The following is a 55,634-nucleotide window of genomic DNA, read 5'->3' as shown; positions in this document are numbered from 1 at the left end:
CTACGGCATCGCCGTGACCGGTGACATGATCATCACCACCATCCTGGCCCTGGTCGTCGCGCACCGCCGCTGGAACTGGAGCCTGCCGCTCTGCCTCGCCGTCGGCGGGGCGTTCCTCAGCATCGACCTGTCTTTCTTCGCAGCCAACGCGGTGAAGATCCCGCATGGCGGCTGGGTGCCGCTGGTCATCGCGGCGGTCACGGTCGGGCTGATGGCGACGTGGCGGCGGGGCCGCGCGGTGCTCAGCGTCCGGCTGGCCGAGGAATCGCTGCCGCTCGACGCCTTCATCCAGCGTCAGGCCAAATCCTCGGACATCCACCGGGTGAAGGGGACGGCGGTCTTCATGACCTCCAGTTCCAACACCGTGCCGATCGCCCTGCTGCACAACCTCAAGCACAACCAAGTGATGCACGAGCGTGTGGTCTTCGTGACCGTCGTGGTGGACGACGTGCCGCGCGTACCGGCCAAGGACCGCGTTCTGGTGGAGGGGCTGGCCGAAGGCTTCTACCGCATCACCGTGCGCTACGGCTTCTCGCAGGAGCCGAACATCCCCAAGGCGCTGCGCCTGTGCAAGGCGTTCGGGCTGGAGTTCGACGTGATGGCGACCAGCTTCTTCCTGGGGCGCGAGACGTTGATTCCGAAGATGAACTCGCAGATGGCGCTGTGGCGGGAGAAGCTGTTCGTCGTCATGTCGCGCACCTCGGTCAGCGCCACCGACTTCTTCAAGCTGCCACCCAACCGGGTGGTGGAGCTGGGGACTCAGGTCCAGCTTTGAGGGCGGGCGTCCCTGTCTGAAATGGGTACCCCCTCGCGGCCAAGAAAAAATATGCGGCCTCGCTGATTTTCCGTGATCCGGATTGCGCATGCCTCCGTAACAACGCTGTGTCTGCAAAGAGCAGATCAGCCATCATACGAGGGATCGCTATGAAGAAGGTCGCAACCGTGGCCGTCGCCACTCTCCTTTTTGCCGGCTCCGCTTTCGCCGCGATGGAGAAGACTGTCGGCGGCGCACCGATGTACCCGAACAAGACCATCGTCGAGAACGCGTCCCAGTCCAAGGACCACACCACGCTGGTCGCCGCCGTCAAGGCCGCCGGTCTGGTCGACACCCTCAGCGGCAAGGGCCCCTTCACCGTCTTCGCCCCCACCAACACGGCTTTCGACGCCCTGCCCGCCGGCACCGTGGACACGCTGCTGAAGCCGGAAAACAAGGGCCAGCTGACCAAGGTCCTGACCTACCATGTCGTTCCCGGCACGCTGCACGCCAAGGATCTCGCCGCCGACATCAAGAAGGGCAACGGCAAGGCGATGCTGAAGACCGTGCAAGGTGAACAGCTGACCTTCATGGAGCAGGGTGGCAAGATCATGGTCGCCGACGCCGCCGGCAACAAATCGACCGTCACCATCGCCGACGTCGACCAGTCGAACGGCGTGGTCCACGTGATCGACAAGGTCCTGCTGCCGAAGTAAAGAGTCCTGCGAACACAAAACCGGCGGTCATGGACGCATGACCGCCGGTTTTCACGTTCTTGTTTTCCGTTGCGTCAGCTCGTCGGTTTCGCCGGGGTCTGCTTGCCCCGGTAGTTCTTGAGGAATTTCTGGAACATGTCGACCTCGGCCACGCGCGAACGGATCGTGCTGACGTCGATCAGCCCCAGCGCCTGTTCCGGGCGGGTCAGCACGCGGAAGGCGTCCTCGTTGGGACCGCCCTTCATGGCGCCCTCGAAATCCTTGCGCAGCAGCCCCAGCCCCGTGCCGTCGCCGGCCAGCGCCAGCGCCACGGCACGGTTCAGCACCAGCTGCGACACCCCGGCGTCCAGCGCCTGACCGGCCGGCGGGGGCGGACCGACCACCTTGTTCAACGCCAGCGCGGCGGCGTCCCATTTCTGGCCGCGCCACGCGATGTCCACCCGCAGCAGGTTGGCGTTGGTGCTGTCGTCCTCCGCCAGGATACGGAGCGCCTCGTCGCCCTTGTTGAGCTCGGCCAACGCCTTGGCCTGCATCAGCCGGCGTTCGGCCACCAGATCGGCCGGCATGCCGGCGACGTTGGACAGCTCCAGCGCCTGGAGCGCCTGCTCGGGCTTGTTGTCGAGCAGCCGGACCGAGGCCAGCCGCGTTCCCATCCGCGCCTTGTCCTGGCCGGACAGGCGGTATTCCACCTGATGCTGCAACAGGTCGGCGGCGCGGTTCAGCAGGTCGATGGAGATCAGGCGCTCGGCCAGTTGCCGGATGATCTCGTCGCCCTCCTCGCCCACCGGGGTCAGCTCGCGGAACTGGTCGTAGAGCTGCAAGGCGTCGAGCGTCGGCAACCGGGCGGCGCCGTCCTTGTAGAGGTCGGCGAAGATGCGCGACATGTCCTTGGTGATCGCCTCGGCGCGCGGGGTGTCGGCGACCAGCGCCGCCGTCTCCTTCATCGCGTTGAAGCCCTTGGCGTATTCGCCCCCGGCGATCAGCACCTCGCCCATGCGCGAGCGGATCTGCATCTCCAGGTCGTCACCGCGCCAGGTGAAGGTCAGACCGGCCAGCTGCTCGGCGGCGGCGGTCGGCGACATCTTGCCCTCCGCCAGCTCCAGATTGGTCAGGGCCAGCCCGGCCTTGGCGCGGTAGAGGCGGTCGAGGCTCTCGTAGGAGGCCTTCAGCTGCTCGCGGGCGCGGTCGGGCTCGCCGGTCCGGGCGTAGTAGAGGCCGCGCAGATACTGCACGTCCGGCTGCTCCTCGACATCCGGCCCGCTGTGCTCCAGCACGCGGTCGAGCAAGCGCTTGGCGTTGACGGTGTCGCCGGTCTCCAGCGCCGCCTCCGCCGCGCGCAGCCCGAGCTTGCCGATCATCGGGTCGGGGTAGCTGTTGAGGATCGCCGACCCGGCCTTGAACCCGGCCAGCGCCGCCGGCCAGTCGCGCTTGTCGGCCGCGATGGCGGCGCGCCACAGCGCGGCCTCCGGGTTGTTGGCGAGGCTGGGGATGCTCAGGTCGGCCTCGCCCCCCGCCAGATCGCCGCTCAGCACCCGCGCGGCGCCGCGCAGGGCGCGGAACTCCGGCCAGCCCTCCAGGTCGGGCTGGTTCTGCTGGAGCACGTCGAGCATACCCAGCGTCTCCTGCCCGAAGCCGTTGGCGAAGTAGAAATGCGCCAGATCGAGCTGCGCCTTGGCCCGTTCCGACTCCGGCGCGTTGACGACGGCGAGCTGAAGATCCTGGCGGGACTCGGTGTAATGGTCGAGGTCGCCGTGCTTCCAGGCCGGCAGGTTGAACAGGCGGCGGCCCTGGAGCGGCGCCTGCGGCGGCACCATCCCGGAAGAGGCGCCCCCTGTGGGCGTTGCCGGCTGCGGCGCGGCGGCCAGCTGCGAAGGCACCGGCTGCGGCGTCAGGGAGGGCGCCACGGCCCCGGCGTTGCCGGCATCCCCGGCGGGCGACATGTGCAGGCCGCCGGCGGTGGTCAGTTCCACCCCCTCCTTCACCGGGCGGACGGTGACGTTGTCGGAGATCGGCCGGATCACCACGCCCTGGTAGGAGGGCATGACCTCCAGATCGGGGTAGCGGTGCGACTCGGCGACGCCCTGGCCGGGGCCGGGCAGCGGCACCACCTGCACCCGGTCGCCGACGTCGGGGTCGGAGATCTGCACGACGTTCGCCGCGTCCGGCGCCCGCACCAGCAGCCGCGCGCCCAGCAGGAAGTCGGGCTCCGCGTCGATGCGCAGGTCGTTGACGCCGCTCATGCTGGCCGGGCGGGCGGAGGAGGTGATCGTCCAGACCGTCCCCTGCCGCTCGACCGAGGGCCACACCATCGGCCCGGTCTTGGTGCGGAAGGCGCTGCCGCCGGTCGCCGGGACCGGCTCGATGGCGCCCATCAGCTCGGCGCCCGGCCCGGAGATCTTGCCCGCCCCGATCGGCATCGGCCGGTCGAAGACGACGTAGAGCTGCCCGGCGCGCGGGTAGACGGCGATGGAGGCCGGACCGCCCGCGTTGAAGGTCAGCGTCGGCCCCTTGGGACCGGCCGGGGGCTGCGGCTTGGCCTCGGCCGTCGCGGCCGGCTTCGTTTCGGCGGGGGGAGCCGCCGCGTTGGCGGCCGCGGCCGAGCTGCCGGACTTGGCCGTGGCCACCGTCGCGTCCTTGGGGGCTGGCGGCGCGGCGGGGGGGACCGGGGTGGCCGGAGCCGGTGCCGGCGTGGGCGGTCCGGCGGGCGGAGCCGGAGCCGCGTCGGGCCGCGCGTCGGGCCGCACGGTGGTCACCGTGCCGGCCGGGGCGTCCGGCGCCTTGCGCGTGCCGGCGTTCATCACGTCCAGCACGACGGTCTTGCCGGCCTTGCTGTCCTTGACCTCGGCGTCCTGCGGCACAGCGAAGGTCACGGCCAGCGCGCCGTTGGGCTGGCGGTACTGCTCGATGTTGCGGACGTTGCGAAGATTGGCCTTCGCCGCCTGGGTCAGATCGGCCGAACCGCCCTTGTCGAAGGTCACGGTCACCGCCGCGCCGTCGCGCTTGACCGAATAATCGACCGGCGCCGGCCATTCGAAGGCGACGCGGCTGAGGTCGGGCTGGTCGCCCGCCTTCACCGCGACCCGGCCCGCCGAGGGCACCGGCTTGTCGGCGGCCGGCTTCTCGGGAGCCGGCGTTCCCCGCAGCTGGTCCTGCAACTGCGCCTGGGTCGGAGCGGACGGAGTGGGCGTCGGCGGAGTCGCGGCGGCCTGCTTGGCGGCGGCCTCGGCGCTGGCGGGGCTCAAGTCGATGGCGACCGACTTGCCGTTGCGGAAACTCTTCAGCGTCACCGGACGCTTGAGGTCGAAGGAGACCGTCTTGCCGTCCGCCTCGACCCGCCCGGCCGACAGATAACCGGACAGCGCCGCAACCGTGCGGTCGAGCGACGCCTCGATGGGCTGGGTGAAGGAAACCACCAGCCGCTCGCCCTCGACCCGCGCGGTGAAGTCCACCGCCGCCGGCCAATCGAAGACCATGCGGCCGAAATCCTTGTGGGCGGCGGCGCGGATCGGCACGCTGGCGGCCAGGGCGGACGAGAACGGCGCGGACGCGATGGGCGCGGCCAGCAGCACCGCCACGGCCAACAAGCCGCGGATTCGACGCCACCTCCCGTATGCCGACCGTCCCGTCACCTCAATCCGCTCCTTCCTCGCGCACCACGATGTCCACCCGCGCCCGCCCGGCCAAGCCCGGCCCTTCGCCAAGCTCCAGCGCCGGCCCCATCACCGCCCGCGCCACCAGATCGCGCTGGTAGCCGGTTTCCCGCAGCGCGGCGGCGATCGCCACCGCGCGGGTCAGCGCCCGATCCCAGGCGGCGCCCCCGGTCGGATCCTCGCGCTCGGCGTGGCCGACCACCTCGATCCGGTTGCCGATGCGGCCGACCACGGCGCCCAGCAGGAACAGCATCCGCCGCCCCGGATCGGTGAAGGCGGCGCCGGTCTCGTCGAACATCCGCTCGCCCGGCAGGCCGATCACCACCCGGTCGTCCTCCCGCCGGACCTCCACCGCCGCCAGTTCGGCGTTGGCGCTGATCTGGCCGCGCAGCAGCGCCCCCAGATAGTTCAGGTCGATCGCCGCCCGCGCCTCCACCGCCTGCGCGTTGAAGGCCGCGCGCGGATCGGCCGGACGGTCCGAGGGCGACGACGCGGTGGACCGCGCCGCCGGGACCGTCGCCGCCAGCCCTTGGGCCAGCTTGGTCCACCGCTGCGATTCCGGCTCGCTCATCGAATACATCAGAACGAAGAAGGCCAGCATCAAGGAAATCAAGTCGGTGAAGCTGATCAGCCACATCGTCTTGCGATGCCCACCCGGATCGTGCTCCCGCTTTCCTCCGATGGTCGGAACCCGGATCATCGCCGTTCACTCCGCCCGCCCGCCGGGCCGCCCGTCTGCACGCCCGCCTTGTGGGCCGGCGGCTCTCCGGCCAGCCTCAGGGAGAACAACAGCCGGACGCCGCCGGGGTCCCCGCGTTCGATGCCGACCGTGACGTTTTGCGCGGGCGCGCCGTTGGCGATCAGCGCGCGGGCCAGAGTTCCAGCGCGCGCCACCGGCCCCGGCGGCTGGCTCGGCGCGCCGGTCGGACCGATGCCGAGCAGCGCGTCCAACTCCATCCGCTCGCCCCGGCGGGTCTCGCGCAGCGCGTCCACCACGCGGTCGAGCAGCCCCTGGCGGTCCGGCCGCAGCGTCATCGTGCCGGGCAGGAACAGATCGTCGGCCGGCAGCCGCACCTCCAGCAGGCGGCCCGGCGACAGCGTCTCCACCTTGGCGACCGCGACGGCGGTGGCGAACAGGCTGCCGACACCGTCCAGCCATTCCACCGCGTAGACCGTGCCGGCGCGCGACGCCACCGTCTCCGTGCCCTCACGCAGGCGCGGGTCGATGACGAAGCTCGGGAAGCTCTTCTCCAGCGAGGCGGCGACCGCCTTGACCTTCTGCACCGTCTGCACCGACTGGGCGTTCAGGACGATGAAGAAGACCAGCAGCAGCAGGAACAGCGACAGCAGCAGGACGATGCTGCCGTTGTTCGGATTCACATGGGAGCCCGCGCCTCGGGCGACGCGGGGAACGGACGGGCCGGGCGAACCGGTGCTGGGTTTGCCGGCCAGCATGGCGTCAGTCGAAGCTGGCCAGCAGGCGGTCGATCTCGTCCTGGTCCATGGCGTTGCCCGGCAGCTGCGGCCCGTGCAGCAGCTTGCTGTCGGCTTCCGGCGTTCCGGCCGGCGGGGCGGCGGGCTCCGGGTTGGCGGCGGCCTCCTCGGCGGCCAGCTTGGCCAGACGCGGGGCGTGGTTCTGGCGGACCTCGCTGCCGAAGGCGGCGACGATCATGTCCACCTTGGACTCGATGTGCTTGAGGGTGCGGACCACCTTGGTGATGCGCTGCCCGGTGATGTCCTGGAAGTTGCAGGCCTCGAAGATCTTGGTGATCTGGTCGTTCAGCTTGGCGCCGGTCGCGGGATCGGTCGTGTTGGCAACCGCGCCGATGGCGTCGCAGGCGTCGAAGATCGCGAAGGTCGCCTTTTCGGTGGCGCCCACCACCGCGTCCAGCTCGTCGGTCGCGCTGCGGATGTGCTCGTCGCGGATTTCCTCGGGCTGGAGCGCCGCCAGCTCCTGCTTGGCGTTCTCGATGAACTTGGCGAGGTCGACGACCTCCTTGTACAGGCGCAGGTCGGTCGCCGAGATGTCGCCGTCCATGCTGCCCAGGATCGAGCGGACGATCTCCGTCACCTCGTCGCGCGACAGCGGCTGCGCCGCCTCGGCGAAGGCGGTGTCGATGCGCTGGCGGAGGAGCTTCTGCTCCGTCACGGAGGCGGGGGCGGAAAAGGTCATGGGCGTGTCCAGCGAGAGGGCGTGCCGGCGACGGTCACGATACGGGTGCCGGAGTCTCCCCGAGCGACCCGAGCACCACCCCGGAAGCCCCCCTCGGGAACCAATGGCTCCCGCGTTCCGGCCGCGTGGCGACGCTCACCGCCTCAGGATCCGTCCAAGCGATCTTAACCTAGTTTGCGAGGGTTAAGAGCCCGTAAAGACGGATGGAACAGACGAAAAGCGTGGCTTGCTCACAACAGTCCGGCGGTGACCGGCGCGCCCAGCAAAGCGGCCAGCGCGACCAACGCCGTCAGCGCGATCATCTTTTCCGCCGCCGACCAGCGCTGCCAGTCCTTCTTGAAGCTCTTCAGTTCGTTGGTCATGACAACCTTCCGATCCTGCAAACATTCTTGCCTTGAATCCAAACTGCGCGCCGGCCGGTTTCCGCATGGTTAACGCGCAGCATAGGGTGAGTCATCACGGCCGACTGGCACAGAAATGCCACAGTTGCCGCCGCTTTGAGGATGATGCGACTCAAAGATCGGCAAAATGAACGGCGTTTCCCATCCTCTGTGCGGAGGAGGCCGTTCGCGCGCCCGGCTTGCTCCAAAAAGCATCTTTCGTTCGTAGACGGCGCTTCCTAGATACCACCCTCAAGGTCAAGCCGGAGGACATCGTCGATGCTCGGCCAGAACATAGGAAACCGGAACGCGGAAAGCCGGAACGGAAGCGGGTTGAAGATCGGGTTGGCGCTGGGCAGCGGCGCCGCGCGCGGCTGGGCGCACATCGGCGTGTTGCGCGCGCTGGAGGAAAGCGGGATCGAGCCGGACATCATCTGCGGCACCTCCATCGGGGCGGCGGTGGGCGCCGCCTACCTGACCGACCAGTTGGACGAGTTGCAGGCCTGGGCGCTCAAGATGGGCTGGCTCGGCATGCTGGGGATCATCGACCTGACCTTCCGGCGCGGTGGCCTCGTCGCCTCGGAAAAGGCGTTCGAGCGGTTCCACAACGAACGCACCGACGTGAGGATCGAGGATCTGCCGCTGGGCTTCGCCTCGGTCGCCACGGACCTGTCGACGGGGCGCGAGATCTGGCTGCGCGAGGGGCCGCTGCTGCCGGCGGTGCTGGCCTCCGCCGCGATGCCCGGCCTGTTCCCGGCGGTGCGGCACGAGGGCCGCTGGCTGGTCGACGGGGCGCTGGTCAACCCGGTGCCGGTGTCGCTGTGCCGGGCGCTGGGGGCCGACGTGGTGGTCGCGGTGAACCTCAACAGCGAGCTGTCGCCGCTCGGCCGCCCCGGCAACGCCAAGGCCGAGGCCAAGCGCGAGCCGGTGACCGCCGGGGGCGATGCCGGATCGCCGACCTTCTCGCACCTGACCGGACAGATCTCGACGTGGCTGGGGCGCAAGCCGAACCGGCGCACCCGCTTCCTGGCCGACCAACTCGACCATTCCCGCGCCCAGATCCCCAACGCGCTGGAGGTGATGGCCGGGTCGATCGACATCATGCAGGACCGCATCACCCGCTCGCGGCTGGCCGGCGAGCCGCCGGACGTGCTGATCGCCCCGCGCCTCGCCCACATCGGCATCCTGGAGTTCGACCGCGCCGCCGAGGCGGTGGAGATCGGCCACGCCGCCGCGTCGATGCTGCGCCCATCCATCGAGCTGGCTCTGCGACGAGCGTGAGGACGCGTCATTATTTCCATGCGCGCCCTATGACAAGCGCGCTGGAGCTTTCGCGCGCGCACGTAATATCCGTTCAGGGGCGCTGCACAAGGCTTCGTCCTGTCTCCAGCCGCCATTCGAACCAGCATAGAGACCGCGCCGATGAGTGACGACGAGGTTGCGACCGGCAGCGCCGCAAGCATCGCCTACTACATCTCCGACCTGCTGGCGACGGGAGCGCCGCATTGGGGCGCCGGCAACACGGTGCTCGGCGCCTCCTCGGTCGGCGGCGCGGTCACCGTCACCTTCGCCTTCATGACCAGCTCCCAACAGGCCTCGCGGACCGACTCCACCGGCTTCGCGGCGATGAGCGCCACTCAGAAGGCCGCCGTCCGGCAGGCGTTGGCGACGTGGAGCGCGGTCGCCAACGTCACCTTCGTGGAAACCGCCGACGTCGCCAACGCGACCGTCACCTTCGCCACCAACCGGCAGCGCGGCCAATCCTCGGCCTACGCCTATTACCCGTCGACCGCCGCCACCGGAGGCGCCGTCTTCGTCGCCAACGACGCCACCACCAACACCACCCCCACGACCGGCAGCTACGGCTTCATGACGCTGGTGCACGAGATCGGCCACGCGCTCGGCCTCAAGCACCCCGGCGACTACAACGCCGCCTCGTCGAGCGGCGGGGAGGAGCCCTATCTGCCGACCGCCGAGGACAATTACGCCTACAGCGTGATGTCCTACACCAACAACGCGTCGCTGCCGTCCGGCGTCTACCCGACCGGCCCCAGCCTCTACGACATCGCCGCGATCCAGTACCTCTACGGCGCCAACAGGGGCGCGGCGCCCGGCAACGACACTTACACGATAAGCGCCGACGCCTTCGTGACGCTGTGGGATCCCAACGGCATCAACACGCTGGACGGCGGCGCGCAGACCGCCGCCCTCTCCGTCGATCTGCGCGCCGGCACCTTCAGCAGCGTCGGCGGCGTCACTTCCATCGCGCTGGCCTACGGCACCCGTGTCCAGAAGGCGGTCGGCGGCAGCGGCAACGACGTCTTCATCGTCAACAGCCTGGGCAACCGCATCGACGGCGGCGCCGGGGACGACACCGTCGTCCTCAGCGGGTCCCGTTCTCAATACACGATCCAGGCAACCACCACCGGCAGCTACATCGTCAGCGGCGTCGAGGGCGGGGACGTGCTGACCGGCATCCAGCACCTCCGCTTCTCCGACACCACCCTCGCGCTGACCGGCAGCGTGGCCACCAGCTTCGACGCGCTGCGCTACGTCGCCTCCAACGCCGACCTGATGACCGCCTTCGGCGCCAACGCCGACGCGGGCACCAGCCACTACCTGAACCTCGGCGTGTTCGAGGGGCGCAGCCTGACCGGCTTCGACCCCTACAATTATCTGGCCGGCTACGCCGACCTGCTGGCCGCCTTCGGCAGCGACGCCACGGCGGCGACCCAGCACTACATCGCGTCGGGCCGCCGCGAGGGGCGCAACGCCTCGTCCTTCGACGCGTTGTCCTACGAGAGCAGCAACCCCGACCTGATCGCCGCCTTCGGCACCGACACCGAGGCGGTCGAGCGGCATTACCTGACCACCGGCCGGTTCGAGGGGCGCTCGCTGACACGGTTCAACGCCGCCGCCTATCTGGCGGCCAACGCCGACCTGACCGCCGCCTTCGGCAGCGACGCCACGGCGGCCAAGCGCCACTACATCCAGTTCGGCTACGCGGAGGGCCGGGCGATCGCCTGACGGGCGGGCGAAAGCGAAGGCGGCGGCGTCAAGCCGCCGGCCACATCCAAGTCAGTTCGTGCTTGTTCTGGCTCAGGTGCAGCACCCGCCCGCCGGGGATGGCGGCGAAGGCGCGGGCGGTCTCGTGGTCGGTCTCGGCCTGGAACTTCAGCGTGCAGATGAAGCGCTTGGCCAGACCGCTGTCCATCCAGTCGCGCACCAAGCGCAGCAGCCGCGTCGGGTAGCAGATCACGTCGCAGCACAGCCAGTCCACCGGCCCGACATCCTGCGGCTTCAGGCCGAAAGCGCTCTCCTGGCGAATCTCCACGCGCGGCAGCCGGGCGATGGCCGGATCCAACGGCGCCTTGTCGACGCTGACCACCGACGCGCCCAGTTCGTGCAGCACCCAGGTCCAGCCGCCGGGGCAGGCGCCGAGGTCGAGGCAGCGGTCGCCCGGCCCCGGCTGCTCGCCGAACAGGGTCAGCGCCTCCCACAGCTTCAGATAGGCGCGGTTGGGCGGGGCGGTGCGGTTCTCGATGAAGGGCACCTCGCCGTGGCGGTAGGGGCTGGAACAGCGCGCCGCCGCGACGATGGTGTTTTCGTCCAGCAGCGTCCACGACCCCAGCGGCGCGGTCGGCAGCGGTGACGGGAAGACCACCGGCTTGGACGAGACGTGCGGCAGGTTCTCCTGGATCAGCGAGGCGCGGCGGTGGTGGCGCTGCGACCAGAGCGCCCAGTTGCGTTGGATGCCACGCAGCGCCTTGGCGCCGCCCTTGATCGAGGCGATCTCAATGCGCACCGGGTCGAACCAAATGTTCTGCGCCCAGGCGGCCGGCCGCGCCGGGCCGTCGGCGAAGACCAGCCGGCCATCCACGGCGGCGACGTCGCCCAACTCCGCCACCAGATCGTCGATGAATCCGTCGGCGGCCAGATAGACCGTCTGCCCCAGCGGGGCGGCGGAGGGAACGGAGGCGGCGTCGGGGGAAGGGAGGGTGTCGTCCATCCCCACGGGCTACCGCCGCCGCGCCGGGATTGCAAGCGCAAGAGACAGGCCGCTCATTCCCCTACCCTCTTCGCGCGGGCGTGTGACAAAGAGGTGCACCCCGCCAGCGTATGCGAGGCGTTCGCATTTGGTTGATTGACAACGATTCGCAGTCTCAGTACATCTCAAGTCAGGAAACGCGCCCAGCCGACACCGGCGCCCAAGACACCGAACGATGCCGGGGACACATGTACGTCTGCATCTGCCATGGGCTGAACGATAAGAAGGTCAAAGCAGCCCTCACCAACGGCGCGAAGACGCCGGCGTCGGTTTTCCGCCACCACGGATGCCAAGTGCAATGCGGCAAATGTGTGCCGACGATGCGCGAGATGGCGGCCGACCACTGTGCCCATCAACCGGCCAACAGCGACTTGGTTCCCGCCTACGGCGTCGCGGCGGAATAATCCTCCTCCTCCACCTCCTCCCTTTCGTTCGAGTCCATTCGAGTCGCGAAGTCATCGACCAGTCGTATCGCACGACTTTCGGCTGCGACAAAATGGTCGACGGCTATGATTTTTGGTCGGATTGACCGCAGAGCGGCGTTCAGGCACAAAACCGTCAACAAACAACAATCATAACGTCAACAAAACGGCGTAGCCAATAAGTCGGCCGGACGAACCGGCCAAAGAGGAAGCGCACTTAAACCAGGAAGAACTCTTCGGGGACCGGGCCTTGCTTTTCCCATGATGGGATAAGGCGGCCCGGCCGGTTTTCATTTCGGCATAGCGGCCATCTCCCATCGGGGATGCCCAACCTGCGCTTCTGGTGTGTTCAACACCGGGCTCCAGCGTGGCTATCGTGCCGACCGGATCACTCGGCCAACGGATCGCCCGACCGGTTCACCGTCCTAAGGGAGGGACTTCATGATCACGCGCGAACGGCAGGCTTTCGAGACGCTCAGCCGCGATTTCATCCAGCACGCCGCCAACCGCATGGAACGCCTGCGCTCGATTGTCGAACGCGCCGAGATCGATGGGCGCGAGCGGTGGGAGCACACGCTCGACGGCCTGCGGGGCCTGCGCAACCGCGCCACCGCCCACATCGAGGCCGCCCATCGCGCCGACGACGACGCGTGGCCCTTCGCCCGCGCCCGCGCCGATCAGGTCATCGTCGAACTGATGCGCGCGCTGGACGACATCGACCGCCGCATGCAGCGGCTGGCGGCGTAGGCCCAAGCGCCCTCCGCCCTCTTCTCTTTTCCGTCTTCCCGAAAAACCACACACAGCCATGCAGGCATCGTCATGCCTCCGCCAAGCGCGGGCATGGCGCGGTGGCGCGCCGACATGCGAAAACGGGACAGCGGCTTTAACCGCGTCCCGTTTGTCCGCTTCAGTTCGCCTTCATCGGTACCCGGCGCTCGATCAGCGCCGAGGTCACTTCCTTGGCCTTGACCGGGTCCATCGCCGCCAGGATCGGCGCGGTCTTCTGTTCCTTCATCTTCTGGATGACGCCCAGCAGCACGGGCATGTCCATCTCCTCGAAGATGCGGGCGGCTTCCTTGGGCTTCATCGTCTCGTAGATCTTCACGAGACTTTCCAACTGCGCCGACTGCTTCTCGTCGCCCTGGTTCATCAGCTTCTGGATGTCGGTGCGGACCTTCTCCATCTCCGCGACCTTCTGGTCGATCCGCTTCTCGGCGGCGGCCAGCAGGGCCTCGCGCTGCTCCATCTCCTTGGTGCGCCGCTCGATCTCGGCGCGGCGCTCGGCGAAATGCTGGAGCAGTTCCTGGTTGTCGATGGGGCCGAGCGGGGCCAAGGGGGTCAGCGGCGCCGCGCCGGCGGCCGGGGCCGGGGCGCCGTTCATGCCGCCCTGGGCCGGCGGGGCGTCCTTCGGCGGAGTCGAGGCGGTCTGCTGGGGCACGGGCTTGGGCGCGGCGGGCTTGGTGGTGGCCGCCGGGGCCGGGGCGGCGGCCTGGGCCAGCATCTGCGGCCCCTGCGCCAGCGTCACCGGGAAGTCGGGCAGCTTGGCGTCGCGCGTGGTGATGCGCCACAGATCGCCGACGCGGACCCCCAGCATCAGCACCGCGACGAAGATGGTCAGCGGCAACAGGCGGAAGCGGAAGTCCCGCATCCCCCCGCGCAGGCGCGCCAGCAGCGAGGGACGGGTCGAGGCCGGCTTGCGCGGCTTGCCCTTCGCCTTGCCCTTCCCGGCGGGCCGGGCTCCGGCGGCGGCGCGAGGCTGGGGCTTGTTGACCACGACGGGCGGGTTCGCCAGCGTGGGCGAGACGCGAACGCCGGTCGGCGCCGCCCCGGCCGGGCGGATGACCACCCGCTCCTCGGCGGCGGCCGCGGCCGGTCGTGGCGGCGCGGACCTGGGCTCCGTCGATTTCGCGGCCAGTTGGGCGGCGAAATCCGCGATGAACTTCTGTGCGTCGCTCATCCGATCCCCTTCCCGGCGTTTTCGATCGCCTGAAGCAGTTCGCGTTCGGCCCTCGACAGGCTCTCGCCGTCACGGGTCATCGGGTCGCGGGCAAACTCGCGCGGCGCGCTCCGCGTTTCGACCGGCGGCGGCGCCGGCGCGAAGCGGCGGGGCGGCGTCTCCAGCCGGACCGGCGGCGGCGCGTCGTGCTCGTCGTCGTGCGGCTCGACCGGCATCGGTCGGGCCAGCGGGCGCGGGGCCAGCACCGGACGGACCGGCGTGCGGGCGGCGGAGCCGCGCCCGTTGTCGCGCTCGCTGACGCTGCCCAGCCGGTTCGCCAGCGCGTCAGCCGCCTCGATCATGAACTCCAGTTCGTCGCGCAGCCCCTGCGCCTTGGCGACGGTGCGCTGGAGATCCTCGCCGGTGTCGCTCGCGGTCTTCTTCAGGCCGCGCACGCCGGTCTCGGCCTTGACCATGGCCTCGTTCAGGCCCTGGATCAACTCGGCCATCTCGCCGCGGCTCTCGCGCAGCTTGACGATCTGCTTGTTGAGGATGATCGCGTAGGCGATGGTCGCGGCCAGCAGGGCGACGATCACCAGATCGAGGATCAGGGAGATCATTGGACTCACAGCCGCATGACCTCCTGCTTGGGCAATTCCTTCTCCAGCCGCACCGCGATGTGCCCGCCCTTGCGGCCCATGCGTCCCTGGAACATCGACACGTCGCCGCAGCGCAGCTCGATGGCGCCGTCGGGGGTGGCGTTCAGCAGGATGCGGGTGCCGACGCGCCAGTTCAGCACGTCGTGCAGCGTCATCGTCACCTCGTCGAGCACGGCGGACAGATCGACGTCCGTCACCATCAGCTCCGAGGCCAAGTGGGTTTCCCAGATCGAGTCGCGGCCGAACTTCTCGCCCATGAACATCTGGAGCAACAGCTCGCGGACCGGTTCCAGCGTCGCGTAGGGGATCATCAGCTCCAGCCGGCCGCCGCGATCCTCCATGTCGATGCGCAGCTTGACCAGCACCGCCGCGTTGGCGGGGCGCGCGATGGTCGCGAAGCGCGGGTTGGTCTCCAGCCGGTCGAAGCGGAAGGTGACGGGCGACAGCGGGTCGAAGGCGGCGGACAGGTCGGACAGCACCACATGGACCATGCGCTCCACGAGGTTGCGTTCGATGGTGGTGTAGGGCCGCCCCTCGATGCGCATCGCCGCCGTTCCGCGCCGGCCGCCGAGCAGCACGTCGACGATGGAGTAGATCAGCGCCGAGTCCACGACCATCAGGCCGTAGTTGTCCCATTCCTCCGCCTTGAAGACCGACAGCATCGCCGGCAGCGGGATCGAGTTCAGGTAGTCGCCGAAACGCACCGACGAGATCTGGTCGAGGCTGACCTCGACGTTGTCCGACGTGAAGTTGCGCAGGGAGGTCGACATCATGCGGACGAGGCGGTCGAAGACCACCTCCAGCATGGGCAGGCGTTCGTAGTTGACCAGCGCCGAGTTGACCAGCGCCATGATGCCGGAATTCTCGCCGTCGCCGGCCCCGCCCTGGTCGAAGCCCAGAAGGCTGTCGATCTCGTCCTGGTTCAGGACGCGGGTGGAGCCGCCACCGCCGCCCATGTCGCCGACGTCGCCGCTGTCCTCGGCCAGCGCCGCCCATTCGGCGGCGAGCCGTTCTTCCTCGCTGAGTTCCTCGGTGTCGCTCATGGCCCCGTCCCGCCCTTTACGCCCTTACTGGACCAGCATTTCCTTGAACAGCACGTCCTTCACCTTCACCGGGTGCGCGGCGGCGGTGATCCTAAGCAACAACTCCTGGCGCAGGCGATACATTCCCGCCGACCCGCGCAAATCCTCCAGACGAAGCTCGCGCAGGTAGACCTGGAAATTGTCGATGATGCGCGGCAGCACGTGCTCGATGGCCGGCACGTCCTCGGGCTTGGAGACCTGGATCGAGATCTTGATCTTCAGGAAGGCGGGCCGCTTGCCGGCGCTGTTCAGGTTCACCAGCATGTCAGGCAGATCGTAGAAGATCGGCGCCGCGTGCGGGTCGGGCTGGGCCGGTTCGGCGGGATGCTCTTCCGCCGCGGCGTGCTCCTCGGCGTTCTTGCCGAGCAGGCTGTCCAGCAGGCCGGAGAAATAGACGCCCGCCCCGGCGCCGATCAGCAGCACCAGCGGCAGGATGACGAAGAGAACCAGCTTCTTGCCGCTGAATTTCTTTCGCGGCAGTCCGTCGGAAAGTTCGCCAGCATCGGCTTCGGCGGCCATGGACATCCTGGGGCTGTTCGGGAGGCGACGGGAACCGTCCCGCCGACCGCACCCAACCTAGCTTTGGCTTAGTTAATAAGTTCTTTCGACACCCTTGCGGAGTTCCCGGCCAAGCCCGGATTCCACAGGCTGTGCCCGAATCGGCACGGTTCTTGATTGGGACAACCCGGACCTCCGCGCGCTTGGCGCCCGGACTCCGCGCATCCACCCGCATGGCCCCCGGCCGTGGCGGGAACGGGCGGGTGTTGCCGGAATCGCCCCGGCAAGACTGGGTCCACCCCCGGCAGTTTCTGCCCGGCACCCCCTGCCCTGCCCGGCCGGACCGCCCCCGCCTTGTCCGGATTCCGCGGAAAGCCGGGCCGTGCGGGACTTGGCACGCACCCTGCAATACTCCCTTCGCCGGTCGGACGGTTCAGCCCGACCCCGTGTGAGGAAGACCGCCAGATGGAAAATTCGATCTACGTCGCCCTGTCGCGCCAGATGTCGCTTCAGCGCCAGCTCGATGTGACGTCGAACAACATCGCGAACATGAACACGACCGGCTACAAGAACCAGCGCATGCTGTTCACCGAATTCTTGGAGAAGCCCGGCCTTCACGAGAAGGTCAGCTTCGTCCAGGACCGCGCCGTGGTCCGCGACCTTTCGGTCGGTGCGATGACGCAGACCGGGAACCCGATGGATCTGGCGCTGACCGGCCACGGTTACTTCACGGTCGATACCGCCAGCGGCCCCCGCTACACCCGCGCCGGCAACTTCAAGCTCAACGACCAGCGCCAGATGGTGGACGGCGGCGGCCTACCGGTCCTGGCCGACAACGGCCAGCCGATCACCATCCCGGCCGGCACGTCCGACGTGAAGGTCAGCGGCGATGGCACCGTGTCCACCGAACTCGGCCCGGTCGGCAAGCTGAACGTCGTCACCTTCAAGAACGAGCAACTGATGACCGAGGTCGGCTCCGGCCTCTACGTCTCCGACGAGCAGCCGCAGCCGGCCCCCGCCGACACGAAAGTGGCACAGGGCTTGCTTGAGGGTTCCAACGTGAAGCCCGTCGTGGAGATGACGCAGATGATCGAAGTCCAGCGCAGCTACATGTCGGCGCAGAAGGTGATCGAGAACGAGCATGAACGCATCCGTTCGATGATCCAGAAGCTTGGCCGTTCCGCCTAACCCCGCCCGAGACGAGAGGAAAACCCACCATGCGCAGCCTCGCCATCGGCGCCACCGGCATGATCGCCCAGCAGCTGAACGTCGAAACCATCTCGAACAACATCGCGAACGCGACGACGACCGGCTTCAAGAAGCAGCGGGCCGAGTTCCAGGACCTGCTCTACCAGAACTTCCGCCGCATCGGCTCGACCTCGTCGGACGCCGGCACCGTGGTGCCGACCGGCGTGCAGATCGGCGCCGGCGTCCGCGTCGCCGCCGTGGCCCGCGTGCTGGAGCAGGGCAACCTGAACATCACCGACAACAAGCTGGACGTCGCCATCAACGGCTCTGGCTATTTCCAGGTGACGCTGCCCAGCGGCGACACCAGCTACACCCGCGCCGGCAACTTCAAGCTGTCGCCGGAAGGCGTGATCGTCACCGCCGACGGCTACCCGGTGCAGCCGGCCATCACCATCCCGACCAACGCGGTCGATGTCGCCATCAACCCGTCGGGCGAGGTGCTGGTGAAGCTGGACGGCCAGACCACGACCCAGAACGTCGGCCAACTCCAGCTCGCCACCTTCGCCAACGCCGCCGGCCTGGAAGCCATCGGCGACAACCTGTTCCTGGAAAGCGGCGCGTCGGGCCAGGCCGTCACCGGCAATCCCGGCAACCCCGGCTTCGGCCGCCTGACCCAGGGCGCCCTGGAGACCTCGAACGTCAACGTGGTGCAGGAGATCACGACCCTGATCACCGCGCAGCGCGCCTACGAGATGAACTCCAAGATCATCAAGACGACCGACGAGATGATGCAGCAAGCCAGCCAGATGAAGTAACGCCGCCCTCCAGGCCCTTCTCCAGGAACCGCCGCCATGACGCGCATTCTCTCCATCCTCCTCCTCGGCACCGCCCTGCTGGCCGCCCCCGGCGCCGCGTTCGGCGCCGCCGCCCCGGTCAACCCGGATGCGCCGCCGGCCGTGGTCTACGGCACCTCGCATGTGGAGGCCGTCCTTTCCGACGCGCTGTCGCGTTTTGTGACGGTCGGCCGCCTGCAGATGGAGCTGGACACCCGCGCCGTGGAGCTGCGCGCGCCCCAGGGCGCCGGCGGCCTGACGGTGGAGAACCTCTATTACAGCCCGGTGCAGGGCCGTTTCGCGGCGGAGATCGTGGTGTCCAACACCCAGCCGACGGTCCGCCTGCCGGTCGCCGGCCGCGCCTTCGGGGTGGTGCAGGTGCCGGTGCTGTCGCGCCGCGTCGTTCCCGGCGACGTCATCGGCCCCGCCGACGTGGACTGGCAGGACGTGCGCGCCGACCAGACCAGCAGCGACACCGCCGCCACCGACGCCCAGCTGATCGGAATGACGCCCAAACGCGGCGTGCCGACCAACCAGCAGGTCCGGCTGCGCGACCTGCAATCGCCGCGCATGATCGACAAGGGCGCGCTCGTCACCATCACGCTGGCGACCGACAGCCTGTCGCTGACCACCCAGGGCAAGGCCCTGCAGGACGGCGGGCGCGGCGACGTGATCCGCGTGGTCAACACCCAATCCAACCGAATCGTCGAAGCGACGGTCGCCGGCCCCAACATCGTCGCCGTGGCAAAGCCCGGCTTCACCGCGAAGTAAGGAGAAACCTCCCATGACCGCCCTCCACGCCGCTGGCCAGACCGCCCTCCGCTTCGCGCCCCGCCTGCTGCTGATCGCCGCCGCCGCGGTTTCGCTGACCGCCTGCAACGCCGCCTCGCGCATCGGCGACATCGGCAAGGCCCCCGAATTGAGCGGCATCCAGGACCCGCACGCCCAGCCGGGCTACCAGCCGGTCAGCCTGCCGATGCCGACCCCGCTGCCGACCGAGCGCAACCCCAACTCGCTGTGGCGGACCGGCGCCAAGGCCTTCTTCAAGGACCAGCGCGCCAACAAGGTCGGCGACATCCTGACGGTCAACATCTCCATCGACGACCAGGCCAAGCTGGCCAACGAGAGCAAGCGGTCGCGCGCCAACGGTGAGAAGGCCGGCATGCCCAACCTGTTCGGCCTGGAGGTCGGCACGCTGAGCCGGGTCCTTCCGGCCGGGGCCAACGCCTCCAGCCTCGTCGATCTGAGCAGCAGCACGAACAACGACGGCAAGGGCTCGGTCGACCGCAACGAGAAGATCGTCCTGAAGGTGGCGGCGCTGGTGTCGCAGTCGCTGCCCAACGGCAACCTCGTCATCCAGGGCCGCCAGGAGGTCCGCGTGAACTACGAGGCGCGCGACCTCCAGATCACCGGCGTGATCCGGCCGGAAGACATCACCGCGCAGAACACCATCAGCTACGAGAAGATCGCCGAGGCCCGCATCTCCTACGGCGGCCGCGGCCAGATCACCGACGTCCAGCAGCCGCGCTACGGCCAGCAGCTCTACGACATCATCATGCCGTTCTGATCCACCGGCGGACGGCCGAGCGCCGAAGGCAGGCGGGAGTCTCCGGACTCCCGCCTGCCTTCCGGCGTTGCCGTCCGTCCCGGACGCCATGGAAGATTCTGCCGGTCGGCGGGTTCTGCCCTGCCCTTCTTGCCCATGCCCCTCGGTGCCTGTCCGACGGCACCGGACGCCTCCGCGCCGGGGACGGCGTGTTGACGCGCCCGCTCCCGGTCGTCATCCTGAATTCCGATCCAGCGTTTTGCCATCCGGGGTATGACCCGGCCGCCATCAAACAAGGATCACGGCGTCGGATTTTGCTCTCTTCAACCCCGCCAAAGCGCGAGGAGCGCGCGGCACGACAGAGAAAACATCGGGTGCGGATGAACACCAGCGATCTTTCCACCAAGCACACCATCAAGGTTTATGGGTCCGGAGACCGAACGCTGGTCTTTTCCCATGGGTTCGGCCTCGACCAGACCTCCTGGCACGGCATCGCCATGCGGTTGGCGCGGACGCACCGGGTCGTGCTGTTCGATCTGGTCGGCTTCACCGGCGCCAGCTCCGAGCATTACGATCATCACAAATACCGGGATTTGGAGAGCTACGCGGACGACCTTCTGAATGTTCTCGGCCACGCCCGGGTGCGGCGCTGCACCTTCATCGGCCATTCGGTCAGCGGAATGATCGGCCTCCTGGCGTCCATCCAGGAGCCCGCCCTGTTCGAGAAGCTCATCCTGGTCGGCGCCTCTCCCCGCTACCGGAACGGCGAAGGCTACAACGGGGGCTTCGAGGAGCAGGATCTCAACGACCTGTTCGACAGCATGTCGGAGAACTACGTCCTGTGGACGCAGAACTTCGCCCCGGCGGCGGTCTCCAAGCCGACCGGCCACCCGGCGGTTCGGAAATTCGCCGAGGGGCTGTTGGCGATGCGCCCCGACGTCGCGCTCTCCATCGCCCTGATGATCTTTTCGTCGGACTGCCGGGACCGGCTGGCACAGGTCACCGTCCCCTGCACGCTCATCCAATCGCGCAATGACATCGCCGTGCCCCTGTCGGTCGCCGAATATCTGACGGCGATGATCCCGGACAGCGAGCTGATGGTGATCGACGCGGACGGGCACATGCCCCAGTTGAGCGCGCCCGACATCCTGCACGACGCGATTCAGCGGGCCTTGACGGCTTAGCGCGGCGGCAGCAAAGCCGCCACGCCGGGGCGCGCGGCGGCGTTTCCCCCGGTTCAGACGGCCGGCTGCTGCTGGGTGATGCAGTGGATGCCGCCGCCGCCGCGCACGATGTCGAGCGCCGCGATCTGGGTCACCTCGCGGTCGGGGAAGGCCTTGCGCACCGCGCGGTAAGCCTCGTCGTCGGCCGGATCCTCGAAGGCCGGCATGACGATGCCGCCGTTGGCGATGTACAGGTTCGTGTAGGACAGGGTCAGCCGGACGCCGTTCTCGTCGCGCCGGGCCGGCTGCTGGACGGTGATGACCTCCAGCGCGCGCCCCTTGGCGTCGCGGGCGCGTTTCAGCCGGTCGAGGTTGTCTTGGAAGGCCTTGAAATTCGCGTCGCCGGGATCGTCGGTGGTGATCGCCATCACCACGCCCGGCCGCACGAACAGCGCGATCTCGTCGATGTGCCCATCGGTCTCGTCGTCCTGGTAGCCCTGGCCGAGCCAGATCACCGACGACACGCCGAGATGGTCCATCAACTGGCGCTCGATCTCCGCCTTGCCCAGGCCGGGGTTGCGGTTGGGGTTCAGCAGGCACTGCTCGGTGGTCAGCAGCGTCCCTTCCCCGTCGACGTGGAAGGAGCCGCCCTCCATCACCAGCGGCGCGGCGAAGCGCGGCAGCTTCAGGTGCTCCAGCACCAGCCGGCCGACCTCGCGGTCCTTGGCGCAGTCGTCGTAATTGCCGCCCCAGGCGTTGAAGCCCCAATGGACGCCGCCCAGGCCACCCTTGCCGTCGACGACGAAGCTGGGGCCGGTGTCGCGGATCCACGAATCGCTGATCGGCAGCGGCAGAATCTGGATGCCGGGGCCGCAGGCCAGCGAGGCGTCGGCCACGGTCGCCGGGTCGCAGACCATCGTCACCGGCTCGAAGCGGGAAATGGCCTGGGCGACCTCGGCGTAGGCGTCGCACGCGGCGTCGAAGCCGTCCTCGGGCCAGGTTTCCGGCCGGCAGGGCCACGCCATCCAGCAACCGCTGTGGTGCGCCCATTCCCCCGGCATGTACAGCCCTTGGGCGGTCGGTGTCGTCATGCGTCGATCCCTCTACCCCGATGAAATCCAGCAATGGGACGTGAAACATCCCACCTCACCCTAACCACGAGATCAGGATTTTGGCAACGCTGCCAAACTGCCGAAGCGGCGTCGCGGAATCGGGGGGAGTGGATGGACGGCGCGTCGATGGACGCGCAAACGGCCGCTAACGGCCGGACGGCGGGCGCAGGGCGCGGCGGGCCGTGAGGGTACGCGAAGACGAATAACCGGTCGAAACGGGACTGAAGAAACCGAGCCTCAGAAGGGGGAACCACAAGAGCGCGCGCATGGCACAACCTCATTTGCTGTTGACGATACCTTCACACTAGCAAAAGCGGTGCTGGAAAGCCATCCGTCGCGTCGCGGATCTGCAACGCGCGGATGGACAGGGGGCATCCTTCGTCGCCCACGCCGCCGGATTACCCCGTCTGGAGGGCCATCTGCTCGTCCCGCTTCCTCTGCCGGTCCTGCCGGGTCATGACGATGCTGGCGACGAAGATGCCGGCCGCGACCAACAGAATCATCAGCGTCGCCAGCGCGTTGATCTGTGGGCTGATGCCGAACTTGACGCTGGAGAAGATCACCATCGGCAGCGTCGTCGATCCCGGCCCCGAGACGAAGCTCGCCACCACCACGTCGTCCAGCGACAGGGTGAAGGCCAGCAGCCAGCCGGCGACCAGGGCCGGCGCGATGATCGGCAGGGTGATGACGAAGAACACCTTGGCCGGGCGCGCGCCCAGATCCATCGCCGCCTCCTCCAGGCTGCCGTCCATGCCGGCCAGCCGCGACTGCACGACGACCGCGACGTAGGAGGCGGTGAAGGTGGTGTGCGCGATGGTGATCGTCGTCACGCCGCGCCCGTCGGGCCAGCCGATCAGTTGCTCCATCGCCACGAACAGCAGCAGCAGCGACAGGCCGGTGATGACCTCCGGCATGACCAGCGGCGCCGTGATCAGCCCGCCGAACAGGGTCCGCCCGCGAAAGCGCCCGAAGCGCGACATCGCCATGCCGGCGCAGGTGCCCAGGATGACCGACAGCGTCGCCGACACCGCCGCGACCTGCAACGACAGCCCGGCCGCCGACAGCAGCGCGTCGTTGTTCATCAGCTCCCCGTACCATTTGGTCGAGAAGCCGCCCCACACGGTGACCAGCCGCGACTCGTTGAACGAGTAGACGACCAGCAGGACGATCGGCACGTAGAGGAAGGCGTAGCCGAACCACAGCGCCCAGGACAGGAAACCGATGCGCTTCATCACCGCTCCTCCGCCTCGCGGGCCTGGACGTACTGGAAGATCATGATCGGCACCACCAGCACCAGCAGCAGCGCGATCGCCACCGCCGAGGCCACCGGCCAGTCGCGGTTGGCGAAGAACTCGTTCCACAGCACGCGCCCGATCATCAGCGTGTCCGGCCCGCCCAGCAGCTCCGGCGTCACGAACTCGCCGACCGACGGGATGAAGACCAGCAGCGAGCCGGCGACGATGCCGGGGATCGACAGCGGCAGGGTGACGGTGAGGAACGCCTTGAAGGGCCGGCAGCCCAGATCGGCCGCCGCCTCCAGCAGGGTCGGGTCCATCTTCTCCAGCGTGGAGTAGAGCGGCAGCACCATGAAAGGCAGGTAGCAATAGGACATGCCGATGTAGACCGCCCAGTCCGAATAGAGAATCTCGACCGGCCCGCTGGTGATCCCGGCCCATTCCAGCAGGTTGCTGACGACGCCATTGCCCTTGAGGATGCCGATCCAGGCGTAGATGCGGATCAGGAAGCTCGTCCAGAAGGGCAGGATGACCAGCATCATCAACGGTCCGCGCCGGGCCGGCGGCGCCTTGGCGATGGCGTAGGCCATCGGGTAGCCGATGAACAGGCAGAGCAGCGTCGTCACCAGCGCGATCTTGACCGAGTTCAGATAGGCCAGGATGTAGAGGTCGTCGCCGGTCAGCCGCAGATAGTTGGTCAGATTCAGCAGGAGCTGGAGCTTGGTCGTCCCGGCGTCCTCGTCGGTCAGCCATTCGACCAGCGGCGCGTAGGGCGGCTGGGCGATGACCGATTCGGAGAAGCTGATGCCGAAGACGATCAGGAAGGGCACCAGGAAGAACAGCATCAGCCACAGATAGGGCACGGCGACGACCACGCCGCGCCCCCACAGCCCCAGCCGGCCCAGAACCGCCGCGAGGGCCGAGACGGCGCCCCTCATTGCGCCAGCACCACGCCGGCGAAGGGCCGCCAGCTCAGATACACCTCGTCCTCCCAGGTGATCGGCATCTCGGTGCGCCGGGTGACGTTGGGGGCGGTCACCCGCACCGTCTTGCCGGTGGGAAGCTGCACCAGATAGATCGACACGTCGCCGAGATAGGCGATCTCGCGCACGATGCCCTTGGTGGCGTTGCGCGCGGGCGTGCCGTCGGCGCCGGAGGGGGGCGGCTCCTTCGACAGGGCGATCTTCTCCGGCCGGATGGCGACGGCCACCGGGGAGCCGGCCGGGGCCGGGGTGGCGTGGCTGATGTGCAGCTCGCAGCCGGCCTCCTCGGACGCCACCAGCACATGGTCGGCGGTGGCCTCGACGACGCGGCCCTCGAACATGTTGATCGAGCCGATGAACTCGGCGACGAAGCGGTTGTGCGGGTATTCGTAAATCTCGGTCGGCGTGCCCACCTGCGCGATGACGCCGTGGTTCATCACGGCGATGCGAGAAGACATCGTCATCGCCTCCTCCTGGTCGTGGGTGACCACGATGAAGGTGACGCCCAGCTTCTCCTGGATGTTGACCAGTTCGAACTGGGTCTTCTCGCGCAGCTTCTTGTCGAGCGCGCCCAGCGGCTCGTCCAGCAGCAGCAGCTTGGGACGCTTGACCAGCGAGCGGGCCAGCGCCACGCGCTGCCGCTGGCCGCCCGACAGCTGGTGCGGGCGCCGCTTGCCGAAGGCCGACAGTTGGACCATCCCCAGCATCTCCTCGACCCGGTCGCGGATCTCGGCCTTGGGGACGTTGTCCTGTTTCAGGCCGAAGGCGACGTTCTGCTCGACGCTCATGTGCGGGAACAGGGCGTAGGACTGGAACATCATGTTGACCGGCCGCTCGTAGGGCGGGATGCCGGCCATGTCGACGCCGTCGATGAAGATCCTGCCCTCGGTCGGCTGCTCGAACCCCGCCAGCATGCGCAGCAGCGTGGTCTTGCCGGAGCCCGAGCCGCCCAGCAGGGCGAAGAACTCGTTCCGGTAGATCGACAGGCTGACCTCGTCCACCGCGACGAAATCGCCGAAGGTCTTGGTGACCTTCTCGATCCGGACATAGGGCGTCTGCCCGGCATCCTGCCAGGGTTCCAGGCGCGTGGGCTTGCGAATCGGCTGACCGGCCATCCGGGGTCCTTCAATCAAGGCAACGCCCCGGCCGTTCCCCGTCACGGGGGATCGGCCGGGGCGCGAACGCGCGTCACGCGGGGCGGCTTACTTGCCGGTCTTGACCTTGGTCCACACGCGGGTGCGGGCGCGGTCGGTGGCCTGCTTGATCGACTTCAGGGCGAACAGCTTCACGCTGCTGTCGGCCGGCAGGAAGATGCCGGGGTTGCCCTTGATGTCGTCGGCGACCGTGGCCAGCGAGGCCGGGACCGCGTTGGCGTAGCGCACTGTATTGGAGATGTTGGCGGTGTTCGCCGGATCCAGCGCGAAGTTGATGAAGGCGTGGGCGCCGTCCTTGTTGGGGGCGTCGGCCGGCACGGCCAGCGTGTCCCACCAGACCTGCACGCCTTCCTTGGGCGTGATGAACTCCACCTTGGCGCTCTTGGCCTCGGCGGCGCGGGCGGCGCCCTGGATGGCGTCGCCGTTGTAAGCCATGACGACGCAGGCGTCGCCGCCCGCCAGGATGTTGATGTTCTGGCCGGTGACGAACTGCTTGATGTAGGGGCGGACCGCCATCAGCGTCTTCTCGGCCTTGTCCAGATCCTCCTTCTTCTCGGAGTTCGGGTCGAGGCCGAGGTAGTTCAGCACCGACGGGATGACGTCGATGGCCGAATCCATCACCGTGATGCCGCAGGCGGCGACCTTCTTGGCGACTTCCGGCTTGAAGATCAGGTCCCAGCTGTCGAGCGCCACGTCGGGGGCGACGGCCTTGATCTTCTCCGGGATGATGGCGATGCCGACCGTGCCGCCCAGATAGGGCACGGCGAACTTGTTGCCGGGGTCGGAGTTCTCCAGCAGCTTCAGGACCTTCGGGTCGAGGTTCTTGAAGTTGGGGATCTTCGACTTGTCGAGCGGGCCGACGACCTTGGCCTGGATCAGGCGCGACAGGGTCGGCTCGGCGGTGGGGACGATCACGTCGTAGCCCGACTTGCCGACCAGGACCTTCTGCTCCAGCAGCTCCAGGCTGTCGTAGAGATCGACCTTCGTCTCGGCCCCCGTCGCCTTGGTGAAGTCGGCGAGTGTCGTCTCACCCAGATAATCGTTCCAGATGTAGATGTTGACCGGCTTCTTGGCCTGGGCCAGCGCCGGACCGGCGATGGCGACCGCCGCGACCGCACCGAGGAGGCTGAGAGCGAGTTTTTTCATTGAGAAGCCCCGACCTGTTCGTTGTCATTCAGGGTGGCGCCGCGTTCCCCACGGCCGACCCAGCGCGGTCGCTATTGCACCCACACAAGGGTGCGTTGTCAACGCTTTGCGCGGCTTGGGCGTGACGGTTTCATGGCCGGGGCATTTTCTATTCGCCCTTTGAAAATCCCCATGACGGACATGGGTTGCGATGATTTGCGCAACCTGTCGAGCCATCGTCACGCACTCACGCCGGGCGAAGCAACCGCTTTACGCCCGAGCCAAAACTGCGTTCCGGCCGCCGGGATGAGTCACTCCAGCGTTTAGGAAAATTTTCTTTGCAGGAGGATGGTAGGTCTATAATCCTTTTATCCAGCAGTCACATGCTGGACCACAGCCATGCCCCTCCGCCTGCCTCAACCGGTAACACTGGACGCCTTACAAGAAATGATGAAGGATCCGCGTTACTGGAACGTCAACCATCCAGAGCGCTCGTCTTGGTCTTCTATGGTAAGCGAAGGCTTCCAGACTCTTTTTCCCAACCCGATCCAGCGAGACGAGACCGGTAGGCAAACCGATGGCGCTGATGGTGAGGGGGTTGTTCATGTCCGCGCATACATCCGTACTGTCAGCCGGCAACCGGTCGATGTCTCTGAATATGATCGCTCAGCCCCAACCGATAACGAACATTCCGCTCAGTCAACAGCAACGACGTTATCGGAAGAAAATAAAGTGCCGGCGGCACCTCCCGGCGTCGACATTGATACCAACATAAATGAAGCTCTGCGCCATACGGCAATTTCTCCTTAGGACAATTGGTGGTTCTTTGAACAGGTCAGAAATAAGGGGCCATGGGATTATAAGCAGCAGGGATCTATATACCAGAGTTTTGGAAATTTTAATTATGGAGCAACAGGCGCCGCAATGGGTTATTCAGAAGACATTCTGCTGCTCATGGCTGGGTGGGCGCAAGTTCAAGCTGGCACCAGCAGCCCGGATTGGGGGTCCGCTCCCAGTAAAATTGAGGCAATTTTAGGAATTGGTGGCAAACCGCCTTTTGGCGACGATCCCGACGATCAAATTCTTATCAAACGTGGTATTGAATATTTTATGAGAAATAAAAAATGAGAGATTTGAATATTTCCAAAATTCGGCATATACTCTTCTTCATCATCTTCATATTAGCCGTGCTTGGCTACATGGCACTCACAGACGAGAGCATTCTTGACCCTTGCGATGCTACCGTTCTCAGCTCCTCAACCGCTCCCGATGGACGAACATCCGTCATCGTCTTCGAAAGGGAATGTGGAGCGACGACGCCGTTCAATACCCAAGCAAGTCTTGTGCCGGTCGGCAAAGCATTCTCACTCCAAAAAAACCCGCCCTTTCTCATCTTGAGCGGCAAACATACGCTGGGCATCACTTGGGCGACGCCCTCCGCCGTTGAGATTGGTATCCCCAATGAGGTCAAGTCCTTCAAGAAAGACCAGAGCGTCGGAGACTTCACCATTGTGTACAAATGATGTTCGGCGAGTCTACGGCCGAAATGTTCTGGCGTTGAAAAGGGAGAAGCCGGCCCAGATACGGTCCGTGTCCGTCTCGGCATCACCGGCCAGACGGTCCCTAGGCTCCTCCCCATTCGGCCAAGTTACACGTTCAGCAGCAGATTCTCGCGCTCCCACGAGCTGATGACACGGTTGTACGCCTCGTACTCCGCTTCCTTCACACAGGTGACCGCGTCGATGAAGCGTTCGCCCAGGATCTCCTTCAGCGGCTTGCAGGCGTTGAACTTGCTAAGCGCCTCGTTCTGGTGGCGCGGCAGGGTGAAGGCCAGCCGGTAGGCCGAGCCCTTGATCGGGTCGTTCGGCTCCATGTTCTGGGTCATGCCGATGTAGCCGCAGGCCAGCGACGCCGCCATGGCGAGGTAGGGGTTGGCGTCGGCCCCGGCGACGCGGTTCTCCACCCGGCGGGCGTCGCCCGGCGAGACCGGCACGCGCAGGCCCGTGGTGCGGTTGTCGCGCCCCCAATGCACGTTGATCGGCGCGTCGGAGTTCGGGACCAGCCGGCGGTAGGAGTTCACGTTGGGCGCCAGCAGCGGCATCGCGTAGGGCAGGTATTTCTGCAAGCCCGCGATGTGCGCCATGAACAGGGCGCTGTCGCTGCCGTCGGGGTTGGAGAACAGGTTCTGGCCGGTCCTGCTGTCCACCACCGACTGGTGGATGTGCATGGCGCTGCCCGGCTCGCCCTGCATCGGCTTGGCCATGAAGGTGGCGTAGATGTTGTGGCGGATCGCCGCCTCGCGCGCCGTCCGCTTGAACAGGAAGGCCTGATCGGCCAGCTCCAGCGGGTCGCCGTGGTTGAAGTTGATCTCGATCTGGGCGGCCCCGGCCTCGTGGGTCAGGGTGTCGATGTCGATGTCCTGCGCCTCGCAGAAATCGTAGACCGCCTCGAAGATCGGGTCGAACTCGTTGACCGCGTCGATGCCGAAGGCCTGCCGGCCGCTCTCCATCCGGCCGTTGCGCCCGATCGGCGGGAGCAGCGGGTAGTCGGGATCCTTGTTGACCTGGACCAGGAAGAACTCCAGCTCCGGCGCCACCAGCGGCTTCCAGCCGCGCTCCTCGTAGAGCGCCAGCACGCGCTTGAGCACATGGCGGGGCGAGATGTCCACCGGGCTGCCGTCGGCGTAGACGCAGTCGGTGATGACCTGGGCGGTCGGCTCCTCGTACCAGGGGACGAAGCGGATCGTGCGCTCGTCGGGAATGACGTAGACGTCGGAATTCTCGTCCGAGGTGACGTCGTCGTCGTCGGGGAACTCGCCGGTCACGGTCTGGACGAAGATCGCCTCGGGCAGGCGCAGGCCACGATCACGCAAAATACGGAGAAATTTATCGGCGGGAACGATCTTGCCCCGCGCGATGCCCGACATGTCGGGCACCAGACATTCGACTTCGGTAATGCGGTTCTTCTTGATGAAGTCTTCCATAAAACCCATGAGATTGGTGGACCGCACCGGGCGATGGGCAGCCCCCTCCGTGCTGTGATCGACAGCGACACTATGACGCCGTTCCGCGCGGGCGCGCCAGAGGGTTCGGATGACGGTTTTGTGGATCCCGACGCCGGACCCTCGCTTTCCGTTGACCGGAGCGGGGCGGCGCGCCTAACTGCCGCCATGCCGAAAGCCTCCTACCTGAACAGCTGGTACGCCGCGAGCGCCACCGCCCACCCCGTCCACCCGCCGCTGGAAGGGGAGTTGCGCTGCGACGTCTGCGTCGTCGGCGGCGGCTACACCGGCCTGACCACGGCGCTGGAACTGGCCGAGCGTGGCTTCGACGTGGTCCTGCTGGAGGCGCAGACCTGCGGCTGGGGCGCGTCGGGGCGCAACGGCGGCCAGATCATCACCGGCTACAACAAGCCAATGTCGACCATCGCGCGCTGGGTCGGACCCGAGGATGCGCAACGCCTGTGGGAGTTCGGGGAGGAGGCCAAGGACCAGCTGGCCGAACGGGTCGCGCGCCACGCCATCGCCTGCGACCTGACCTGGGGTTTCGCCTACGCCGCCGTGAAGCCCCGCCAGATGGAGGACGTCGCCGCGCTGGAACGCGACATGCGCGACGGCTGCGGCTACGCCAGGACGCGGCGGCTGGACCGCGAGGCGATGCGGGCGCAGGTCAACAGCGACCTCTACGTCGGCGGGCTGCTGGACGAGGGCAGCGGGCATCTCCACCCGCTGAACTACGCGCTGGGTCTGGCCCGCGCCGCGACGTCCGCCGGGGTGCGCATCTTCGAGACCAGCCCGGTCACCGCCATCGACAGCGGGGCGGAACCCTGGGCGCGGACCGCGCGCGGCCTCGTGCGCGCCAAGCACATGGTGCTGGCCGGCAACGCCTATCTCGGTGGGCTGTCGCCGGCCTTGTCGCGCACCATCATGCCGGTGGCGACCTACCTGATCGCCACCGAGCCCTTGGGGGCGGAGCGGGCGGCCAGCCTGATCCCCAACAACATCGCCATCACCGACATGAATTTCGCGCTGAACTACTTCCGCCGCTCGGCCGACCACCGGCTGCTGTTTGGCGGCGGTGTCAGCTATTCCGGCGTCGACGCGCCGGGGTTGAAGCTGGCGATGCGCGGCAAGATGCTGGGGGTCTTCCCGCAGCTCCGCGACGCGCAGGTGGCCTATTTCTGGGGCGGGCGCGTGGCCATCACGATGAACCGCATGCCGCATCTGGGCCGGCTGTCGCCGACCACCCTGTTCGCCCATGGCTATTCCGGCCACGGCGTGGCGCTGGCCGGCATGGCCGGGCGGGTGATGGCCGAGGCGATCCGCGGCACCGCCGAGCGTTTCGACGTGTTTGCCCGCGTTCCGCACCTGCCCTTCCCCGGCGGACGGCGCTTCCGCACCCCGGCGCTGGTCCTCGCAATGCTCTGGTTCCGCCTGCGCGATCTGCTGTAGGGTGTCCGATGCGGCAATCCAGCCGCCTCAGGGGCCAAAACCGACGTGTCAAGCAGCGACGACCAGAACGCTCCCGCTCCGACCAACTCCGCCGGGGAGATCGGCGCCGACGCGGCCGCCAAGGCCGCCGAGGAGGACAAGCAAGTCCAACCAATGCGCGACACGCATTTCGACTTCCAGCACAAGGTCTTCAGCCTGCCGAGCGCCTTCTTCTGCGTCGACCCGACCAGCAAGGACCCGGTGCTGAACATCCTGCTGGGCGATTTGAAGGCGGCGTTGGCCTTCCCGACCCTGCTGGAATCCTTCCACATCGAAGAGGGCAGCCACGACGAACGGCTCCTCGAAGTGGTCGAGCAGGGCTTGGCTTACGTCAAGCAGATCCGCCCCGGCGAGCAGATTCCGGGCGAACTGCTGGACGGCCGCGCCTCCTGGTCGGTGGAGACCCGGCATCTCAAGCTCGCCAAGGGGCGGCTGACGATGCAGGTGGCCTCGGCGGCCAAGGGCAACGAAATCATCGTCTCGGACGCCGACCAGTTGGAGCAACTGATCGAGGATCCGCAGACCCAGGCGCGGATGAAGGCCGGCTTCCAGCGCATCGCGGAACGGCTGAAGATCACCGAGAACGCCGAGCAGCTTCTGACCGACCGCATCGACGATCTGGCGCAGGAGCTGTCCTACATCGAGGCGCTTCGCGACCGCTTCAAGCACATCCGCAAGATCGAGACGAAGCTGGGTAAGCTGGTCACGATCTATCGGACGGATCGCACCTTCTGCAGCGAGGTTAACCGGATGCAGGGGCTGATCCGCAAGCCGCTGCGTGAATACGACCTGATCTTCGATCAGGCCGACGCCCAGACCGGCGACATCGTCGGGGCGTTGAAGGACTTCCACGCGACGGTCCAGTTCATTCGCAAGATCCGTGACGACCTGCGCACCAAGCTGCTGGAGTGGGAAGACCTGCTGCACGGGTGGGACGTGGTCGGGCTGGAACGGTCGGCCCAGATCGAACAATTGCAGAAGCAGACCTACCGCTTCCTCGCCAGCCGCTACATCGAGACGACGGTATGGAAGCGTGGCGGTTAAGGCGAAGCCGTCAGGGACCGGGCTTTCCTATGCCTCTCGTTGACAAAACGTATTTAAACGCCATTAAACGCTCCTCGCCAAGCTCGCAGCCATCTGCTATGCGAAGTTTGTTACGATCAAGGAGTGTTTAAATGCGTTTAAAATCGCTTAAATAAGCCTTTACGCCACCCCGCGCAGCTCTTCGGCACCTGTAAGATCGACGCTGACCAACTGCGACACCCCACGCTCCACCATCGTCACACCGAACAGGCGATCGACCCGCGCCATGGTCAGGCGGTGGTGGGTGATGATGAGGAAGCGGGTGTCGCCCTGCCGCGCGATGTCCTCGACCAGATCGCAGAAGCGCCCGACATTCGCCTCGTCCAGCGGGGCGTCCACCTCGTCCAGCACGCAGATCGGTGCCGGGTTGGAGCGGAAGACCGCGAACAGCAGCGACAGCGCCGTCAACGCCTGCTCACCGCCCGAGAGCAGCGACAGGACTTGCAGCTTCTTGCCAGGCGGGCTGGCGTAGATCTCCAGCCCGGCGCTCAAGGGATCCTCGGCGTTGACCAGCTCCAGATAGGCCTTGCCGCCGCCGAACAGGCGGGTGAACAGATCTTGGAAATTGCGGTTCACCGTGTCGAAGCTGGCGACCAGCCGCTCGCGCGCCTCCCGGTTCAGGCCGGCGATGCCCTGACGCAGCCGGGCGATGGCGGCGGTCAGATCGGCGCGCTCGGTGTGCAGCCCGGCGATCTGAGCTTCCAGCTCCGTCGCCTCGATCTCGGCGCGCAGGTTCACCGGCCCCATGGCCTCGCGCTCGCGCGTCAGCTTGTCGAGCCGCGCCTCGACGCCGGCGGCCTCGGGCAGTTCCTCGCCGAGGGTCAGCTCGGCGGCGGCGCGGGTGCCGTCCGGCGTGCAATCCAGACGTTCGGCGATGCGCTCGGTCAGGGTCTGGGCCTGCTGCATCGCCGCCGACACCGCCGCCTCGGCGCGGGCGCGGGCCTCGCGGGAATCGGCCAGCCCGGCTTCGGCGGTTCGCAGGGCTTCCTCGGTCTCGGCCAGCCGTCCCTCGGCTTCGGCCAGAGCCTCGGCGGACCGCTTGCGGCCGCGCTCCGCTTCGGCGATCCGGTCGAGCAGATCCCGTCGTTCCTCCGCGATCCGCGCCGGCCGGTCGGCCAGTTGGGCGGTCTCGGTCTCGGCCGCCTCGGCGCGCTCGCGCAGTTCCGACACCCGCCCGCCGGCCCCGGTGGAGCGCGTGCCCCAGGAGGAGGTTTCGGCTTCGATGGCGGCCAGCCTTTGCCGGCGCCCCTGCGCCTCACGGTTCAACCGCTCCAGAGCGTTCTGCCTTTCGGCCAGAGCGGTGCGGCGCTCGGCCAGGGCGGCGCGCCGTTCGTTGACCCGTTCCCGCCCCTCGCGGCTGTCGGGCAGCGCGTCGAGCAGTTCCTGCGCCTCGTCGCGTTGCCCGGCGGCCTCGCGCCAATCGGCGTCCAGGCGCTCGATTCCGTCGGTCAGCGCGGACAGGCGCGACACGGCGGCGTCGGCCTCGCGGGCGAGCTTGGCGTGGCGGTCGCGGGCGGCGTTGACGGCGGCGAAGCACTCCCGCACCGCGTCGCGGGCGCGGCGGTCGGCCTGCGCGGCGGCCTCGACCACGCGCTTGGCCTCGTCCAAGGCCTCGCGCGCCGTCTCGACCCGCTCGTCGGCGAGGTCCAGCTCGCCGCGCAGCTCCGCCAGACGGTTGCGCTGCTTCAGGCGGACGGCGGCGGCTGTGGGCGCGCCGGCCTGCACGGTGAAGCCGTCCCAACGCCACGCCCCGCCGTCGCGGCTGACCAGGATCTGCCCCGGCGCCAGCGACGGCGCCAGCGCCGCGCCCATGCCGGCGTCGGCGACCACCCCGACATGCGCCAAGGCCCGGTGCACGGCGGCGGGGCCGGCGACGTGGCCGGCCATCGGATCCACCCCGCCGGGCAGCGGCGCCACCGCGTCGAAGAACGGAAGCCGGCGCCAGTGGACCGGCGCGGCCTCGTCCAGCGGCGCGGTCAGGGCGTCGCCCAGGGCGGCGGCGAGCGCGCCCTCGTAGCCGGGGGCCACCGTCACCGCGTCCACCAGAGGCGGGAATTCGCCGCTCGATCCGGCGGTGAGCAGCTCGGCCAGCGCACGTTCTTCCGCGCGCAGCTTGGCGCGGGCGGACTCGGCGGCGGACAGCGCCTCGCGGGCGCGGGACTGGGCCGGCTCGGCGTCGGATTTGGCGCGTTCGGCGGCCTCGGCGGCCTCGCGGGCGTCCTCCAGCCGTTGTTCGGCCAGTTCGACCGCCAGTTCGGCCTCCGCCACGTCGGGGCGGGCGGCGATTTCGGCCTCCAGCGCGGCGCGCTGGGTCTTCTGCTCGTCCAGGCGCTTGGACAGTCCGGCGGCGCGGGCTTCCAGTTCGGACGCCCGGCGCTGGGTGGCGGCGCGGCGGGCCTCGTCGGTGGCGACGGCCTCGGTCAGGCGGGTCAGCTCGCGGTCGAGCGTCTCCACCGCCTCGCGCGCGTCGGCCAGGGCGTCGCGGGCGGCCTCCTCCAGCGTCTCCTCGTCGGCCTGGGCGGCGGTCAGGCGATCGCGCTCGGCTTCCAGCCGGGACAGCGCCTCTCCGGCGTCGGCGGCGAGCGCCTCCTCGCGGCCGAGGTCGCCGGCGATCTGGCGCAGCCGGGCCTGCAGGACGCGCTGCTGCTCGGCGACACGGCGCTCCTCGGCGTCGAGCTGCTCGCGGGCGATCACCAGCCGCTGCAGGGCGGCGGCGGCCTGCGCCTCGTCGCGGCGCTTTTCGGGCAGGCATGAGGCCGCCTCGGTGCGCTTGGCCGCCAGTTGGGTGGCGGACAGCATCAGCGCCTGCACGGCGGCCTCGGCCTTGGTGAAGGCGGCGCGGGCGCGCTCCAGCTCGGCCTGGGAGGCGATCCAGCGCAGGTGCCACAGCACCGCCTCGGCCTTGCGGATGTGTTCGGACAGGTTGCGGTAGCGGGCCGCCTGCCGCGCCTGCTTCTTCAGGCTTTGCAGCTGGGTGTCCATCGCCCCGATGATGTCGTCGAGGCGAGTCAGGTTGCCGTCCGCCGCCTTCAGCCGCAGCTCCGCCTCGTGCCGGCGGGAGTGCAGGCCGGTGATGCCGGCCGCCTCCTCCAGCAGCGCGCGGCGCTCCTGCGGCTTGGCGCCGATGATCTGCGCGACCTTGCCCTGACTGACCAGGGCCGGCGAGGCGGCGCCCGACGCGTTGTCGGCGAACAACAACTGCACGTCGCGCGCCCGCACCAGCTTGCCGTTGACGCGGTAGTCGGAGCCCGAACCGCGCTCGATCCGCCGGACCACCTCCAGCTCGTCGTGCTCGTTGAGGCCGGCGGGGGCGGTGCGCGTGCGGTTGTCGATGGCGAGCGACACCTCGCCCAGGTTGCGCGCCGGCCGGTTGGACGTGCCGCCGAAGATGACGTCGTCCATGTCGTCGCCGCGCATCCGCTTGGCCGAGGTCTCCCCCATCACCCAGCGCAGCGCCTCCACCAGATTCGACTTGCCGCAGCCATTGGGGCCGACGATGCCGGTCATGCCGGGTTCGATCACCAGTTCGGTGGAATCGACGAAGGATTTGAAGCCGGAAAGACGGAGACGCGTGAACTGCACCGGAACGACCTTGAGTTTGACGGAAAAGACGATATCTGCGCGTGCGCAGACTTGCCCCTCTCTCCCCTTGCGGGAGAGGGGTGGGGGTGAGGGGCCGCGAATCTGTTCGTCTCTGGCGAATACCCCTCATCCCAACCCTTCTTCCACAAGGGGAGAAGGGCTTTCATAAGGTGACCGCGCCTTGTTACTTCAGCAGCTTGTCGATCGCCTTGGCGAAGACCTCGAAGGACTGCGCGCCCTCGACCCGCTCGGCGCCGTCGTTCAGGATGAAGGTCGGCGTGGCTTCGATCTTGTGCTGGTTCTGGCCGATCATGCGGCTGTTCAGGATGCCGTCGGCCAGGGCCGTGTTGGCGAAGCAGGCGTCGATGGTGTCCTGGGTCATGCCGGCCAGCTTGCCGTACTGGGCCAGCGCCTTGTTCGGGTCGGCGGCGCGCGCCCACTGGGCCTGGCTCTTGAACAGAACGTCGGTCAACGGGAAGAAGCGCTCGGTCGGCGCGCAATGCGCCAGCATGCTGGCGCCCAGCGCCGCCTTGTCGAAGGGGAAGTCGCGGAAGACCAGCTTCACCTTGCCGGTGTCGATGTAGGCCTCCTTGATCTTCGGCAGCACCTCGGTGTGGAAGACCGCGCAGTGCGGGCAGGTCATCGACGAATAGTCGAGGATCGTCACCGGGGCCTTCGGGTCGCCCATCACGCGCTCGGCCAGCAGCTGCTCAACCGGTGGCAACGAGGCCGGCGGCAGCGGCGCGGCGGCCTGCGCCGCGGCGGGGGCGGCGCCCAGCCCGGCGATCCCAAGGCCGGTGGTCAGTCCGACGGCGAGAAGCCCGGCGAGTCCCAGAATTTTACGGTTCACGATGCCCTCATCCCTACCAGATGTTGTCGATGTATAGTCAATGACCGGCCGCCCCGGCAAGCGCGGGGCCGGTCCGGCACGTTCCCTCAGCGCCCCGGCCGCTTGGCCGGGCGCGCCAGCAACGAGCGGCCGAAGCGCTCCAGCGTGGCGCGCAGCTCCTCGTCCTCCACCGTGGCGGTGGCGGTGGTGACGGAGATCTCCTCGTCCATCGTCAGCGTGCGCTGCCGCACCATCGGCGACGGGGCCGGCGGCAACGCGGCGTGGATCAGCTTGATCCGCGCCACCGCGCGGTAGCCGAAGAAGCTGTTGATGCGCTCGACGATCTGCGGCTCCAGATGCTGGAGCTCCAGCGCGATGGCGCCCATCGCGCGGATGTGCAGAGTCGCCTCCTCGCGCTTGCCGCGCGGGAAGCTCAACTTATCGGGGGCGGTGCGCAGCGCCATCTGCTGGCCGACGATGGCCGGCCAGTCGGTGATCAACGCGCCGAAGGCGAGGCCGCGCTTGCCAAGCACCTTGCCCGCCACGTCCGGCACGGTCTGTCCGATGCGCCGGGGTCCGCTCATTGGCGTCCGCTCATTCCTGCCGTCACTCCGTTGGCGCCCCGGCCTTGTCCGGGGTCATGTGGGGTCGCGGCACCGTAGCGCAAGCAGGACCGCTTTCCCAGCGCCGCCGGGCCGGCAACCGCGCGCCCTCTTCTCCAGACGGCCGGACCGCTCTATCTATTCCCCATGATTCGCGATTCCGCCGAGGCCGCCGCGCGGCTCCTGTCCTGGTACGACCGTCACCGCCGCGACCTGCCCTGGCGCGCCAAGCCCGGCGAGACCGCCGACCCCTACCGGGTCTGGCTGTCGGAGATCATGCTGCAGCAGACCACCGTCCCCGCCGCCGGCCCGTATTTCCGCCGCTTCACCGAACGCTGGCCCACCGTGCGCGCCCTGGCGGACTCACCCCTGGACGACCTGCTGGTCGCCTGGGCGGGGCTCGGCTACTACGCGCGGGCGCGCAACCTGCACAAATGCGCGCAGGTGGTGGCGAACCAGCACGGCGGGCGCTTTCCGGAGACTGAGGCGGAACTGCTGGAGCTTCCCGGCATCGGCGCCTACACCGCCGCCGCGATCAGTTCCATCGCCTTCGGCCGCAAGGCGACGGTGGTGGACGGCAACGTCGAGCGCGTCGTGTCCCGAATCTTCGCGGTCGAGACCCCGATGCCGGCCGCCAAGCCGGCCCTGCGCAGGCTGACCGCCACCCTGACCCCGGAGGATCGGGCCGGCGACTTCGCGCAGGCGATGATGGATCTGGGAGCCACCGTCTGCACGCCGCGCAAGCCAAAATGCATGCTCTGCCCCTGGGCGGAGTTCTGCGACGGCCGCGCCGCCGGCATCGCCGAGACCCTGCCGCGCAAGGCCGCGAAGGCGGACAAGCCGACCCGGCGCGGCGTCGCCTACTGGCTGCTGAACCCGGAGGGCGCGGTGCTGCTGCGCCGCCGGGCGGAGGAGGGGTTGCTGGGCGGCATGACCGAGGTTCCCTCCACAGCCTGGGGGCCGGAGGCGCCGGGCGACGCGGCGGTGGCGACGGAACAGCCGCTGCCGGCACCGTGGCGCCGCCTGCCCGGCGTGGTCCGCCACACTTTCAGCCATTTTCACCTGGAACTTGGGGTGGTCGCGGCGCAGGCCGGCGACGGCTGGCGGGCGGTCGAAGGGCTGTGGGTGCCCATCGACCGGCTGGGCGATCAGGCCCTTCCGTCGGTGATGGTCAAGGTGGTGCGCCACGCGCTGTCCAACGCCTAGAGCCTGCCGTCTGAAAGCCCGAATCCCGCCCGGTCTCCGGAGTGCCCATGCCGCGTTTCCTGCTGTCTCTTCTCGCCGCCCTGACGATGCTGGCGGGAGGCGCCGCCGCCACGCCGAAGCCGGCACCGGAGGCCGGCGTCGCGCTGGTGCTGGCGCTCGACGGGTCGGCCTCGATCACCCAGGGCGACCTGGAGTTCCAGTTGCAGGGCCACGCCGCCGCCTTCCGCGACCCTTCGGTCGCCGACGCCCTGTCGACGGGGGGCGTGCTGGTGACGCTGGCCGCCTATTCCGGCCCGCGTTCCCTCAAGGTGCTGATCCCCTGGACGCTGCTGAAAAACGCCGGGGACGCCACACGCTTCGCCGACCGGATCGACGCCCTGCCGCGCGGCTTCCAGGGCGATTCCACCGCCCTCGGCAGCGCGATCGAGGAGGCGTCCAAGCTGTTCGACCAGGGGGGCGCCGCGCCCAACCGCGTCATCGACCTCGTGTCGAACGGCTTCTCCAACAGCGGGATCGACCCCGCCTTGGCGCGCGACCGCGCCACCGCGCGCGGCATCACCGTCAACGGTCTGGCGATCCTCGACGAGTTCCCGTGGTTGGAGGAGTATTTCGAGGAGAGCGTCATCGGCGGGCCGGGCAGCTTCGTCAAATCGGCGATGGACCGCGCCAGCTTCGTCGAGGCCTTGCGGCAGAAGCTGATCCTTGAAATGGTGGGGGCACCCGACCATCTGCCGTGGCAAAGCGCGGGCTTTCCCTGAGCGGAACGACCAACGGGAAGAACGGACAACCGCGCCCGAGAGGAGCGACCAAGCCTTGGAACAGGCGGATTTCCTGGTGATCGGCGCCGGCATGGCCGGCGCGTCGGCGGCCTACGAGCTGGCCGTCCATGGCAAGGTTGTGGTGATCGAGCGCGAATCGCAGCCGGGCTACCATTCGACCGGCCGTTCGGCGGCGCTCTACACCCAGACCTACGGCCCGCCGGTGATCCGCGCCATGACCGTGGCGAGCTGGGGCTTCTACACCGAGCCACCGGACGGCTTCACCGACCACGCGATGCTGACCCCGCGCGGCGTGCTGATCGTCGGTCGCGACGGCCAGACCGACCGGCTGGACGCGGAATTCGCCAACGGCCGCCGCCTGACCCCCTCGGTCGAACGCTTCGACCGCGCCCGCACGCTGGCGATGGCCCCCTTCCTGCGCCCCGACTACCCGGCCGGCGCGGTGTGGGAGCCCGACGCGCGCGACATCGACGTCCACGCCCTGCACCAGGGCTATCTGCGCGGGCTGAAGGCGCGCGGCGGCCGCGTCGTCACCGACGCCGGGGTGTCGGCCCTGGCCCGGCGCGACGGGCTGTGGGTGGCGCGGACGGCGGCCGGAGTCTTCGCCGCCCCGGTGGTGGTCGACGCGGCGGGCGCCTGGGCCGACGCGCTGGCGGAACTGGCCGGGGTGCGCCCGGTCGGGCTGGTGCCCAAGCGGCGCACCGCGATCACCTTCGACCCGGTCTTCGCCGATCCGGCCGACAAGGCCGGGCTGGACGGCTGGCCGATGGTCTGCGACCTCGACGAGACCTTCTACGTGAAGCCCGACGCCGGGCGGCTGCTCGCCTCCCCCGCCGACGAGACTCCGGTGGCTCCCTGCGACGTGCAGCCGGAGGAGCTGGATGTCGCCGAAACGGTCGAGCGGCTGGAACAAGCGTCGCGTTTCAGCGTTCGTAGATTCGCGCACAGTTGGGCCGGACTGCGCAGCTTCGTGGCCGACAAGACTCCGGTGGTCGGGTTCGACGACCGGGCCGAGGGGTTCTTCTGGCTGTGCGGGCAGGGCGGCTACGGCATCCAGACGGCGCCGGCCATGGGGCGCACGGCGGCGGCGCTCGCCACCGGCGGCGACCTGCCCGAGGACGTCCGGAAGCTGGGCGTGAGCGCGCGGGATCTGTCGCCGGCCCGCCTGCGCTGACGCGCTGTCAGACGCGCTGTCAATCGGCGGTTGTCGTTCGGGACCAGGGAGGTTCGTCATGACCATGCGTCGCCGTCTGTTGCGTTGGGCCTTCGTCGGCGCGGGCGCGGCCTTGGGCCTCGCGTCCTGCGCCAACGTGGCCGCCGACCGGGCGCTATTCGCGCAGAGCGCGCTGGTCGGCATGCCGAAGGGAACCCTGCTGTCCTGCGCCGGGGTCCCCGACCGGCAGGCGGTGGTCGACAACCGCGAATACTTCACCTACCGCAGTTCCCGTCTCGTATCCTACCCGAGCCCGACGGTGGGGCTGTACGGCGGCGGCTGGGGGCCGCATTACGGCTATGGCTGGGGCGGCTGGCCGGCCTACGGCTCGGAGATCGCCAGCTTCGACTGCGACGCCACCTTCAGCCTGCGCAACGGCGTGGTCGAGCGTGTGGTCTACGGCGGAACCTCCGGCGGGGCGACGCGACTTGGCCAGTGCTACGCCATCGTCCAGAACTGCCTGCCACAGACTCCGGTGGCCTCGGCGCAACCAAACCCTTGATTTCGTTGTCCATGTGACAACTCGTCACTGTTGCAAAGCTGCTGCGCCGCCACCGCAAGAGGGTGCGTTGGTGTGCCCAAGTCTAGAAGCCCCACTGGGAGTCTGGTAATACCTCCATCGGCTGATGCCACAAATCAGAAACAACGCATTCCGCCTGGAGCAGACCCCATGAGCATCCTGTCGCGCGCCGCCGCCGCCCTGCTGGCGACTTCGGCTCTTGTCGCCATCTCGTCCCCGTCGCTCGCTCAGGATTTCAAGGGCAAGTCGGCCGGCGACATCGTCGTCCGCGCGCGCGCCCTGGCCGTGATCCCGCAGGAGAAGGGCACGCTGCACGCTCCGGCGCTCAACGCCGACATCGGTGATGCCAAGATCGGCAACGACTACATCCCCGAAGTCGATTTCACCTATTTCTTCACCGACAACATCGCCGCCGAGCTGATCGCCGGCACCACCCGCCACCGCGTGAAGGGCAACCTGAACGGCCTGGGCGGCAGCGTCGAAGCCGGCAAGGTCTCCCTGCTGCCGCCGACCCTGACGGTGCAGTACCACTTCCTGCCGAAGGAGCGCGTCAGCCCCTACGTCGGCGCCGGTGTGAACTACACCCTGTTCTACAACAAGAAGGCCGCCAACACCCCGAACCCCATCGGGCTGGCCGTCACCGACACCGACTATGAGAACCGCTTCGGCTGGGCGCTCCAGGCCGGTGTCGACGTTGCCATCGCCGGCAACTGGTCGCTGAACTTCGACGTCAAGAAGATCTTCCTGAAGACCGACTGGAAGGCCAAGACCAACCTCGGCGTCGACGTGAACTCCAAGGTCACCATCGACCCGTGGCTGATCGGCGTCGGCGTCGGCTACCGCTTCTAATCGATCCTTCGGGGTTGAAAAGGCCGGGCCGGCTACCCCTTTCGGGGTGGCCGGCCTTTTCCTTTGTGTGGTCTCCTTGCAACCCGGCTGCGAAGGCCCAAGGTCTTTCCAAAGAGGAAAACCAAAGCAAGGGAGGCCGCACCGTCATGCATGTCGCCGCCGTTTTGAAACGCAAGGGCAATCGGATCGTCGCCGCCGCCCAGGCCGACACCGTGTCCGCCATCGCGCAGTTGCTGACCGAGCACCGGATCGGCGCCGTCCTGGTCCTGGAGGAGGATGGGAGCCCGGTGGGCATCCTGTCGGAACGCGACATCGTGCGCGCCATCGCCCGCGACGGCGCCGCCGCCCTGTCCCGCCCCGCCGCCGAACTGATGACACGCGAACTCATCACGGGCCAACCGACGGACACCGTGGCCGATCTGATGGCGGTGATGACCGACCGCCGCATCCGTCACATCCCGATCCTGGAGGATGGCAGGATCGTCGGCGTCATCAGCATCGGCGACGTGGTGAAGGCGCGAATCGACGACGCGGAGCTGGAGGTCGAATCGCTGCGCGGCTTTGTGGCGGGAATCGGCTGAGCAAACAAAAAGGACCGGCGTGGCACGCCGGTCCTTTTCCGAAGATACCTTATGCCCGTCAGGCGGAGTGCTGCGGGAAGGCCATCGCCGCCTGGGTGCGGTTGCGCACGCCCAGCGACTTGAAGATCGCCGTCATGTGGATCTTCACCGTGCCTTCGGACAGGCCCAGCTCATGGGCGATCTGCTTGTTCGACTTGCCCTCGCGCAGGCGGTCGAGGACCTCGCGCTGGCGCTGGGTCAGCAACTGCTCCAACTGCGGGTCGGCCGGGGGAACGACGACGCGGGCCTCCGGCTCGTTGCCTTCGCGCAGGACCGTGGCCGGGACGTAGACGCCGCCGGAAAAGATCAGGTCGAGCGCGCTCAGCATGATCTTCACGCTCGACGATTTCGGGATGTAGCCGGCCGCGCCGTTCTCCAGCGCGTCGCGCACGTCGCTGTGCGCCTCCGAAGCGGAGATGACGACGACCTTGGCGCCCGGCTGCTTCTCGCGCAGCGCCCCGATGCCGCTGAAACCCGGCCAACCCGGCATGCGCAGATCGGTCAGGACGAGGTCGTAGGCCTCGCCCGCTCCCGCCATCGCCAGCAGCTCGTCGAAGTTGCTCGCTTCCCCGAAGTCGGCGCCGTCCTTGAGCTGCTCCAGCAGCCGGCGCAGTCCTTCCCGGAAAAGGACATGATCGTCACCGATCAGGATCTTCATCGATCAAACTCCTGCACACACTGCTGCTTTTACGGGCATGACGAAGCCATGAAAAGGGTGAGGCCTTTCTCAACCGCATATTCGTAAAATCCAAAGGATATAGCGGACCCCGGCCAAACGTAATGCCTGTTAAGATGTAACACGCTCCACCAATTGCCCACAACCCAAAATTAACTTTTGTCACATGCCTAGCCCGTCGGACATCGGCCACGTGCAAATGGCGGCCGGCCTTCGCCGGGTAAAGCCATACCATTGTCTGACGCTTGTGTTCTTAAGTGAACTCGGACTCAACCCTATTGCAATGCAAAAAGGTCGACCCCGGCGTCTTGCGACGCCGGGGTCGACCCGGTGTGAAACTTATGCTCCGCTGGGCGAAACGAAGGTTCAGAACATCGCGTCTTCCATTTCCATCAGCGGGGCAGCGCCGGCGGTGATGGTGATGAACAACGAGTTCACCTGCGGCAGCAGCTTGGTCATGTAGAAGCGCGCGGTCTTAATCTTGGCCTCGTAGAAGGCGGCGTTGCCCTCGCCAGCCTCCAGCTTGGCCTTGGCCTTCTTGACCATGGTCAGCCACATCCAGCCGAGCGCCACGAGACCGAACAGGCGCAAATAGTCGGTCGCCGCCGCTCCCGCCTCTTCCGGATCCTTCATACCCTTCTGGGCGATCAGGGCCGTCGCCTGCTGAAGCTTGGCGAAGGCCTTGGCCAGCGGCATGACGAACTCGCCCAACTCGTCATTCTCCATGTCGGCCTCGATGGCGCGACCGACCGGGTGGAAGAAGTGACGCAGCAGCCGCCCCATGTCCTGCGGCAGCTTGCGCCCGACGAGGTCGAGCGCCTGGATGCCGTTGGTGCCCTCGTAGATCTGGCAGATGCGGGCGTCGCGGACATACTGCTCGACGCCGGTCTCCCAGATGAAGCCGTGGCCGCCATGGACCTGCACCGCGATGTTGCCGGCCTCGAAGCCGATGTCGGTGAACAGCGCCTTGGCGATCGGCGTCATCAGCTGCACGAACTCGTCGGCGTCGCGGCGGGCGCGGGGATCGGCGTGCTTTTCCGCCACGTCCAGGTGATAGGCCACCAAAGCGCCGAGCGCGCGGGCGCCCTCGGTGTAGGCGCGGGCGGTGAGCAGGTTCTTGCGCACGTCGGGGTGGACGATGATCGGGTCGGCCGGCTTGTCCGGCGCCTTCACCCCCGACAGCGAGCGGCCCTGGAGCCGCTCCCTGGCGTAGGCGACGGCGTTCTGGTAGCTGACCTCGGCCAGCCCCAGCCCCTGGATGCCCACGGCCAGACGGGCCGCGTTCATCATCACGAACATGGCGCGCATGCCCTTGTGCGGCTCGCCGACCAGCCAGCCGGTGGCGTCCTCGAAGTTCATCACGCAGGTCGAGGAGGCCTTGATGCCCATCTTGTGCTCGATGGAGCCGCAGGCGACGCCGTTGCGCGGGCCGGGCGTGCCGTCCGCGTTGGGCATGAACTTCGGCACCAGGAACAGGCTGATGCCCCGCGTCCCGGCTGGGGCGTCGGGCAGGCGGGCCAGCACCAGATGCAGGATGTTCTCGGTCAGGTCATGCTCGCCGGCCGAGATGAAGATCTTGGTGCCGGTGATCTTGTACGAGTCGCCCTCGTCCGGCACCGCCCTGGTGCGGATGATGCCGAGGTCGGTGCCGCAATGCGGCTCGGTCAGGCACATGGTGCCCGACCACGTTCCGTCGACCAGACGCGGCAGGAAGCGGGTCTTCAGGTCGTCCGAGCCGTACATCGCCAGCGCGTTGTAGGCGCCGAGCGACAGGCCGGGGTACATGCCGAAGCTGAGGTTGGCGGAGCAGATGAACTCCTCCAGCATGATGTTGACCAGCTTCGGCAGCCCCTGCCCGCCATAGGCCGGGTCGCAGGCCAGCCCCTGCCAGCCGGCCTCGATGTAGGTGGTGTAGGCCTCCTTGAAGCCCTGAGGCGTGCGGACCTCGCCGTTCTCGAAATGGCAGCCCTCGCCGTCGCCGGACTGGTTCAGCGGGAACAGCACCTCCTCGCAGAGCTTGGCGCCTTCTTCCAGCACCTGCCCGACCAGTTCGGGGGTGGCGTCCTCGTAGCCCGGCAGCGCCGACAGCTTGTCCAGCCCGACGATCTCGTCGAGAACGAAGCGCACGTCCTCAAGCGGAGCCTTGTAGATCGGCATCTCTCAATCCCCCCTCAATTCCGCAGCGGCTTGCCGGTGAGCAGCATGTGCTCGATCCGGTCGATGGTGCCGTTCGTGTGGACCAGTTTCATGAAGGCGCTGCGTTCCAGCTCCAGCACCGCGTCCTCGCCGACCGGCTTGGAGGCGTCGGCGTCGGGACCGCCGCTCAGCACGTCCGCCAGCGCGGCGCAGACCACCTTGTCGTGCTCCGTCACCTTGCCCTGAAGGGCGAAGCCCTCCACCGCCAGTTCCAGCGCGGCGCGCGCGGTCGGGCCGGGCAGCACGAAGCTGTCCTTCTCGGGCGGGGTGTAGTTTTCCGCCAGTTGCAGGGCCTTGGCCTTGGCGTCGGCCAGCAGGCGGTCGCGGTTCATGGTGACGCCGTCGGAGCTGCGGAAATACAGCAGCTCCTTGGCCTCGGCCGCCGATTTGGCGACGGTGGCGGTGCTGATGATCTCGAAGGCCTTGGCGACGGCGGGCATCGGGCCGCGCGGCGCGCGGGGGTTCTTGGCGTGGCGGGCCAGCATCTCGGTGCAGCCGCCCCAGGCCGGGATCAACCCGACGCCGACCTCGACGAGGCCGACATAGGTCTCGGCGTGGGCCTGGACGTGGTCGGAATGCAGCAGGATCTCGCAGCCGCCGCCAAGCGCCATGCCGCTGGGCGCCGCCACCACCGGGAAGGGGGCGTAGCGCAGCGCGCGGTAGGTGCGCTGGCCGGCCTCCACCATCTCCTCGATCTGCGGCCACAGGCCGATGTTCAGCGCGAACAGGGCGAGGCCGAGGTTGGCGCCGACCGAGAAGTTGTCGGCCTCGTTGTGGATGACCAGCGCCTTCCAATCGCCCTTGCCGTCGCCGATCAGCTTCATGGCCCGGCCGTAGGCGGCCATGATGTCGCCGTCCACCGCGTTCATCTTGCTGGTGAACTCGACGCAGAGCACGCCGTCGCCGATGTCCCACAGGCTGGCCGAGGCGTTCTTCCACACCGGCTTGCCGGCCGCCCGCTTCACGTCGGACAGCAGCAGCACGCCGTCCGGGCGCACCACCGTGTCGTAGACCCCGGCGGTGGTCAGGTGCTGGAGCTTGCCGTCCTCGACCCGGTAGAAGGGCCGCCCGGCGGCGGTCTCGACCAGGGCCGGGACGGGGATGCCTTCCGATTTGCAGAGATCGGCGAACCACGCGGTGCCGAGGCGGTCGATCAGCTCGAACGGCCCCTGCTTCCAGGCGTAGCCGAGCCGCATGCCCTCATCGACCGCGACGATGCTGTCGGCGATCTGCGGCACGAGGCTGGCGGCGTAGGCCAGGGTCTGGGCCAGCACCCGGCGCGCGAATTGCCCGCCCTTGTCGGGATGTTCGCACAGCTTGCGCAGGTCACGGCCGGCGGACGAGACGCTCTCCAGCCGGGCTTTCTCCGAGGGCGCGTAGGCCCCGGTGCGCAGGTCGACCGACTCCTTGACCTTGCCGCCGCCGGCCTTGTTGATGCGGTAGAAGCCGCCCTTGCCCTTGCGGCCAGTGTAGCCCTCCGCGATCATCTTGGTGATGACCGGGTGCTCGCGCATCACGCCCCGGTAGGCGTCGTCGGCCGGCAGGGTCGCCAGCATGCTCTTGGCGATGTGCGGCATCAGGTCGAGCCCGACCAGATCCATCAGGCCGAAGACGCCGGTCTTGGGAATCCCCATCGGACGGCCGCCGACGGCGTCCGCCTCCTCCACCGTCAGGCCGAGGTCGATGGCGGCGTTGACCGCCGCCTGGATCCACAGCACGCCGATGCGGTTGGCGATGAAGCCCGGCGTGTCCTTGCAATGGACGACGCCCTTGCCGAGCCGCCGGTCGCCGATCCCGGCGACGGCCGCCAGCGCGTCGGCGCGGGTCTGCGGCCCGCCGACGATCTCCAGCAGGCGCATGTAGCGCGGCGGGTTGAAGAAGTGGGTGATCAGGAAGTCGCTCTTGAACCGGTCGCTCTGGCCCTCGGTCAGCACCGCCAGCGGGATGGTCGAGGTGTTGGACGACACCACCGAGCCCGCCTTGCGCACCGGGTCGATGCGTTTGTAGAGGTCGGCCTTGATCGCCGGGTTCTCGATGATCGCCTCGACGATCCAGTCGACGTCGGCCAGAAGATGGAGGTCGTCCTCCAGATTGCCGGTGGTGACCAGCTTGGCGGCGCCGCGGTGCATGAAGGGGGCCGGGTCGGTCTTCAGCATCTTCGCCACCGCCCCCTTGGCGATGGCGCTGCGGTCACCCTCCTTGGCGGGGATGTCGAGCAGGACGACGGGGATGCCGGCGTTGGCGAAATGGGCGGCGATGCCGGCGCCCATCACACCGGCGCCGATCACGGCGGCGCGTTCGATCTTCATCGTGTCTTCCTCCCTGATGCCGCCGTCAGACCGCTTCCAGGATCGTGGCGATGCCCTGGCCGCCGCCGATGCACTGGGTGGCGAGCGCGAACTGCTTGCCCTCGCGCTTGAGCAGCGCCGCCGCCTTGCCGGTGATGCGGGCGCCGGTGGCCCCCAGCGGGTGGCCGAGCGCCAGCGCGCCGCCGTCGAGGTTGATCCTCGACGGGTCGATGTCGAGGTCGCGCATGCAGGCGATGGCCTGGGACGAGAAGGCCTCGTTGATCTCGATGAGGTCGATGTCGGCGATCGACAGGCCGGCGCGGGCCAGCGCCTTGCGGGTCGCGGGCACGGGTCCCAGGCCCATCAGCTCCGGCTCGCAGCCGGCGACGGCGACCGAGCGGATCTTGGCGAGGATCGGCAGGCCGTTGGCGCGCGCGTACTCCTCCGTCGTCACCAGCACGGCGGACGCGCCGTCGGTCAGCGGCGAGGAGGTGCCGGCGGTGACCGAGCCGTCGGCGGTGAACGCCGGCTTCAAGCCACTCAAGCCCTCGACGGTGGTGCCGGGGCGGATGCAGCCGTCGCGCTCGACCAGACCGGCCGGCGACTGGATGGCGACGATCTCGTCCGACAGGCGGCCCTGGCTTTGCGCCTCGGCGGCCTTGGCGTGGGAGGTGACGGCCAGCGCTTCCTGGTCGGCGCGGGCGATGCCGTATTTGCGGGCGACGTTCTCGGCGGTGACGCCCATCGAGCAGTAGGCGTCCGGGTAGGCGTCCTTCAGGCCCGGATTTGGCATCGGGTTGAAGCCCATGATCGGCACCCGGGTCATCGACTCGACGCCGCCGCAGACGAAGACCTCGCCGGCCCCCATGGCGATGGCGCCCGCCGCTTGGTGGATCGCCTGCATCGACGAGCCGCAGTAGCGGTTCACCGTGGTGGCGGCGGCGGTCAGCGGCAGTTTGGCCAGGAAGGAGACGGTGCGGGCGACGTTCAGCCCCTGCTCGCCCTCGGGGAAGGAGCAGCCGACGACCACGTCCTCGACGTCCTTCGGGTTCAGGCCGGTGCGCTCGACCAGCGCCGCGATGACGCGGGCCAGCAGGTCGTCGGGGCGGACCTTGGTCAGTTCGCCCTTATGGGCGAAGGCGAAGGGCGAACGGGCGTAGCCTGCGATGACGACCGACTTCATGAGCGATTCTCCTCCATGGGATGCGTCTCCGTTGAGCCTGCGCGGCGCAGATGCTCGGAGATCTGGGTGTCGAGGGTGCGCAGCTCCAGCAAGGTCTGCTGGACGTCCTGGAGCTGCCGTTCCAGAGCCTGGACCCGGCCTCGGGCGAGATTTTGCAAGTAGCGCATCTGCTCGATCTGGGCGTCGTCGGCGTCGTAGAGGGTGAGGAAATCCTTGATCTCGGCGAGGCTGAAGCCAAGCCGCTTGCCTCGGCAGATCAGGGCCAGCCGGGCGCGATCGCGGTGGGTGTAGATTCGGGCCTGACCGTCGCGCGCAGGCGCCAGCAGCCCCTCCTCCTCGTAATGGCGGATGGTGCGGTGGGTCAGCCCGAACTCGCCGGCCAGCTCGCCGATGGACCGGTTGCGGTCCTCCGCCCCCCAGCCCGCCGCTCCGTTGCCGATTGCCGCTGCCGTCACGCTTGCCGCCCCTTTGCTGCCGAACGCCGTTCCTTGACGTTTACGTAAAGGTAAGGTCCATTCCGCATGCTGTCAATGATCTTGTTGGCTGGGCGAACCAGTTCCTGCTTGGCCGAACGGGTGCGGCGCGCCCGCGCAGTGACAGGATGCCACGCCGGTCCGTCGGCGGCGGCTGTGGCAGGCTCGGCGGATTGGACGGCCAAACCGATCGACGGGTCTGTTTTCAAATAGGGATCGGACGCGCCCATGCACAGCGGAGTCGGGGCCAGGGAACGGAGACACCCCATGTCGTCGCGCGCCATCGTATCGCTGGGCGTCTGGATTCTCGCCGTGGTGCTGGTCGGCACGATGACGGTGGGGGCCGCGCTGTTTTTCTACGTCGGTCTGACCGCGTTCTTCGCGCTGGTGGCCGTCGTATTGAGCGTCGTCTCCCGCCGACGGGCGGAACGGCGGGAGCGGAGTTGTCTGTAAGGGGGCCTAGAAGGGGATGACGAGCGGTTGAGGGGTTGTCTCGATCTGGCGTTTTCACAAGAGAGGGTGGAGCCAAACACCTCCCTCCTTAAGCCAACGCCCCCGCCATGACCGCGTCCGGCGACCGCCCGACGATCCGCGCGTAGACCTCCGGATCGGTCGCCCCCTCCGTCCCGAACACCAGCACGCGCGCGTCCGGCGCCAGACCCAGCGAGCGGCGGACGTCCTCGTGCGCGGCGGCGCAGAGCAGCCCCGCCAGACCCGCCACCCCGGATTCCCCGGCCAGGATCGGCCGCCCGCCATGCTCGCCGTCGGCCAGCTTGCGCATGGTGCGGATGGCGCCCTCGTCGGGGATGGTCAGGAAATCGTCGGCCCCGCGCTCCAGGATCGCCCAGGCCAGAAGCGAGACCTCGCCGCAGGCCAGACCTGCCATCACGGTGTCGAGGTCACCCTCGGACTTCACCGGGCGTCCGGCGACGGCGCTCTGGTAGAGGCAGTCGGCGTTGTGCGGCTCGACCACCACCAGGCGCGGGCGCTGGCGGCCCCAGGTCTCCCACAGATGGCCGCAGACGGCGGCGGGCAAGGCCCCCACCCCGCCCTGGACGAACACATGGGTCGGCCGCTCGCTGGCGGGAAGCTGCGAGATCGCCTCCTCCACCATCACGCCGTAGCCCTGCATCACGTCGCGCGGGATGTCCATGTAGCCGGTGTAGGAGGTGTCGGACACCACGAACCAGCCGTTCTCCGCCGCGTCCGCCGCCGCCCGGCGCACCGCGTCGTCGTACAGCCCGTCCACCACCACGACCTTGGCGCCGTAGGCCGCGATGGCCGCGCGCCGGCCAGCCGAACAGGCCGCCGGAACGTAGATCACGCCATTGCAGCCGAAGACCTGCGCGCCCCACGCCACCGAACGGCCGTGGTTGCCGTCGGTCGCCGTGGCGACGGTCAGCGCGCGCGTCACCTTGGCGTAGCGCCCGACCACCAGATCCAGCGCCGTCACCGGCACGCCGGGCACCCGCGCCGTCACCTCGCGCGCCAGCAGCCGCAGCACCGCGTAGGCCCCGCCCAGCGCCTTGAAGCTGCCGAGCGCGAAGCGGGCGCTCTCGTCCTTGTACCAGAGGCGGTCGATCCCGGCCTCGCGCGCCAGACCGGTCAGCGAGCGCAGCGGCGTCGGCGCGTAGCCGGGCCAGGCGCCGATCTCGGTCATCGCCTCCTCGAAGGCGGCGCGGCTCAGGATCGCGCGCTCGGAGGGGCCGTAGGGGCGCTCGCGGTCGGCGCGGGGGTTGGAGAACAGGCGCGGGACGCAGGACGACAGGGGCTCGGGCATCGGGTGCGTTCTCCAGACCGCCGGTTCGGAAACCATGGGGAACGAGAACAGAGGAGGCGGCCCGCCGTCAAGACGGGTCGCGCGCCGGGACGGCCACACGCACCGGACAAAGGGTCGCAACGGGATTCAAGCGACGGGACTTATCGGATCGGCAGGGCGCCGCTCAGCGCTTCCACTCGCGGCTGGACTTGATGAAGTCGGTCAGCGTCACGCCGATCTTGTCGTCGATGATCGCCACCTCGCCGCGCGCCACCAGCACGCCCTCGACGTAGACGTCGGTCGGGTCCTTCAACTGGCGGTCCAGTTCCACGACGGCGCCGCGGCCGAGCTTCAGCAGGTCGCGCACGCGGAGCATCGCCGTGCCGATGACCACCTTGATCTCCACCGGCGCGTCGCCGATGGCGAAGGACGACGCGTCGCCGTCGTGGGGGTCGGGCGCGCCGAGCAGGTCGTCGATGTTGGCCATGGGAATGCTCCTCCGCCGCGCATCGGCGTGTAAGCCGTCACACTACACCCGGCGGCGGGGGCGGGGCAACGCCGGCCCCACGGGCGTCTTGCGACAAGAATCGGCTTCGCCCACACTGGCTCCACAACCGGGGCCGCATGACGAAGCCCCACAGACGGGAAGCCGCCACATGACCAACCACTCCGCCGCGCCGCTGGTTCCGCCCGACTGGCTGAACGCGCATCTGGGCGACGCCGATCTCGTCGTGCTCGACGTCCGCACCCCGCCGGCCGGGGGCTTCGTTCCGGGATCGCTGCATTCCGACTACGCGACCGGCTGGCGCGCCTCGGCCGGGGGCGGGGCCGGCGTGCTGCCCGACGCGGCGGCGCTGGAGCGCCTGATCGGCGCCCTCGGCATCGGCAACGGCGACCATGTGGTGCTGGTGGCGTCCGGCGCCAGCGCCGGCGACATGGGCAACGCCACCCGCGTCTACTGGACCTTCAAGACGCTGGGCCACGACGCGGTGTCGGTGCTCGACGGCGGGTTCAAGGCGTGGACCGCCGCCGGGCTGCCGGTGGAGCCCGCCCCGGCGACCCGCCCGGCCGCGACCTTCACGGCCAGCCCGCGCGCCGATCTGCGCGCCACCCTGCCCCAGGTCGAGGCCGCCGTCGCCGCCGGGACCACCCCGCTGCACGACGCCCGTTCCGCCGAGCAGTTCGCCGGCAAGGCCAAGAGCCCGCAGGCGCGCGCCGCCGGCACCCTGCCCGGCGCGGTGAACATCGACAACGGCGCCTTCTATTCGGCCGCCGACGCCCGCTTCGCCACGCCCGACGCGGTGCGGGCGCTGGCCGGTCAGGCGGGGCTGCCGCTGGAGGGCCAGCCGATCACCTTCTGCAACACCGGCCATCTGGCCTCGGTGTCGTGGTTCGCGCTGAGCGAGGTCGCCGGGGTGCCGGGGGTGCGGCTCTACGACGGCTCCATGTCGGAATGGAGCGCCGACCCGGCGCGTCCGCTCAAGAACGCGGACTGACCTTAAATGCCCCTCTCCCCTTGCGGGAGAGGGGTTGGGGTGAGGGGTACCGGCACCAGCCGGCCGCAATCCTTCCTCTTCGCCTGCGGCGAATACCCCTCATCCCAACCCTTCTCCCGCAAGGGGAGAAGGGCTTTAACCCGCCCACCTACGCGCGGCGGCGGCGCAGGCGGGACAGGTCCGAGCGGCGGACCAGCCCCAGCACCACCGCCGCCACCGCGTAGACCAGCAGCCCGGCCGCGCCCAGCAGGGTCAGCGCGACCAGCCGCTCGAACAGGCCGCTCGCGGTCAGCCAGGGCGACAGCCGGTCCTGCGCGACCCACAGCGCCGCCCCCATCGCCAGGGCGGCCACGGCCATGCGCGGCAGGTTGCGGGCGAGCCGGGCGTCGGCCTTGAACAGCCCGCGCCGGGTCAGCAGCCACGCCAGCAGCAGGGCGTTGACCCAGGCCGACACCGAGGTCGCCACCGCCAGCCCGACTTGGGCCAGCGGCCCCATCAGCGCCAGCTTCAGCGCGACGTTCACCGCCACGGCGGCCAGCGCCACCCGCACCGGCGTCGCCGTGTCGTGCCGCGCGTAGAAGCCGTTGACGAGGCTACGGATCACCACGAAGGCCGGCAGGCCCAGCGCGTAGGCCTGGAGCGTGGCGGCCGAGGCCGCCGCGTCGCTCGGCCCGAAGGCGCCGTGCTGGAACAGCACCGCGACGATGGGCAGCCCGGCGACCAGGAAGGCGACGGCGGCCGGCAGGGTCAGCACCAGCGACAGCTCCACCGCGCGGTTCTGGCTGTCCACCGCCCCGGCCTCGTCGCCGCCCTTGATGCGCTTGGCCATCTCCGGCAGCAGCACGGTGCCGACCGCGATGCCGATGACGCCCAGCGGCAACTGGTTCAGCCGGTCGGCGTAGTAGAGATACGAGACCGCCCCGGTGGGCAGCGCCGAGGCGATCAGCGTGTCGGCGAACAGGCTGATCTGCGTCAGCCCCGAGCCCAGCGCCGCCGGCCCCAGCACGGTCAGGAACCGCTTCACGTCGGCCGACCAGCGCGGGCGCACCAGCCGCAGCCCCATCCCGGCCTTATGCGCGTCCCAGGCGAGATAGACGAACTGCGCGACGCCCGAGACGAAGACGCCCCAGGACAGCGCGTGGCCGGCCGTGGGCAGCAGTGGAGTCGCCAGCACCAGCGCCGCGATCAGGCAAAGGTTCATCACGATGGGCGCCGCCGCTGCCGCGCCGAAGCGGCCCATGCTGTTCAGCACCCCGCCGTAGAGCGAGACCAGCGAAATGAACAGCAGGTAGGGGAAGGTGATGCTGGTGAACAGCACGGCCAGCCGGAACTTCTCCGGCTCGTCGGCGAAGCCCGGCGCGAAGACCGTCATGAACTGCGGCATCACCGCCAGCACGGCCAGCAGGAACACCACCTGCACCGCCAGCAGCAGCGCCATCACCCGCTCGGCGAAGCGCTTGGCGGCCTCCGGGCCGTCCTGCACCAGCGTGGCCGAGAACAGCGGCACGAAGGCCGAATTGAAGGCCCCCTCGGCGAACAGCGCGCGGAAATGGTTGGGCAGCCGGAAGGCGACGAAGAAGGCGTCGGCGACCGGACCGGCGCCCAGCAGCGCCGCGGTCAGCACGTCGCGCAGGAAGCCCAGCGCCCGGCTGGCCAGCGTCAGGCCGCCGACGGACAGGATGTGACGGAACACGATGAGGGGGACCTTTTGGAAAAAATCGGCGGCATTCTAGCGACGCCGCCGCAATCGTCATAGGATCGCGGCCCTGTCCCGTCCAGCACATCGGATAAGCCTGATGCCGCAGCAGCCGTCCACCCCCCTGCCCCTGACCTATCTGGAAGCCGGCGAAGCCAACGGCGGCACCCCGCTGCTGGTCCTGCACGGCCTGTTCGGGTCGGCCCGCAACTGGCAGACGCTGGCCCGCCGCTTCGCCGAGTCCCGCCGGGTCTACGCGCTGGATCTGCGCAACCACGGTGGCGCGCCCTGGGCCGACTCCATGAGCTACGAGGCGATGGCCGACGACGTGCTGCGCTTCCTCGACGACCGGGGGTTCGCGCGGGCCGCCGTGATCGGCCATTCGATGGGCGGCAAGGTGGCGATGACGCTGGCGCTCAGGCACCCCGACCGGGTCGAGCGGCTGGTGGTGGTCGACATCGCGCCGACCGCCTACACCCACACCCACGCCCCCTTTGTCGCCGCGATGAAGGCCGCCGATCTGGAGGGCCGCACCCGCCGGCCGGAGATCGAGTCCCAACTGGTGGACGCCGTGCCGGAGGCGCCGCTACGCTCCTTCCTGATGCAGAACCTCGTGCTGGAGGAGGGGAAATTCTCCTGGCGGATCAACCTCGACGCCATTGGCGGGGCGATGGCCGACCTGATCGGCTTCCCGGATCCGGGCGACGTGCGCTACGCCGGTCCCACCCTGTTCATCGGCGGAACCAAGTCCGACTACATCCTGCCCGAGCACCACGATCTCATCCGCCGCCGCTTTCCCAAGGCCGAGATCGCGATGATCGAGGGCGCCGGCCATTGGCTGCACGCCGAGCGGCCGCAGGAGTTTGCCGGGCTGGTCGAACGATTCGTGTAAGGCGATTCGTGTGAGGAATTAGGCGCTTTTGGGGATAAACCCCGCCGAAGCGGACCTTGCATCACCCGGACGGCGGGGCTATCAAGCCTGCGCGCCCCAAAACGCGGCCGGCGACGCAAGACGGCCGCTTTGTTCGAAGGATCGACCGACCATGAGCGTCATCACCGAGATTCACGCCCGCGAGATTCTGGACAGCCGCGGCAACCCGACCGTCGAAGTGGACGTGACGCTGGAAAGCGGCGCCTTCGGCCGCGCCGCCGTGCCCTCGGGCGCCTCGACCGGCGCCCACGAGGCGGTCGAGCTGCGCGACGGCGACAAGGGCCGCTACGGCGGCAAGGGTGTGCTGAAGGCCGTCGAGGCCGTCAACGGCGAGCTGTACGACGCACTCGCCGGGCTCGAGGCCGCCGACCAGCGCGGCATCGACCTCGCCATGATCGAGGTGGACGGCACCGCCAACAAGGCCCGCCTCGGCGCCAACGCCATCCTGGGCGTGTCGCTGGCGGTCGCCAAGGCGTCCGCCGAGGAAGCCGGCCTGCCGCTCTACCG

General features: G+C 68.5%; 52 protein-coding genes and 1 pseudogene (1 of these 53 running past the window's edge). 26 read left to right on the top strand and 27 right to left on the bottom strand.

Going from position 1 to position 55,634, the window contains the following annotated elements:
- Together EJ913_RS25275 and EJ913_RS25270 are read left to right on the top strand one after the other, a co-directional pair.
- Positions 1–775: the final stretch of a potassium transporter Kup gene (locus EJ913_RS25275; RefSeq protein WP_127003145.1), read on the top strand. The gene continues 1,124 nt to the left of window position 1, outside the view; only the last 775 of its 1,899 coding nucleotides appear in the window; the start codon falls outside the window, past its left edge; the stop codon is at positions 773–775.
- Positions 776–924: 149 nt separating this feature from the next.
- Positions 925–1,470 carry a fasciclin domain-containing protein gene (locus EJ913_RS25270; RefSeq protein ID WP_127003143.1) on the top strand — a complete coding sequence of 182 codons (546 nt, stop codon included), beginning with the start codon at positions 925–927 and terminating at the stop codon, positions 1,468–1,470.
- Between the two features lie 74 nt (positions 1,471–1,544).
- On the opposite strand, the gene EJ913_RS25265 is transcribed toward EJ913_RS25270, so the two are convergent.
- The 5 genes from EJ913_RS25265 to EJ913_RS33100 form a co-directional block, all read right to left on the bottom strand.
- Positions 1,545–5,045: a tetratricopeptide repeat protein gene (locus EJ913_RS25265; RefSeq protein WP_244939486.1), complete on the bottom strand. Its 3,501-nt coding sequence runs from the start codon at positions 5,043–5,045 to the stop codon at positions 1,545–1,547.
- Positions 5,046–5,100: 55 nt separating this feature from the next.
- Positions 5,101–5,820 carry an OmpA/MotB family protein gene (locus EJ913_RS25260; RefSeq protein WP_127003139.1) on the bottom strand — a complete coding sequence of 240 codons (720 nt, stop codon included), beginning with the start codon at positions 5,818–5,820 and terminating at the stop codon, positions 5,101–5,103.
- Positions 5,817–6,500, bottom strand: a complete 684-nt coding sequence (locus EJ913_RS25255) for a hypothetical protein (protein WP_238522313.1) — start codon at positions 6,498–6,500, stop codon at positions 5,817–5,819. Before EJ913_RS25255 ends, EJ913_RS25260 begins: the two co-directional genes overlap by 4 nt.
- 79 nt (positions 6,501–6,579) lie before the next feature.
- Positions 6,580–7,293 carry a protein phosphatase CheZ gene (locus EJ913_RS25250; protein ID WP_127003137.1) on the bottom strand — a complete coding sequence of 238 codons (714 nt, stop codon included), beginning with the start codon at positions 7,291–7,293 and terminating at the stop codon, positions 6,580–6,582.
- Positions 7,294–7,523: 230 nt separating this feature from the next.
- Positions 7,524–7,655, bottom strand: a complete 132-nt coding sequence (locus tag EJ913_RS33100; protein ID WP_274390147.1) for a hypothetical protein — start codon at positions 7,653–7,655, stop codon at positions 7,524–7,526.
- A gap of 351 nt (positions 7,656–8,006) precedes the next feature.
- Between EJ913_RS33100 and EJ913_RS25245 the strand changes: the two genes are divergently transcribed.
- Positions 8,007–8,954 (top strand): patatin-like phospholipase family protein, encoded by a 948-nt coding sequence (locus EJ913_RS25245; RefSeq protein WP_274390146.1) that lies wholly within the window; start codon positions 8,007–8,009, stop codon positions 8,952–8,954.
- Between the two features lie 141 nt (positions 8,955–9,095).
- On the top strand, positions 9,096–10,700 hold the full coding sequence (locus EJ913_RS25240) for a M10 family metallopeptidase C-terminal domain-containing protein (protein WP_127003133.1): 1,605 nt from the start codon (positions 9,096–9,098) through the stop codon (positions 10,698–10,700).
- A 28-nt stretch (positions 10,701–10,728) separates the two neighbouring features.
- On the opposite strand, the gene EJ913_RS25235 is transcribed toward EJ913_RS25240, so the two are convergent.
- Positions 10,729–11,682, bottom strand: coding sequence for an SAM-dependent methyltransferase (locus EJ913_RS25235; protein ID WP_127003131.1), 954 nt, complete (start codon positions 11,680–11,682; stop codon positions 10,729–10,731).
- Between the two features lie 227 nt (positions 11,683–11,909).
- Here EJ913_RS25235 and EJ913_RS25230 point away from each other — a divergent pair, with 227 nt between their 5' ends.
- On the top strand, positions 11,910–12,125 hold the full coding sequence (locus EJ913_RS25230; RefSeq protein ID WP_127003129.1) for a (2Fe-2S)-binding protein: 216 nt from the start codon (positions 11,910–11,912) through the stop codon (positions 12,123–12,125).
- Positions 12,126–12,584: 459 nt separating this feature from the next.
- A complete protein-coding gene (locus EJ913_RS25225; protein ID WP_127003127.1) occupies positions 12,585–12,890 on the top strand; it encodes a hypothetical protein in 306 nt (101 codons plus the stop codon).
- A gap of 160 nt (positions 12,891–13,050) precedes the next feature.
- Here the strand turns inward: EJ913_RS25225 and EJ913_RS25220 are convergent, their stop codons facing one another.
- From EJ913_RS25220 to EJ913_RS25205, 4 genes are read right to left on the bottom strand one after another with little or no spacing between them, the layout of a single operon-like run.
- Positions 13,051–14,100, bottom strand: a complete 1,050-nt coding sequence (locus EJ913_RS25220) for a MotE family protein (protein WP_127003125.1) — start codon at positions 14,098–14,100, stop codon at positions 13,051–13,053.
- Positions 14,097–14,699, bottom strand: coding sequence for a DUF6468 domain-containing protein (locus EJ913_RS25215; RefSeq protein ID WP_244939484.1), 603 nt, complete (start codon positions 14,697–14,699; stop codon positions 14,097–14,099). Before EJ913_RS25215 ends, EJ913_RS25220 begins: the two co-directional genes overlap by 4 nt.
- Before the next feature lie 5 nt (positions 14,700–14,704).
- On the bottom strand, positions 14,705–15,781 hold the full coding sequence (fliM, locus tag EJ913_RS25210) for a flagellar motor switch protein FliM (RefSeq protein ID WP_119832288.1): 1,077 nt from the start codon (positions 15,779–15,781) through the stop codon (positions 14,705–14,707).
- A 24-nt stretch (positions 15,782–15,805) separates the two neighbouring features.
- A complete protein-coding gene (locus EJ913_RS25205) occupies positions 15,806–16,339 on the bottom strand; it encodes a flagellar basal body-associated FliL family protein (RefSeq protein WP_127003121.1) in 534 nt (177 codons plus the stop codon).
- A gap of 444 nt (positions 16,340–16,783) precedes the next feature.
- On the opposite strand from EJ913_RS25205, the gene flgF reads away from it, so the two are divergent.
- The 5 genes from flgF to EJ913_RS25180 all read left to right on the top strand — a co-directional run bounded on the left by flgF (position 16,784) and on the right by EJ913_RS25180 (position 21,069).
- Complete coding sequence (gene flgF, locus EJ913_RS25200; RefSeq protein WP_127003119.1) at positions 16,784–17,506, top strand: flagellar basal-body rod protein FlgF; 723 nt, start codon at positions 16,784–16,786, stop codon at positions 17,504–17,506.
- Positions 17,507–17,535: 29 nt separating this feature from the next.
- On the top strand, positions 17,536–18,321 hold the full coding sequence (gene flgG / locus EJ913_RS25195; RefSeq protein ID WP_127003117.1) for a flagellar basal-body rod protein FlgG: 786 nt from the start codon (positions 17,536–17,538) through the stop codon (positions 18,319–18,321).
- A gap of 36 nt (positions 18,322–18,357) precedes the next feature.
- Entirely contained in the window at positions 18,358–19,110 is a 753-nt protein-coding gene (gene flgA, locus EJ913_RS25190; RefSeq protein WP_127003115.1) for a flagellar basal body P-ring formation chaperone FlgA, read from the top strand.
- A gap of 13 nt (positions 19,111–19,123) precedes the next feature.
- Complete coding sequence (gene flgH / locus EJ913_RS25185; RefSeq protein WP_127003113.1) at positions 19,124–19,906, top strand: flagellar basal body L-ring protein FlgH; 783 nt, start codon at positions 19,124–19,126, stop codon at positions 19,904–19,906.
- Between the two features lie 359 nt (positions 19,907–20,265).
- Positions 20,266–21,069, top strand: coding sequence for an alpha/beta fold hydrolase (locus tag EJ913_RS25180; RefSeq protein ID WP_127003111.1), 804 nt, complete (start codon positions 20,266–20,268; stop codon positions 21,067–21,069).
- 53 nt (positions 21,070–21,122) lie between these two features.
- On the opposite strand, the gene EJ913_RS25175 is transcribed toward EJ913_RS25180, so the two are convergent.
- From EJ913_RS25175 to EJ913_RS25155, 5 genes are all read right to left on the bottom strand, one after another.
- Positions 21,123–22,139: an agmatine deiminase family protein gene (locus EJ913_RS25175; protein WP_127003109.1), complete on the bottom strand. Its 1,017-nt coding sequence runs from the start codon at positions 22,137–22,139 to the stop codon at positions 21,123–21,125.
- A 419-nt stretch (positions 22,140–22,558) separates the two neighbouring features.
- Positions 22,559–23,392, bottom strand: a complete 834-nt coding sequence (locus EJ913_RS25170) for an ABC transporter permease subunit (RefSeq protein ID WP_127003107.1) — start codon at positions 23,390–23,392, stop codon at positions 22,559–22,561.
- Positions 23,392–24,333, bottom strand: a complete 942-nt coding sequence (locus EJ913_RS25165) for an ABC transporter permease subunit (RefSeq protein WP_127003105.1) — start codon at positions 24,331–24,333, stop codon at positions 23,392–23,394. Before EJ913_RS25165 ends, EJ913_RS25170 begins: the two co-directional genes overlap by 1 nt.
- Complete coding sequence (locus EJ913_RS25160) at positions 24,330–25,493, bottom strand: ABC transporter ATP-binding protein (protein ID WP_127003103.1); 1,164 nt, start codon at positions 25,491–25,493, stop codon at positions 24,330–24,332. The genes EJ913_RS25165 and EJ913_RS25160 overlap by 4 nt, the downstream gene beginning before the upstream one ends.
- Positions 25,494–25,580: 87 nt before the next feature.
- On the bottom strand, positions 25,581–26,678 hold the full coding sequence (locus tag EJ913_RS25155; protein WP_127003102.1) for an extracellular solute-binding protein: 1,098 nt from the start codon (positions 26,676–26,678) through the stop codon (positions 25,581–25,583).
- Positions 26,679–27,056: 378 nt separating this feature from the next.
- Between EJ913_RS25155 and EJ913_RS32200 the strand changes: the two genes are divergently transcribed.
- The 3 genes from EJ913_RS32200 (at position 27,057) to EJ913_RS25145 (ending at position 28,180) form a co-directional block, all read left to right on the top strand.
- The gene (locus tag EJ913_RS32200; RefSeq protein ID WP_211099037.1) at positions 27,057–27,467 is read left to right on the top strand and encodes a hypothetical protein; all 411 of its coding nucleotides are present in this window, start codon (positions 27,057–27,059) and stop codon (positions 27,465–27,467) included.
- 66 nt (positions 27,468–27,533) lie between these two features.
- Positions 27,534–27,785 (top strand): polymorphic toxin type 44 domain-containing protein, encoded by a 252-nt coding sequence (locus EJ913_RS32195; protein ID WP_238522069.1) that lies wholly within the window; start codon positions 27,534–27,536, stop codon positions 27,783–27,785.
- Entirely contained in the window at positions 27,782–28,180 is a 399-nt protein-coding gene (locus tag EJ913_RS25145) for a hypothetical protein (protein ID WP_127003100.1), read from the top strand. Before EJ913_RS32195 ends, EJ913_RS25145 begins: the two co-directional genes overlap by 4 nt.
- 125 nt (positions 28,181–28,305) lie before the next feature.
- Here EJ913_RS25145 and EJ913_RS25140 read toward each other — a convergent pair whose 3' ends face one another.
- Entirely contained in the window at positions 28,306–29,649 is a 1,344-nt protein-coding gene (locus EJ913_RS25140) for a glutamine synthetase family protein (RefSeq protein WP_127003098.1), read from the bottom strand.
- Between the two features lie 177 nt (positions 29,650–29,826).
- Between EJ913_RS25140 and EJ913_RS25135 the strand changes: the two genes are divergently transcribed.
- Together EJ913_RS25135 and EJ913_RS25130 are read left to right on the top strand one after the other, a co-directional pair.
- Positions 29,827–31,107: an NAD(P)/FAD-dependent oxidoreductase gene (locus EJ913_RS25135; protein ID WP_127003096.1), complete on the top strand. Its 1,281-nt coding sequence runs from the start codon at positions 29,827–29,829 to the stop codon at positions 31,105–31,107.
- Between the two features lie 45 nt (positions 31,108–31,152).
- Positions 31,153–32,190, top strand: a complete 1,038-nt coding sequence (locus EJ913_RS25130; protein WP_127003094.1) for a hypothetical protein — start codon at positions 31,153–31,155, stop codon at positions 32,188–32,190.
- 159 nt (positions 32,191–32,349) lie between these two features.
- Here EJ913_RS25130 and EJ913_RS25125 read toward each other — a convergent pair whose 3' ends face one another.
- The 3 genes from EJ913_RS25125 to EJ913_RS25115 form a co-directional block, all read right to left on the bottom strand.
- Entirely contained in the window at positions 32,350–35,811 is a 3,462-nt protein-coding gene (locus EJ913_RS25125; protein WP_127003092.1) for an AAA family ATPase, read from the bottom strand.
- Positions 35,812–35,995: 184 nt separating this feature from the next.
- On the bottom strand, positions 35,996–36,661 hold the full coding sequence (locus EJ913_RS25120) for a DsbA family protein (protein ID WP_238521663.1): 666 nt from the start codon (positions 36,659–36,661) through the stop codon (positions 35,996–35,998).
- A gap of 86 nt (positions 36,662–36,747) precedes the next feature.
- Positions 36,748–37,224: a DUF721 domain-containing protein gene (locus tag EJ913_RS25115; RefSeq protein ID WP_127003090.1), complete on the bottom strand. Its 477-nt coding sequence runs from the start codon at positions 37,222–37,224 to the stop codon at positions 36,748–36,750.
- Between the two features lie 165 nt (positions 37,225–37,389).
- On the opposite strand from EJ913_RS25115, the gene mutY reads away from it, so the two are divergent.
- The 6 genes from mutY to EJ913_RS25085 all read left to right on the top strand — a co-directional run bounded on the left by mutY (position 37,390) and on the right by EJ913_RS25085 (position 42,390).
- Positions 37,390–38,448 (top strand): A/G-specific adenine glycosylase, encoded by a 1,059-nt coding sequence (mutY, locus tag EJ913_RS25110; protein WP_127003088.1) that lies wholly within the window; start codon positions 37,390–37,392, stop codon positions 38,446–38,448.
- Positions 38,449–38,495: 47 nt separating this feature from the next.
- Positions 38,496–39,206 carry a DUF1194 domain-containing protein gene (locus tag EJ913_RS25105; RefSeq protein ID WP_127003086.1) on the top strand — a complete coding sequence of 237 codons (711 nt, stop codon included), beginning with the start codon at positions 38,496–38,498 and terminating at the stop codon, positions 39,204–39,206.
- A gap of 55 nt (positions 39,207–39,261) precedes the next feature.
- On the top strand, positions 39,262–40,401 hold the full coding sequence (locus EJ913_RS25100; protein WP_127003084.1) for an NAD(P)/FAD-dependent oxidoreductase: 1,140 nt from the start codon (positions 39,262–39,264) through the stop codon (positions 40,399–40,401).
- Between the two features lie 58 nt (positions 40,402–40,459).
- Positions 40,460–40,942, top strand: a complete 483-nt coding sequence (locus EJ913_RS25095; protein ID WP_127003082.1) for a hypothetical protein — start codon at positions 40,460–40,462, stop codon at positions 40,940–40,942.
- Between the two features lie 168 nt (positions 40,943–41,110).
- Positions 41,111–41,809, top strand: a complete 699-nt coding sequence (locus tag EJ913_RS25090) for an OmpW/AlkL family protein (RefSeq protein WP_185909926.1) — start codon at positions 41,111–41,113, stop codon at positions 41,807–41,809.
- Positions 41,810–41,955: 146 nt separating this feature from the next.
- Positions 41,956–42,390, top strand: a complete 435-nt coding sequence (locus EJ913_RS25085; RefSeq protein ID WP_127003080.1) for a CBS domain-containing protein — start codon at positions 41,956–41,958, stop codon at positions 42,388–42,390.
- Between the two features lie 58 nt (positions 42,391–42,448).
- Here the strand turns inward: EJ913_RS25085 and EJ913_RS25080 are convergent, their stop codons facing one another.
- The 5 genes from EJ913_RS25080 to EJ913_RS25060 all read right to left on the bottom strand — a co-directional run bounded on the left by EJ913_RS25080 (position 42,449) and on the right by EJ913_RS25060 (position 49,227).
- Complete coding sequence (locus tag EJ913_RS25080) at positions 42,449–43,087, bottom strand: response regulator (protein ID WP_127003078.1); 639 nt, start codon at positions 43,085–43,087, stop codon at positions 42,449–42,451.
- Between the two features lie 384 nt (positions 43,088–43,471).
- The gene (locus tag EJ913_RS25075) at positions 43,472–45,262 is read right to left on the bottom strand and encodes an acyl-CoA dehydrogenase C-terminal domain-containing protein (RefSeq protein ID WP_127003076.1); all 1,791 of its coding nucleotides are present in this window, start codon (positions 45,260–45,262) and stop codon (positions 43,472–43,474) included.
- Between the two features lie 14 nt (positions 45,263–45,276).
- Entirely contained in the window at positions 45,277–47,610 is a 2,334-nt protein-coding gene (locus tag EJ913_RS25070) for a 3-hydroxyacyl-CoA dehydrogenase/enoyl-CoA hydratase family protein (protein ID WP_127003074.1), read from the bottom strand.
- A gap of 25 nt (positions 47,611–47,635) precedes the next feature.
- Positions 47,636–48,772 (bottom strand): thiolase family protein, encoded by a 1,137-nt coding sequence (locus EJ913_RS25065; RefSeq protein ID WP_127003072.1) that lies wholly within the window; start codon positions 48,770–48,772, stop codon positions 47,636–47,638.
- Positions 48,769–49,227 (bottom strand): MerR family transcriptional regulator, encoded by a 459-nt coding sequence (locus EJ913_RS25060; protein WP_127003070.1) that lies wholly within the window; start codon positions 49,225–49,227, stop codon positions 48,769–48,771. Before EJ913_RS25060 ends, EJ913_RS25065 begins: the two co-directional genes overlap by 4 nt.
- Positions 49,228–49,512: 285 nt before the next feature.
- On the opposite strand from EJ913_RS25060, the gene EJ913_RS25055 reads away from it, so the two are divergent.
- A complete protein-coding gene (locus tag EJ913_RS25055; RefSeq protein ID WP_127003068.1) occupies positions 49,513–49,698 on the top strand; it encodes a hypothetical protein in 186 nt (61 codons plus the stop codon).
- 88 nt (positions 49,699–49,786) lie between these two features.
- On the opposite strand, the gene EJ913_RS25050 is transcribed toward EJ913_RS25055, so the two are convergent.
- Both EJ913_RS25050 and fliN read right to left on the bottom strand, forming a co-directional pair.
- On the bottom strand, positions 49,787–51,025 hold the full coding sequence (locus tag EJ913_RS25050; RefSeq protein ID WP_127003066.1) for a diaminopropionate ammonia-lyase: 1,239 nt from the start codon (positions 51,023–51,025) through the stop codon (positions 49,787–49,789).
- A 163-nt stretch (positions 51,026–51,188) separates the two neighbouring features.
- Positions 51,189–51,491, bottom strand: coding sequence for a flagellar motor switch protein FliN (fliN, locus tag EJ913_RS25045; RefSeq protein WP_127003065.1), 303 nt, complete (start codon positions 51,489–51,491; stop codon positions 51,189–51,191).
- 169 nt (positions 51,492–51,660) lie between these two features.
- Between fliN and EJ913_RS25040 the strand changes: the two genes are divergently transcribed.
- The gene (locus EJ913_RS25040) at positions 51,661–52,500 is read left to right on the top strand and encodes a sulfurtransferase (protein ID WP_127003063.1); all 840 of its coding nucleotides are present in this window, start codon (positions 51,661–51,663) and stop codon (positions 52,498–52,500) included.
- Positions 52,501–52,648: 148 nt separating this feature from the next.
- Here EJ913_RS25040 and murJ read toward each other — a convergent pair whose 3' ends face one another.
- On the bottom strand, positions 52,649–54,193 hold the full coding sequence (gene murJ, locus EJ913_RS25035) for a murein biosynthesis integral membrane protein MurJ (RefSeq protein WP_127003061.1): 1,545 nt from the start codon (positions 54,191–54,193) through the stop codon (positions 52,649–52,651).
- Positions 54,194–54,296: 103 nt separating this feature from the next.
- Between murJ and EJ913_RS25030 the strand changes: the two genes are divergently transcribed.
- Positions 54,297–55,088, top strand: a complete 792-nt coding sequence (locus EJ913_RS25030) for an alpha/beta fold hydrolase (protein ID WP_127003059.1) — start codon at positions 54,297–54,299, stop codon at positions 55,086–55,088.
- A gap of 151 nt (positions 55,089–55,239) precedes the next feature.
- Positions 55,240–55,634, top strand: a pseudogene (eno, locus tag EJ913_RS25025) (phosphopyruvate hydratase); the annotation flags it as partial.

The organism is Azospirillum doebereinerae, assembly GCF_003989665.1.
Lineage (GTDB): Bacteria > Pseudomonadota > Alphaproteobacteria > Azospirillales > Azospirillaceae > Azospirillum > Azospirillum doebereinerae.
The sequence above is the reverse complement of the archived record's forward strand: the minus strand, read 5'-3'. Positions and strand labels throughout refer to the sequence as shown.

What these genes read in the sequence shown, in the direction of transcription:
- EJ913_RS25270 (WP_127003143.1), top strand. Translation starts at nt 925, where the DNA reads ATGAAGAAGGTCGCAACCGTGGCCGTCGCCACTCTCCTTTTTGCCGGC.
- EJ913_RS25260 (WP_127003139.1), bottom strand. Translation starts at nt 5,820, where the DNA reads ATGATCCGGGTTCCGACCATCGGAGGAAAGCGGGAGCACGATCCGGGT.
- EJ913_RS25250 (WP_127003137.1), bottom strand. Translation starts at nt 7,293, where the DNA reads ATGACCTTTTCCGCCCCCGCCTCCGTGACGGAGCAGAAGCTCCTCCGC.
- EJ913_RS33100 (WP_274390147.1), bottom strand. Translation starts at nt 7,655, where the DNA reads ATGACCAACGAACTGAAGAGCTTCAAGAAGGACTGGCAGCGCTGGTCG.
- EJ913_RS25240 (WP_127003133.1), top strand. Translation starts at nt 9,096, where the DNA reads ATGAGTGACGACGAGGTTGCGACCGGCAGCGCCGCAAGCATCGCCTAC.
- EJ913_RS25235 (WP_127003131.1), bottom strand. Translation starts at nt 11,682, where the DNA reads ATGGACGACACCCTCCCTTCCCCCGACGCCGCCTCCGTTCCCTCCGCC.
- EJ913_RS25230 (WP_127003129.1), top strand. Translation starts at nt 11,910, where the DNA reads ATGTACGTCTGCATCTGCCATGGGCTGAACGATAAGAAGGTCAAAGCA.
- EJ913_RS25225 (WP_127003127.1), top strand. Translation starts at nt 12,585, where the DNA reads ATGATCACGCGCGAACGGCAGGCTTTCGAGACGCTCAGCCGCGATTTC.
- EJ913_RS25220 (WP_127003125.1), bottom strand. Translation starts at nt 14,100, where the DNA reads ATGAGCGACGCACAGAAGTTCATCGCGGATTTCGCCGCCCAACTGGCC.
- EJ913_RS25215 (WP_244939484.1), bottom strand. Translation starts at nt 14,699, where the DNA reads ATGATCTCCCTGATCCTCGATCTGGTGATCGTCGCCCTGCTGGCCGCG.
- fliM (WP_119832288.1), bottom strand. Translation starts at nt 15,781, where the DNA reads ATGAGCGACACCGAGGAACTCAGCGAGGAAGAACGGCTCGCCGCCGAA.
- EJ913_RS25205 (WP_127003121.1), bottom strand. Translation starts at nt 16,339, where the DNA reads ATGGCCGCCGAAGCCGATGCTGGCGAACTTTCCGACGGACTGCCGCGA.
- flgF (WP_127003119.1), top strand. Translation starts at nt 16,784, where the DNA reads ATGGAAAATTCGATCTACGTCGCCCTGTCGCGCCAGATGTCGCTTCAG.
- flgG (WP_127003117.1), top strand. Translation starts at nt 17,536, where the DNA reads ATGCGCAGCCTCGCCATCGGCGCCACCGGCATGATCGCCCAGCAGCTG.
- flgA (WP_127003115.1), top strand. Translation starts at nt 18,358, where the DNA reads ATGACGCGCATTCTCTCCATCCTCCTCCTCGGCACCGCCCTGCTGGCC.
- flgH (WP_127003113.1), top strand. Translation starts at nt 19,124, where the DNA reads ATGACCGCCCTCCACGCCGCTGGCCAGACCGCCCTCCGCTTCGCGCCC.
- EJ913_RS25180 (WP_127003111.1), top strand. Translation starts at nt 20,266, where the DNA reads ATGAACACCAGCGATCTTTCCACCAAGCACACCATCAAGGTTTATGGG.
- EJ913_RS25175 (WP_127003109.1), bottom strand. Translation starts at nt 22,139, where the DNA reads ATGACGACACCGACCGCCCAAGGGCTGTACATGCCGGGGGAATGGGCG.
- EJ913_RS25170 (WP_127003107.1), bottom strand. Translation starts at nt 23,392, where the DNA reads ATGAAGCGCATCGGTTTCCTGTCCTGGGCGCTGTGGTTCGGCTACGCC.
- EJ913_RS25165 (WP_127003105.1), bottom strand. Translation starts at nt 24,333, where the DNA reads ATGAGGGGCGCCGTCTCGGCCCTCGCGGCGGTTCTGGGCCGGCTGGGG.
- EJ913_RS25160 (WP_127003103.1), bottom strand. Translation starts at nt 25,493, where the DNA reads ATGGCCGGTCAGCCGATTCGCAAGCCCACGCGCCTGGAACCCTGGCAG.
- EJ913_RS25155 (WP_127003102.1), bottom strand. Translation starts at nt 26,678, where the DNA reads ATGAAAAAACTCGCTCTCAGCCTCCTCGGTGCGGTCGCGGCGGTCGCC.
- EJ913_RS32200 (WP_211099037.1), top strand. Translation starts at nt 27,057, where the DNA reads ATGCCCCTCCGCCTGCCTCAACCGGTAACACTGGACGCCTTACAAGAA.
- EJ913_RS25145 (WP_127003100.1), top strand. Translation starts at nt 27,782, where the DNA reads ATGAGAGATTTGAATATTTCCAAAATTCGGCATATACTCTTCTTCATC.
- EJ913_RS25140 (WP_127003098.1), bottom strand. Translation starts at nt 29,649, where the DNA reads ATGGGTTTTATGGAAGACTTCATCAAGAAGAACCGCATTACCGAAGTC.
- EJ913_RS25135 (WP_127003096.1), top strand. Translation starts at nt 29,827, where the DNA reads ATGCCGAAAGCCTCCTACCTGAACAGCTGGTACGCCGCGAGCGCCACC.
- EJ913_RS25115 (WP_127003090.1), bottom strand. Translation starts at nt 37,224, where the DNA reads ATGAGCGGACCCCGGCGCATCGGACAGACCGTGCCGGACGTGGCGGGC.
- mutY (WP_127003088.1), top strand. Translation starts at nt 37,390, where the DNA reads ATGATTCGCGATTCCGCCGAGGCCGCCGCGCGGCTCCTGTCCTGGTAC.
- EJ913_RS25105 (WP_127003086.1), top strand. Translation starts at nt 38,496, where the DNA reads ATGCCGCGTTTCCTGCTGTCTCTTCTCGCCGCCCTGACGATGCTGGCG.
- EJ913_RS25095 (WP_127003082.1), top strand. Translation starts at nt 40,460, where the DNA reads ATGACCATGCGTCGCCGTCTGTTGCGTTGGGCCTTCGTCGGCGCGGGC.
- EJ913_RS25090 (WP_185909926.1), top strand. Translation starts at nt 41,111, where the DNA reads ATGAGCATCCTGTCGCGCGCCGCCGCCGCCCTGCTGGCGACTTCGGCT.
- EJ913_RS25085 (WP_127003080.1), top strand. Translation starts at nt 41,956, where the DNA reads ATGCATGTCGCCGCCGTTTTGAAACGCAAGGGCAATCGGATCGTCGCC.
- EJ913_RS25080 (WP_127003078.1), bottom strand. Translation starts at nt 43,087, where the DNA reads ATGAAGATCCTGATCGGTGACGATCATGTCCTTTTCCGGGAAGGACTG.
- EJ913_RS25075 (WP_127003076.1), bottom strand. Translation starts at nt 45,262, where the DNA reads ATGCCGATCTACAAGGCTCCGCTTGAGGACGTGCGCTTCGTTCTCGAC.
- EJ913_RS25070 (WP_127003074.1), bottom strand. Translation starts at nt 47,610, where the DNA reads ATGAAGATCGAACGCGCCGCCGTGATCGGCGCCGGTGTGATGGGCGCC.
- EJ913_RS25065 (WP_127003072.1), bottom strand. Translation starts at nt 48,772, where the DNA reads ATGAAGTCGGTCGTCATCGCAGGCTACGCCCGTTCGCCCTTCGCCTTC.
- EJ913_RS25055 (WP_127003068.1), top strand. Translation starts at nt 49,513, where the DNA reads ATGTCGTCGCGCGCCATCGTATCGCTGGGCGTCTGGATTCTCGCCGTG.
- EJ913_RS25050 (WP_127003066.1), bottom strand. Translation starts at nt 51,025, where the DNA reads ATGCCCGAGCCCCTGTCGTCCTGCGTCCCGCGCCTGTTCTCCAACCCC.
- fliN (WP_127003065.1), bottom strand. Translation starts at nt 51,491, where the DNA reads ATGGCCAACATCGACGACCTGCTCGGCGCGCCCGACCCCCACGACGGC.
- EJ913_RS25040 (WP_127003063.1), top strand. Translation starts at nt 51,661, where the DNA reads ATGACCAACCACTCCGCCGCGCCGCTGGTTCCGCCCGACTGGCTGAAC.
- EJ913_RS25030 (WP_127003059.1), top strand. Translation starts at nt 54,297, where the DNA reads ATGCCGCAGCAGCCGTCCACCCCCCTGCCCCTGACCTATCTGGAAGCC.